This window comes from Polaribacter sp. BAL334 (assembly GCF_015767435.1).
In the GTDB taxonomy this organism is placed as follows: domain Bacteria; phylum Bacteroidota; class Bacteroidia; order Flavobacteriales; family Flavobacteriaceae; genus Polaribacter.
This window is the reverse complement of sequence record NZ_JADWOV010000293.1, coordinates 1-57,671: the sequence shown is the minus strand read 5'-3', so window position 1 is coordinate 57,671 and position 57,671 is coordinate 1. Positions and strand designations below refer to the sequence as shown.

Here is a 57,671-nt window from a genome sequence, read left to right as displayed (position 1 = left end):
TTGGCGCATTTGTGGCAGGATTGGCATTGAACAAACTCATTCCTCATTCTTCTGCATTGATGAATCGCATTGAGTTTATTGGGAACTCTTTGTTTATTCCTTTTTTCTTGATTAGTGTTGGAATGTTGGTCGATATGAGCGTAATCATCAGTGGTCCAACAGCATTGATTGTTGCAGCAACGCTTTCCTTAGTTGCATTGTTTGGAAAATGGTTTGCAGCATTTTTTACACAGTTGGTTTTCAAGTATTCTGGTGCGCAAAGACAACTCATTTTTGGATTGAGTAGTGCTCATGCAGCAGCTACCTTAGCCGTTATTTTAGTGGGATATAAAGCAAATATTTTGGATGAAAATATTTTAAATGGTACCATTATTTTGATTTTAGTGACTTGTATTGTAGCCACATTTGCCACAGAAAAAGCAGCCAAAAAAGTGATTATAGAATCCGAAGATGACAATTCAGGATTATTACCTGCCAATTATTACAACAATGAACATATTTTATTACCAATTGCCAATGTAGAAAGCATTGAAAAACTTTTGGAGTTTTCGATATTTATTAAAAACAAAAAATCACCAAATCCAGTCTCAATTCTATCAGTTGTGACCAATAATGATGAAGCAGAAGTCAATATTTTAAAAGCAAGAAGCAAGCTCGAAGAATTTGTGAAACAAGGTTCAGCTTCCGAAACGAAAGTATCCGTAATTACTACGATTGATTACAATCCTGCAAGTGGGATTGCGAGAATTTCAAGAGAAATTATGGCAAACATTATTGTTTTAGGATGGCCTAAAAGCGCTGGATTTATTGATAAAATAATAGGAGAAAAGGTGGATACTATTTTGAATAATACCGATAAAACTACCTTTATTTGTCACCTAGAGAAGCCATTGGTTTTGCACAAAAGAATCATCATTGCAGCTCCACCTTTAACTGAATTTGAAAATGGATTTGAACACTGGCTTACAAAAATCACAAAATTAGCCCAAGAATTGAGTATTCCAATCATCATGTATTGTGCTGATGATACTAAAAAATCAATTCAAAAAGTTTTTAAAAAGTCCAAATTATTTGCTGAAATTACCTTCATTTCGTTTGATGATTGGGATGATTTTTTGATACTTTCTCGAAATATCAAAGAGAATGATTTTTTTGTATTGGTTTCTGCTCGAAAAGGCGCAACTTCTTACATGCCTGTTTTGGATAACCTTCCCACAAAACTCGATAAGCATTTTTCAGAAAATAGTGTCTTGCTAATTTATCCGCAACAATATCATCATAATTTTGGAAGCGAGCAATATGAAGATATCAATACTTCTTCCATCAACTTTGGGATAGAAAAAATTCAAAGAATAAAGAAAAACATCGGTATTATCTTCAAGAGAGATGAAAAGGAAACAGTTGATTAAATAGCAAATTATAAAAATTGATATTTCGTTAATCGTAATTCTCCAAATTTATGAAGGAGATTTTGTTCAAATGCCCATTTCAAATCCCTACTTGCTGTTGGTGCAGATATATTTTTAAAATGCTGCATATACTCTTTTCTGCTAAACGTATTTTTACCTATTTTCTCTTTAAATAGTTCCACTCTATTCTCTGTAAAAAGTGTTACTGATTGGGATTGTAAAAGTCCATCTAATGAAGCTGAAATAATTTCCAACATATACTCAATAAATGGGGTTGAATTTCCTTTTTTATCGGATTCGGATAACTTGCTGTAATACTCGCTTTGCTTCTGTTTGATAAGTGATTCAACGGGTAAAAACTCAAAAACAGGATATTGTTGCATAAGAATTAAAGTTTGCCACAATCTGCCCATTCTTCCGTTTCCATCTAAAAATGGATGGATAAATTCAAATTCATAATGAAAAACACAACTTTTGATTAAGAGTAAATCGTTATCTTTTTTAAGATATTCAAAAAGGTCTTTCATCAATCCGTTTACCATTGTACCATTTGGTGCAATATGTTCTATTTTTGAACCTTTTACAATACCTACATTGGTAGTTCTTAATTTTCCAGCCCCGATATTTTCGGAATCAATCAAGCCATTCATTAGAATAGTGTGTGCTTTTTTTAAATCTTTTAGTTGGAAAGGATTAAAAGTATTGAGCTGTTCGTATACTTTTATAGCATTTTGAACTTCTAGAATATCTTTTTGAGGTGCTATGACTCTTTTATTTTCTAATAAAGCTGTGATTTGTTCTTCGGTCAACGTATTTCCCTCGATTTCTAAAGAGGATTGAATAGTTTTAATTCGGTTCTTTTTTCGTAATTCGGTAGCAGGTTTGTATAAATGGCTAGCATTAATTTCTCCTATCTTTTCTGAAATAGAGGCAACTAATTCTAAAATTTTATTGGTAATAGTATAAGGTGGTTTCACTTATGATAGTATCATTTGATAGTATCACAAAGATATGAAAATATAATTTTAAACAACTTACAAACGGTTACCTTACTTTCCAATACAAAAGTTTGAAAAAATATGTCCTAAAATGTCTTTATCCACATCATATTCTCCAGTAATTGTTCCTAAATGACGCAAACATTCGCGGATATCTATAGAAAATAAATCCGTTGAAATCTCTCTATCAATGCCAATTTGAACAGAAATAATGGCTTGCAACGCATTGTTCAAGGCTTCAAAATGGCGAGAATTCGTAACAATGGTTTCGTTATTGCTCAAGGCACCCAAATTCACTAAAGAGGTCAATTCTTTTTTCAAAGCATCAATTCCTGTTTTATTTTTGGCAGAGAGTAAAATTACATTTTCAATTTCTGAAACTAATGAATTGGCTTCTTCTTTAGAAATCAAATCTGATTTATTAGCAATAACCAATAAATGTTTATTTGGAAAACGAGTTTTAATAATTTCAATTTCTTCTTTTCTTTTTTCTTTCCGCTCTATTCTTGAGTCAATGATATAAATGATCAACTGCGCATTTTCGGCTTTTTCGTAGGCTTTTTTGATACCGATTGTTTCTACCAGATCTGTAGTTTCGCGAATTCCAGCAGTATCAATAAATCGAAAAGCAACGCCTTCAATGATGATTTCGTCTTCAATGGTATCTCTAGTAGTACCAGCAATTTCGGATACAATGGCTCTTTCCTCGTTTAAAAGTGTATTCAATAGCGTTGATTTCCCTACATTAGGTTCACCAATAATAGCCACTGGAATTCCATTTTTTAGGGCATTCCCAACAGAAAAAGAATCAATCAAACGCTTTAAAACAACTGTTATTTTAGAAACCAATTCTCTGAATTTAGTACGGTCAGCAAACTCCACATCTTCTCCAGAAAAATCGAGCTCTAATTCTATCAAAGCTGCAAAATCGAGCAATTTTGCACGTAAATCTTTCAATTCATTGGTAATGCCACCTCGCATTTGTTGCATTGCCATTTGATGACTTGCAGCAGAATTGGAAGCGATGACATCTGCTACAGCTTCAGCTTGCGATAAATCCATTTTTCCATTTAAAAATGCGCGTAAGGTAAATTCTCCAGCATCAGCCAATCTGCAACCATTTTTTAGAAATAATTGAATAATTTCTTGTTGAATAAAAGTAGATCCATGACAAGAAATTTCTACTACATTTTCACCTGTATATGAATTAGGATTTTTAAAAATTGACACTAAAACTTCATCAATAATATGTTCTTTATCAACAATAAAGCCCAAGTGAATGCTATGCGTTTTTTGATTTTTTAGTGATTTATTTTTTCGAACTGAAGTGAAAAACTGGTCTACAATGTCAATTGCTCTTTCTCCTGAAAGTCGAATTACAGCAATAGCACCAATTCCTGATGGTGTTGCCAACGCAATGATAGTGTCATTTTGAATCATATTGCAAAAATACACAAAGATTATTCAGAATTTCCATGAGTAATTTTTGTTTTTCTGATGATTCATAAGATTTTAAAAATATTTTTATTCATATTTGTAAAACATTTACATTAAAAAATAAATATGACAGAGGATAGACAACTTTTGATGCTTACTCATTTAAGCCAATTATTGGATTTTGTATCTGGAATTGGGGGATTTGTAGTCCCACTCATTTTATGGATTCTAAAAAAAGAGGAGGTTTTAGGAATGGATTTTCACGGAAAAGCGATTTTAAATTTCCGTATTTCAATGTTTTTGTATGTTTTAATTTGTATTCCTTTTGTTATTTTCTTTGGACTCGGATTTATCGGACTGATTGTTTTAGGGATTTTTTATTTGATTTTTCCTATAATCAATGCTGTAAAAGCGAGTAATGGCGAAATGATTCATTACCCTTTTTCTATTCAATTTATAAAATAGTTTTTTAAACACTATACATTTTTAATGACATCCTCATACTCATAAAAAAAAGCTTCTAGTTTTGACATCTTTTCGACAAAGAATTCATAACAAGCTCTCCAAGTATTTTTGTTGTGAATGTTGAATTTTTCCTCAAATGGGACATAAATCCGATGTATGATTTTTCTATTTTCCAATTCATAGGCATCATTATAAATTACTTCAGGAAGTTCAGCTTCTAACAAAGATTTTAAGGAAAGTAATTGATCATAATACAACAAATTCATCAATTCATCAGTATGTTCAATGTCCAAACAAATCATTGCTTCTTTTTTATCAGCTACAAATTTGAGTGCAACTCCTTTGATTTTTGTATTGTATAATAACCATTTTCTTGGAAAAGATTTCCCGAAACTTGTCCAAAATTCCTTTCGTAAAAGTGCTGCTTCTTCCTTTGAAAACATCGATTTTTTTAGGCTATAAAGATCAATATCGAAATTAAAAGGGCTAAAATGTAGTAGAAATATTTGGCAATTTTTAAGATTTCTTTTCTATTATCAGAGAAAAAACTAGTTGAAACGATGTCGCTTTCATCACTGATTTTAGGATCAGTCAACATATTTACAAATTTTGATAACACAAATCTATTCCAAACGAAAGTGATCGCAAAGATTATTGATATGTTTATAATTGTTATCAAAGCAAATATTTATATGCAAATATACAAAATTACCCGTGAATTTTAGCAATTGTTCCTCTAACTTTCATCATTTCAGCTTCATAATTCAATAAAGCATGCCATTTTTTATCTACAATTTCACGGTCTTGATATTCACGTGCAAATTGTAAAAAAGTAGTGTAATGATTTGCCTCAGAAATCATTAAGTTTTTATAAAACTTTTTCAATTCTTCATCTTCCATGTTTTCGGAAAATACTTTAAAGCGTTCGCAACTTCGAGCTTCAATCAATGCAGCAACTAATAAACGTTGAATCAAAGCATCTGTTCTATCTTTGGTTTTTGGAAAAAATTTTTGCAGTTGCACAGCATAATCATTTTTTTGTTCTCTGCCCAAAACCATGCCTCTTTTCACCATTAATAAATGCACCATTTTAAAATGTTGCATTTCTTCAATCGCAATATTGCTCATCTCCTTGACAAGTTCCGTTTCTTCGGAATAATTAATGATGATAGAAACCGCGTTTGATGCTGCTTTTTGTTCTAAAAAAGCATGATCAGTAAGTATTTGTTCTAAATTATCTTTGGCAATTTCTGCCCATGAAGTGGTAGTTTCGAATTGTAAACCTAACATGTTTTTGTATTTTTTGCACTATTCATTGCAAATTTAAGTTGATTCTTAAAATTCTAACTGATTTTACTTGAATTTTTTAAAAAATGTGATGTTTTAATTTTTATCAGTCACAAACATTCTTATTTTTACGATTAAATAGTATCTTAACTATATGTTAGAATTAGCTGGAATTATTATCTTAGGAATATTGGCGCAATGGGTTGCTTGGAAATTTAAAATCCCTGCAATTCTTCCATTAATTTTAATTGGATTATTTGTTGGACCTATTGCTGCAACTTATATTACTGAAGATGGTTCAAAATGGATTGAACCCATTTGGAATGGTGAAAAAGGACTTTTTCCAGGAGATTATTTATACAATTTTGTGTCATTGGCCATTAGTATTATTTTATTTGAAGGAGGCTTGACATTGAAAAGAGATGAGATTAAAAACGTAGGACCAGTCATTACCAAATTAATCACTTTAGGTGCAGCTATTACTTTTTTTGGAGCAGGTATTGTTGCTCATAAAATTTTTAATTTAAGTTGGGAACTTTCTTTTTTATTTTCGGGACTAATCATTGTTACTGGACCTACAGTAATCACACCCATTTTAAGAAACATTCCTTTAAAAAAAGACATCTCAACTGTTTTAAAATGGGAGGGAATTTTAATAGATCCTATTGGAGCTTTAGTAGCGGTTTTAGTTTTTGAATTCATCACAGTTGGTGGTGAAAGTGGATTTACTAAAACAGCATTTATTGAGTTTGGAAAAATTTTGTTATTTGGAACTACTTTTGGATTTACGTTTGCGCATGCATTGGCTTATGTAATCAATAAAAAAATGATTCCTCATTATTTATTAAATGTTGCCTCACTTTCAACAGTACTTTTAGTGTTTGTAGAATCAGAACTTTTTGCTCACGAATCTGGATTATTGGCAGTAGTTGTAATGGGAATGGTTTTAGGAAATGGCAAATTGAAAAACATCAAAGAATTGTTGTACTTTAAAGAATCTTTGAGTGTTTTATTAATCTCAATTTTATTCATTTTACTAGCAGCAAACATGAATATTGAAGAGTTAATGCTTTTATATTCATGGAAAACATTGGCTTTATTTGCGATTGTTGTTTTTGTAATTCGTCCTCTTGCTGTTTTTGCAAGTACCATCAATTCCAAGCTAAAATTCAATGAAAAAATCTTTATAAGTTGGGTAGGACCAAGAGGAATTGTGGCTGCAGGAATTGCTTCTTTATTCGGAAGTAAGTTATTGAAACAAGGTGTTGAAGGTGCAGAATACATCACTCCATTGGTTTTTATGATTGTTCTTGGAACCGTACTTTTAAATGCTACTACAGCTCGATTTTTTGCCAGAATTGTTGGCGTTTTTCTAAAAAAATCAAATGGAATTTTAATAGTTGGTGCTTCAAATCCAGCAAGATTGATAGCAAGTTATTTGCGCGATAAAGGCAAGCGAATTGTAATTATTGATTCCAACAAACATTTTATTGAGCAAGCTTTGCAAGACAATTTAGAGGCGTTGAATGTTAATATTTATGATGATGAATTGACTGACAATATCGAGTTGAATGATGTGGGTTATTTAATTGCATTAACCGCAAATGATACTGTAAACAAACAAGCTTTAGAAAATTTTTCTGAAGTTTTTGGTGAACATGGTTCTTTTAAAATTGCTTCATCTACTGAAATTAAAGAAGCTACAGTCGAAGAAAAATTACACTTTTTCACACCAAAAGATGATTATATTAATTTAAGTGAAGCTTACAGAGAAAACCCTGTAATTCATCAAGTAAAAATTAAAGATGAAAAACAGTATAAGGAGGTTTTAAATTTACTCTACCAAGAAGAAAAATCAATTCCACTTTTTATTGAAAAAGGGTCAGGATTGTATTTAATTACTGAATACGAGAGAGATAAATTACCTAAAAAAGAGTTAATTATATCTTATTTAGGTAAGAAAATTGTGTAAGAGTTTCAAATCTAACTTAATTATTTGACAATCTTTTTTAATGTAAGGGAATAATATTAAGGTTTTAAAAACTTTCGATTGCTTTTCATTAGTATTAAGTATTTTTGTCTTTTTAATCAGAAGTGTAACTTTTATCAAATAAAATAAATATTTGTAAAAAGTTCATGAATTATCAACTCAATTTATAATCAATGCGTAATTATTCACCTCTTAAAAAACAACTCATAAAATTTATACTTATTGGAATTTTAGCGGTTGTTGTAGATTTAATTTGCTATTATTTTTTACTGCGTTTATTGCATGAGAAAGCATTTTCAGAGATAAGTAATGAAGCTTTTGCAAAAACAATCTCTTTTTTATGTGGTTTAAATGTTACTTATATTTTCAACAAATCTTGGACATGGAAGCATAATAATAAATCATCTAAAAGATTTGGAAAATTCATAATTCTTTATAGTTTTTCTTTACTTATAAATGTATTTATGAATTCTTTTTTTCTTAGGATTTTACAAAAAAATATAGCATTTACAGCAATTCCTTACAAATATTTCGTAGCATTTGTAGGTGCAACTTTATTGAGTGCATCATTTAATTTTATTGGTCAAAAAGTGTGGGTTTTTAAATAAAAAATATTACAAATCCAATTCAAATGTTTGGCGTAATTTCTCAATCAATGGATTTTTTTCTTTCATTTTATTAAACTTTTCTTGAGGAGTATAGGCAAACTTTTTAGATACAGTTTCGTCTAAAATTACGGAGATGTCAATTCCATAATTATTCAGTTTTTCTCTCAAAAAATGCAGTAAGTTGGGTCTTGCTCTTAAAAACTGATCTTCCATTAACGAATTGGAAACAGTGCATGATATTTGAAAATTTTCGCCTAAAATTGGTTTTCCAATACTCAAAATAGCAGCCATGCTTTGTTCCCCTTTTTTTTCTAATAAAGAAGTATATTCGTTCCAATACAATTCCAATTGTTTAACGGTAAAAACGGTTTTAGGATAGTCATCATAATTTTCTTCTACCACCGATTTTTCTATCTCTTTGGGTTTGAAAACACTTTTCAAAGACAAGGAAGATTCTCTTTTTTGAAGCTTTTCTATGATGGATTTTTGGGGTTCAGCAACGATTTTTTTGCTTTGTTCTGGAACCGATTTTACAGTTTCAACAGCAATTTTCAGAGTTTCTTTGACAACTTCTTTTTTAGCAGGCATCAAAGCTTGAAAAAAGGTTGCCGGAATTATGAAGTTAGCTGGTTTTTTTTTTTTCTCCATCAAAAGTGATAGAGGCAATTTGCATTAAAGTCAATTCCACCAGCAATCGCTGAATTTTACTGATTTTATAATTCAAGTCGCAAGAATTTGCTTTTTCGATGGCATCCATCAAAAATGAAACGCTTGCTTTGGTTGCTTGTACTAAATATTTTTGTTTGGCAATGTCACCAACTTCTAGCAAATCAAGTGTTATTTTATCTTTTGCTACCAATAAATCTCGAAAATGACTTGCCAAACCATTGATAAAATGATGTCCTTCAAAACCTTTGGATAAAATGATATTGAAAGCATTCAACACCTCAGGAATGTTATTTGTTAACAGCAAATCCGTCATCGAAAAATACGTGTCATAATCCAAGACATTCAAGTTTTCAGCAACAGCTTCTCTTGTCAAATTTTTTCCAGAAAAACTGATAACTCTGTCAAAAATGGACAATGCATCACGCATGGCACCATCTGCTTTTTGAGCAATGATGTGCAAAGCATCATCATCTGCTGTGATTCCTTCGTTTTTGCAAATGGTTTTCAGATAGTTTTTTGCATCTAAGACACCAATTCTTTTGAAATCAAAAATCTGACAACGAGATAAAATCGTTGGAATAATTTTGTGTTTTTCGGTGGTTGCTAAAATGAAAATAGCATGTGCTGGGGGTTCTTCCAAGGTTTTTAGAAACGCATTGAAAGCAGCTTGAGATAACATGTGCACCTCATCAATGATATATACTTTATATTTTCCTGTTTGTGGTGGAATGCGCACTTGGTCAGTAAGACTTCTAATGTCATCTACTGAATTATTAGAAGCAGCATCCAATTCGAAAATATTGAAAGCAAAATCCTCGTCTTCAGCAATATTTGAGCCTTGAAGATTGATTTTTTTTGCTAAAATCCTTGCACAAGAAGTTTTTCCAACACCTCTCGGACCTGTAAAAAGCAAAGCTTGTGCTAAGTGATTATTTTTAATCGCATTTTCTAAAGTATTCGTAATTGCTTGTTGCCCAATAACATCCTCAAAATTTTGAGGGCGATATTTGCGCGCAGAAACGATAAAATGCTCCATATTTTTTTATTGGTCAACAAAAATACATATCTAGGGCGTGTTTTACAAGATGGATTCTTAATAAATTGTGAAAGTTGTAAACAAAATGTAAATTGTTGTATTTTTAGACGACGAATGACAATGAAGTAATGAGTCAATAAAATATTGAAATAATAAAAATTAAATAATTTATATATGAAATACACTAACATTCTTTTTTCAACAATCCTATTCACTTTTATTTCGTGTATTGGAGCTGAAAAAAATCAACCAACAACAGCAAAAAAAAGTTACACACCTTCTCAAGAAACCAAAGTGGCTTATTTTGCAAGTGGCTGTTTTTGGTGTGTGGAAGCTATTTTTGAAAGTGTAAAAGGAGTAGAGGAGGCAGTTTCTGGATATGCAGGAGGACATACAAAAAATCCAACCTATGAATCAACTGGAAAAGGAGATACAGGACATGCTGAAACTGTGGCTGTGTATTACAATCCGAAAATAGTGTCATTTGAAACATTGGTGAAAGTGTATTATGGTTCGCACAATCCAACTACCGTAAATGGCCAACATCCTGATTATGGAAGTCAATATCGTTCTATTATTTTTTACAGCAATGAACAAGAAAAAACCATCATAAATAAAATAATAGCAAAGCTCAATAAAGAAGAATACAATGGAAAAGTTGCGACTGAAGTGCAAAAATTCAAGAAATTTTACAAAGCTGAAGATTACCATCAGGATTTTGAAACAAACAATCCAAATCAGCCCTATGTAAAAGCAGTTTCTATCCCAAGATTGAATCGATTTAAAAAGATGTTTCCTGAATTGTTAAAGGAAAATGAGAAACAGTAATAAAAAAACCTCACAAATTGTGAGGTTTTTTTATGTTTTGAAAGAAGTAATTATTCTTTTACTTCTGGTTCTTTCAAACCTAATTTGTCCATTACTAATTTTGTAATATCAAATTTCTCATCAATATAAGCAAACTGATTTCCTTGAATGGTTAAGATTTGTGTGTATTTGTTTTCTTTGGCAACCAAATCAATAACATCATTCAGTTTTTTATACAAAGGACGCATCAACTCATTTTGTTTCAATTGCATCAATTTCGAACCATTTTCTTGATATTTTTGAATATCTTGTTCCATGACTTTGATTTCAGAAATCAATGTTTTTTTCATCAATTCCCCATATTCTTTTTCATTTTTATTATAATAATCCACTTTTGTTTGATATTCTTTCATTTTTATGGTAAATGAAGAATCCAATTTTTGACCATATTCTTGGGCCATTTTTACTACAATTTTTGTTTCTGGCATTAAATTGATGATGTAATCATTATCAATTGTACCTAATTTGGTTTGCCCAAAAGCAATAGTGCTAAATAACAGCGCACTTAAAAAAACTATTTTTGATTTCATGATTGAATTTATTTTGGCAAAGATATAAAAGTGAGTGAACTACAAAAGCGTTCTTCGTTAAAAAGTAGCCAATCTTTCTAAAATGGCATTGATAATTTCTTGGGAAGGCGTTTTATAATCAAACCAATGAATGGTTTCCTCTTTTCGAAACCAAGTCAATTGTCTTTTGGCAAATCTGCGCGTATTTTTTTTGATTTCAGAAATGGCAAACTCTAATGAACTATTTCCATCAAAAAAGTCAAACAATTCACGATAACCAACTGTTTGCAAAGCATTTAGATTTTTATGTGGATACAATTGTTTGGCTTCCTCAAGCAATCCTTTTTCCATCATGATGTCAACTCGTTGATTGATTCTGTCATAAATTTCAGCTCTTTCTGCGGTTAATCCAATTTGAATGATATTGAAATTTCTGGCATTTTTTTCTTTGTTTTTGAAAGATGAATAGGGTTTTTGTGTTCCAATGCAAATTTCTAAAGCTCTCATAATCCTGTGAGGATTGTCAATAGCAATGGTTTCAAAGCTCTCTAAATCTAACATTTTGAGTTGTGATTGCAGATATTCAATGCCTTTTTCTTGCAAATCTTTTTGAAGTTGTTCTCTGATAGAGGAATCAATTTCTGGAAAATCATCCAATCCATTCAGCACTGCATTTACATACAATCCACTTCCTCCAACCATAATTTGAATGGAATTTTGTGCAAATAATTCGTCTAATTGTTGTAGTGCTTCACGTTCAAAATGTCCCACATTGTATTCTTCAAAAATCGATTTATTTTGGATAAAATAATGCGTTGCAGCAGTTAATTCTTCAGTTTCAGGAACAGCTGTCCCAATACTCATTTCTTTGAAAAACTGACGAGAATCACAGGAAATAATACTCGCATTGAAATGACTTGCTAGCTGAATACTCAACGCCGTTTTTCCAATCGCTGTTGGACCTACAATAGTGATAAGCGTATTTGTTTTTTTAGAATTCATGAATGTAAGTTACTGCCACATTGATAACAATGTTTTGCTTTTTCTTTGTGATGTTCTGCTGCACAATTTGGGCAAACTTCCGTGTTTTCTTCTAAAATTTGATTCTTTTTTGTCATTTCCGAACTTACAATTCCAGTAGGAATTGCAATAATGGCATATCCTATAATCATGATGATGCTTGCAATAAATTGACCAAAAGGAGTTTGCGGAGTAATATCGCCAAAACCAACTGTGGTTAGTGTAACAATCGCCCAATAAATACTTTTAGGAATATTGGTAAAACCATTTTCAGCACCTTCAATAATGTACATAATGGTTCCTAAAATTATACAAAGTATGATCACAAAATATAAAAACACCGCAATTTTAGTTTTACTGGCTTTCATTGCTAAAATCAAATTGTTGGAAGCGCCAATATAACGTGTAAGTTTTAAAATTCTAAAAACGCGCAACAATCGCAAAGCTCTTAATGCAATTAAATTGTGCGAACCTACTATAATGAAAGATAAATATTTGGGAATAGTAGAAAGTAAATCTATGATTCCGTAAAAACTAAATATATAGGAAAGAGGTTTTTTTACAGATACAATTCTAAGAATATATTCAATTGAAAAAAGAATGGTAATGATCCATTCTGAGATATTTAAAAGGGCATAGTATTTTTCGTTTATAGATTGTACACTTTCCAGGATCACTAAAAAAACACTTAAAAGAATAAAAATCAATAAAATGACATCAAAAAGTTTTCCTTCTTTGGTGTCTGCTTCATAAATTATTTCATGAAGACGTGATCTCCAGTCTTTTTTTGGTTTCGTTTTTTTCAAAATGCTTTCAAATTGGTATTGCAATACTACAAATATTTTATGAAACTGAATTTTTTTCTATCGATTTTCTCCCTATTTACAAGGGTTTTAAAAAAAAGTTTAAAAAAAATCAACTTTTTTAAAACCGCAACTTGAATTCTCTCGTAAGTATGTGTGAGAGACAAATTAAAACAAACATTAAAAACTCACACAATGAAAAAAACAAAAATTTTAGCAGTAACCATTTTCTCAGCGATTATTGGTTTAGTAGCAATTGCAGCAGATCATATTGATGCTCCTGCAACACAAGGAACAAGTGCAGACATCACAGATTTCTATGCTTTTCAGGGAGAAGATACCAATAATTTGGTATTCGTAGCCAACGTACAAGGATTGTTAAGTCCGACAGCAACAGCAAGTGCTTCTTTTGATGAGAATGTATTAGTGGAATTCAACATTGATACAAATAATGACAACATCGAAGATTTGGTCATTCAGGCAATTCCAAGAGATGGTAAAATGTATTTCTTTGGCCCGTCTGCACCTGCATCACCAGGATTGAACAGTTTTGTAAATGTATCTGCAACAAAATCAGAAGTGGCAATCACTCCTTATGGGTCAAATGCGATTGTGGCAACTCAAAACAACATGAAGTTTTTTGCTGGGCCAAGAGACGATCCTTTCTTTATGGATTTTGCACAATATGGTGCTATTTTAGGAGGAAATGCTTCAGGTTTTAACAATCCAGGGGCAGATACTTTTGCAGGTTCAAACGTATTATCCATCGTAGTTGAAGTCCCAAAGAGTAGCATTGGAGGTTCAGGTACCATCAATACTTGGGTAGAAGCAAAAACAAAAAGATAATTAACATCAAACTTTAAAAAACAATATCATGAAATTACCAGTTTTAAAATATATAGCAATCGCAACTTTTTCACTTTTTGTAATTAGTTGCAATGATAATGACGATAATATGTCTGAAATGGACAACCAATTTGCAGGAGTATATGAGCAAAAAGATCAAATGGGAAGACCAGCAGTCAATACGGTTTTTGTGTCATCAGCAAGTAAAAATGCTTTCAACACAACTGTGCCTTCTCAACAAGGAGCTGCATTCCAATCCATGTTTCAAACAAATTTGATGGGATTAAGTCCAGCGTTCGCAAATGCAGGTGACAAAAATGCCTTGGGATTGGATGCAGCATCTTTCACAGGATTGCTAGCAACAGACGTATTGAATGTTTCCTTAGATGGAAAAACCACTTTTTTTGATGGCACAAATGTATTAACAGGAAGAGCTTTGGCTGATGATGTGATTACAGTTGAATTGTTATTGATTTTTGGTGGAGAAGATTTTTCTGAAAATCCAACTTTATCTAATGACAATGTAGATGCCAATGACAAACCATTTTTGACATCATTTCCTTACTTGGCAAGTCCTTGGTAGGATAACACAAACCCCCTAAAAAGTAAAAAACCCCTTATAAACTGGCGTATGAACCCCTAAAACATACGCCAGTTATTTTAAAAAACAAACAACCCAAAACCAACCCAACTCATGAAAACAACCTCATTCATCTTAGGACTCTTATTGATAGTCGTTAGCTGTTCAAAAAACACGCAACAGCAAATCACAGACCCAAAAGAATATGCAGCATATTTAAACGTTACTGAAAATATTTCGTTAGAAAATGCTCAAAAAGAATTGGAATTCTGGACAACAAAATTAGAAGCAACTCCCAATCAATATCCGTATTTGCAAAAAATAGCTTCAGCAAATACACACTTGTTTTCCATCACAGGAAATATCAACTATCTTAAAGAAGCAGAAACTAAATTGTTGCAAGCAAATGAAAAAACGAATTATGATAATGCAGGATATTTGCGCAGTTTGGCAAGAAATTACGTTTCACAACACCGATTTAAAGAAGCTTTAGAGTTACTGTTAAAAGCTGAAAAGAATGGCGAAAATCTTCAATTGACAGAATTTCAATTGATTGATGTGTACTTAGAATTGGGAAATACTTCAAAAGCAGAGGCATATTTATCCAAAGTAAAAGATTTTAACAGCTTTGAATATTTGATCCGAATTTCAAAATTTAGCGATGCCATTGGAAATTTAGACAGTGCCATCAACTATTTAGAAAAGGCGTTGCAAAGAATTGAAAATTCAAACAAACCTGAATTGTTAGAATGGGCACACACCAATTTGGGTGATTATTATGGTCATGCTGGGAGATTGCAAGAAGCCTATCAATCGTATTTAAAAGCCTTGAACATCAATCCAAATAATAGTTATGCTAAAAAAGGAATTGCTTGGATTGTATTTTCACACGAAAAAAATCCTGCTAAATCTTTAGCCATTTTAGCAGCTATCGAACAAGAAACCATGGCACCTGATTTGCATTTACTGAAAGCAGAAATAGCAGAATATTCAGGGAATTTTGCAGAAAAAGAACAACATATCAAACAGTATTTTACAGCAGTAAACAATGAAAAATACGGTGCCATGTATGCAAAATACAACGTTCTTTTATTGGCTGAAAATACATCTACTATAAAAGAAGCTATAGAAATTGCAAAAAGAGAAGTAAAAGAGCGTCCCACAGCACAATCGTTTGATTTGCTGGCTTGGTCTTACTTTAAAAATGGCGATGTTAAAAAAGCGTTAACTATTATAGAAAAACAGGTAATTCCCCATACTTTTGAACCCGAATTATTATTTCATGCAGTGCAGATTTTAAAAGCAAACAATCGAAATCAAGAAGCAAGTTTATTAATTGCCGATTTGAAAGAAAGTAGCTTTGAATTAGGACCTAATACTGCCAAAATAATCTCCAAACTATAAGAAATCAATATGAAAAAAAGTATTTTTTTAATTGCCTTATTTGTCAGTACATTTTCGGCAATTGCACAACAACTCAAAGGACGTGTTTTGGATGTCATGAATCAACCTATAGAAAACGCCTATGTTTTCAACACAAACACCAATTCACATACACATACAGACAGTAATGGAAATTTTATCTTAGAAAAAACAGTGGTTGGAAATCAACTGGAAATTGGGATATTAGGATTTAAAAAAGCCACTATCATCATCACTGAAAATCAATTGCAGGAAGGCATTCAAATTACCTTAGAAACCAATGTTTTTCAGTTAGATGAACTTATTATTGGCAAAGAAAAAGATGCTTTGAAAACCATTGCTCGTATTGATTTGGAATTAAATCCTGTTAACAATTCTCAAGAAATTCTGCGAAAAGTACCAGGATTATTCATAGGTCAACATGCAGGAGGAGGAAAAGCAGAACAGATTTTTTTGCGCGGTTTTGACATTGATCATGGAACAGATATTACGTTATCAGTAGATGGCATGCCTATCAACATGGTTTCGCATGCACATGGTCAAGGGTATAGCGATTTGCATTTTATCATCCCTGAAACGATTCAGAAAATAGATTTTGGCAAAGGACCTTATTATGCCAATCAAGGAGATTTTAACACTGCTGGTTATGTGAGTTTTGATACTAAAAATAGCCTTCCAACAAATACTGTTTCAGTAGGTTATGGAGATTTCAATTCATTCAGAACTCTAGGAATGTTCAATTTATTAGAACACAACAGCAAAGATGATGCGTATGTGGCAGTGGAATATATAGAAACGGATGGCCCTTTTGAATCCCCTCAAAACTTTAATAGATTGAATTTGTTTGCCAAATACAATACCTATTTAAATGGTTCAGACAAGTTGACTTTTACAACGTCGCATTTTACAAGCAGATGGGATGCATCAGGACAAATTCCGCAAAGAGCTGTTGATAATGGAATGATTACAAGATTTGGAGCGATTGATGACACAGAAGGAGGAAAGACTTCTCGTTCAAATATCAATGTGCAATTGCAAAAAACATTGGCAGACAATTCGTTCATGAAAGCAAATGCATTTTATAGCAATTACAATTTTGAATTGTTTTCCAATTTTACTTTTTTCCTAGAAAATCCGGTAGATGGTGATCAAATAAAACAGTTTGAAGAGCGTGATATTTTTGGGATGAATGTGCAGTTTACGGATATAATTGACAATGGAAAAACAGAAACGACCATCAATAAAGGCATTGGTTTTCGATTTGATAACAGCTTAGGAAATCAATTAGCAAGTACTAAAAATAGAACAGAAATTCTTCAAAACATTCAATTAGGTGATATCCAGCAAACCAATGCGTATGCTTTTTACAATGCCACTTTCGAGTTGGGAAAATGGAAAATTGCACCAGCAGTTCGTTTTGACTATTTCAAATTTTTATACAATGATGCGTTGAGTACCAATTATGAAACCTTGTCAAATACGAAGTCAATCGTAAATCCAAAATTGAACTTTTTTTACACACCTAATGACAATATGCAATGGTTTTTAAAATCAGGAATTGGGTTTCATTCCAATGATGCAAGAGTAGTTTTACAACAAAATGCAGACAAAATTTTGCCAAGAGCCTATGGTTTGGATTTCGGAAACATCTGGAAACCTTCTAAAAATCTAGTCATAAACACTGCAGCTTGGTATTTATTTTCCGAAGAAGAATTTGTGTATGTGGGCGATGCAGGAATTGTAGAACCATCTGGAAAATCAGAAAGATTTGGATTGGATGTAGGTTTGCGTTATCAATTGACTGATCATTTATTTTTCACTTCAGATGCTACTGTAACCAAAGCTAGAAGTTTGGAAGCAATTTCGGGAGAAGATTTTATTCCCTTAGCACCCAATTTTACCTTGGCAGGAGGATTGTCAATGACACAAAAAGGCAATTTTTCTGGAAGTTTCAATTATCGATATTTGGGTGATAGACCAGCCAATGAAGACAATAGCATTGTTGCAAAAGGATATTTTGTGAGTGACATCAACTTGAATTATCATTTAAAAAATACGACTATTGGGGTTTCAGTAGAAAATCTTTTCAATGTAGCTTGGAACGAAACACAGTTTGCTACGGAATCAAGATTGCAAAATGAGGTAAATTCCGTAGAAGAAATTCATTTTACACCAGGAACACCATTTTTTGCAAAACTTTCCATTGTTTGTCAATTTTAACATATAAAAAGTAATCATTGTTTGATTAGTTTTGGTTGGGTGAAACGTCTGTTACAATCTTGTAACAGGCGTTTCTGTTTTAAAATTTTTGAATTTTGAACCCTAAATCTTGAACTCCCACCACCACGAATTCACGGATGTTGAGTTTTTTTTGATGGATTTTCACGGATGAGAATCAATTTTCAATTGATATGAATGAAGAATAACATTGAATTTCTGAACCTTAAATTCACTTTACAATCCCGAAAACTTTGAATTTTGAATCCTAAATCTTGAACTCCCACCACCACGAATTCACGGATGTTGAGTTTTTTTGATGGAATTTTAGGATGAGAATCAATTTTAAATTGATTTGAATGAAGAATAGCATTGAATTTCTGAACCTTAAATTCACTTTACAATCCCGAAAACTTGAACCTTGAATCCAAAATCTTGAACTCCCACACAAAAGTTGCTAGCACCTCAGTGCCCAACTGCTATTCCCTCAGTGCCCAATTGCAATCGGGCACTGAGGCAACTACCTATAAATACTACAATTTCTCCAGAGAAGTTGTAGTATTAGTTCAAAGTAATTGTACTATATTTATAGACTAATTTTAGAACTATTGGGTACTTGCCACGGTATGCGCTAGCAGTTGCCTCAGTACGCAATGGCAGTTGCCTTGGAAGGGAGTAGCAAGAACTTCAGTATCGTATATTAAAAACAAACTTATGGCATTACAATACCAAATTATCAAGCTATTTCCTAAATTAAAACAAGATGGCAATAAGGAATTCCTGTATTGAAAATGGTGTAGGAAAGAATTGCTTTTTTACAATATTTTTCATGTATTTGCAGTACTGATGTACATGATATTTGATTTATTTGTATTTTGGGGGCTGAATTAGCGACTGTTGTTTTTATAAAAAGTTACATAAATTTGCGTATATAAACTAGTTGGCAACTATTAAAGAAAAACTATGTACACACAAAAAAACATTAACGAATTAATTGAACTTTCGAAAAATCAAAAAAGTCTGACTTTTGAATCTCAACTTAAATTACAAGTTGAATTTAAGAAAAGAAATCTTCAAACAAATATTTCAGAATTGGAGAATTCAATAAATAAAAAACTATTAGAAATTAAAAATCTAGAATATTTGAAAAATCTAGGATTAGAATTTGTAAATATTGGAAATTATATAAGAATACAAAGAACTACAAAAGCCATACTTATTGACTTCATTGCAATTATTTTAGGAATACTGTTTTGCATAATTGGATTTTATGGAATAGTTGGAATAATTAGTTATTTCTTAAGCGATAATGAATTTGATATTTTATCTCTTATAATTCAAGTTGGATTAATATCAATTGGAATATTAGGAATTAAATTCTTAAACGGAATAAAAAGATTAATTGATTACGCTGGTTTTGAATTGTTGAATGAAAATGGAATCATAACTTTGAAAAAAAGGTTTGACACAAAACTTATAAAAATCCAAAAGAATGAATCTTTACTCGAATTAAAAGAACAATCTGAATTAATTACTTTGAAATTAGAAAATATAGAAATTATAAGTGCAAATGTTAACAATATAGTTCAACGAATGACAATAGAGGAATTAACTAAAAGATTAAAAACAGTTGCCAACACCGTACAAAATTAATTGCTTGCTTTTTGCTTACTTACGAAAATCCTCGCGGATTTTCTTTGTCAGTTTTTATTTATTAAATTTAGTGCTTAAACAACGCAACTAACTTTGTACAAACACGTAATATACAAAATCCTAAAATTATGAAATTAAAACATTTGACTTTTAGCTTACTAGTTTTTTTAGTAATCAATTCCTGCAGTGAAGATAAAGACTCACAGCCTGACCCAATTACAAAAGCAAACATTACTGGATCTGTCAATTTGTACGACGAAGGAATAACACAAGTTGACAATTCTAATATGAAAGTAAAGGTAGAAGGAGTAACACCTTCTATTTCAGCAATAACAGATGTTAATGGGAAATTCACTTTAATAGATGTACCTTTTGGAACCTATACTATTGTCTATGAGAAATTAGGGTTTGGAACATTTAAAAAAGTTAACATTGAACATCTAAACAGTGCAACAGCAATTCTAAACACACCGTCATTAGGAAAAATTTCTACTACGCAAATAACAAACCTTGAAGCAAACGTCAGTGGAAATAATATTATAATTTCAGTTACAACTAATCCTGCAGGAAATAATGGCAACCGCCGGTATATTCGGTATTTTCTTGACATGGATTCAAATGTTAGTAATGAATCCTACACCTATTATTCTTTGGGACTTATTTCACAAATAAATCCTTATCAAATAATTTTATCACAAAATGATTTAACCAAAGCTGGTTTTTCATCGGGACAGACTGTAAATGTGAAAGTTTATGGTGATTCATTTTGGAGCAACGAATATTATGATCCAAATTTAGGAAGGAATGTTTTCCCTAATTTGAATATGGCTTCAGTTAGTTCGGTGGCATTTGTTATACCCTAATAAAATGTCAGCATATAAAAACTTATATAAAAAACATTTGGCAGTCAGTGGGTTATCGAAGGTTTCATATACGTAAACCTTTAGCGTCTTTTAAGAAAACTATGAAAAAAGCATATTTCAATCTGATTTTTCTGATTTTAATTATAATTCTATTTTTATTATTTATATATAGCGGAATTGAAATTACTGAAAGTAAAACAGAAACTATGGAGTGGAAAGGTGGACGATTTATACTGACTGATTTGACTAAAGTAATCGGAATTTTATTAATTCTAACTCTGCCAATTTACGTTTTTTTAAAAAGAGGTATTATTCAACTGTTGCACAACCACTTCAAAAAACTATCCAAACGCTTAAAAATTAGAATTTCCTCCACCTAAAATAAGTTTCCACAAAAATTAAAATACATATCAAACAAAATTAATAATGATTGACTTTCAAAAAGAATACATTCTTGAAAATAATGCAGTGAGATTGACACCTTTGAAAATAGAAGACTATGAAAAGTTAGTTGATTTTGCCATCAACGAACCTGATTTATGGACGTACTCATTGATTCAGGCAAATTCTCCTGATAAGATGAAAGTATATATTGAAAAGGCAATAGAAAGTAGAAAAAACAGCAATTCATATCCTTTCTTAGTATTTGACAAGCGCAAAAATCAATATGCAGGCAGCACAAGATTTTATGATGTTCAAATAGAGAATGCAACCCTACAACTTGGATTTACTTGGTATGGAAAAGATTTTCAAGGCACAGGAATCAACAAAAATTGTAAATATTTGCTTTTAGAATTTGCTTTTGAAGTACTGAAAATGGAAAGGGTAGAGTTTAGAGCAGACAATGAAAATACAAGAAGTATCAATGCCATGAAAAGTATTGGCTGTATTGTTGAGGGCGTTTTGAGAAGCAATACCTATAAACCCAATGGAAAAAGACGCGACAGTATTGTTTTGAGTATTCTTTCAGATGAATGGCACAAAACTGTGAAACAAACGCTCAAAGAAAAAATCAGCAATAAGCAGTAAATGAATTGCTATTTTCAACACAAATAATCCTCTTTGTAAATAAATAAAATATGATGACATCAATTATTCCAAAACTTCCTATGCGCAATAAGGCTGTAACCAGAGATTTTTATATAAATCAATTGGGTTTTGTTGATATCGGAAGTACTGATTATGAAGGCTACTTGTTAGTCAAAAAAAATACTATTGAAATACATTTTTTTGAGTTCAAAACACTAGACCCTAAAGAAAATTATGGACAAGTTTATATTCGGACTAAGGGAATTGAGGCGCTTTATCAATCAATGATGCACAATCAAATCCAGATACATCCAGCAGGGCATTTACAAACAAAACCTTGGGGTCAAAAAGAATTTTCATTGCTTGATCCTGACCATAATTTACTCACCTTTGGAGAGCAAATTTCCTAACATAAACATCCGTTTTAATTGGGTACTATTTCAAATACTCATCAAAAGTACCATCCGAATAAAAGACCACAATTCGTTGTATTTTTTTCCCTTCATCAATCTTTGATGATCCAAAAGTTGGAGTAGAAGAGGGGAGTGTGCTCAGGGAATTTTTAGGGAAAGTTCCTTTTCCGTCAATCAACCAATAGAGTTCAACTTCCTTAAAAACGGAAGTAATTTTCATGATGAAATCCAAACTAGGTTTGTTTCTTCCAGACAACAAATGAGAGATACTAGAACGCTGAACACCTATTTTATCAGCAAAAACAGCAGCAGATAAATCATAATAATCCATTATTTTTTTGAGTCGAAGTGTAAACTCATCACTGTTTAGCATTGTAACTTTTTTGTTTATTACAAATGTAATTCAATTAAAGGAAACAGCAATGAGGTATCTAAAAGAAAGTTTTAAATTATGTTTTAAACATTAATTAAAGCTTTATGTAAGTTATATAATATACTGAATAAGTGTAATATATAGTTTTTTAAAATCTTTTTATAGTAAAATCTTATTCGGTATTTTTTGTTGTTACAATCTTAATTTTTGAATGCAATTAAAAATTACAATTGTATTCAAACTCAATGTTTACAAATGTAACATTTGTTCAATTTACATTTGTAATATTTTAATTGTTTACTGATGTGAATTCAATTATTTTTGCTAAAAATAATTACACACTATAGTGACGATATTATCTTCAACTTTTGTACAATCGCTTTTTGAACAGCACAAAGAATTGGCTCTTTTTGGAAAGTGGATTCAATTCAAAGACATCCAATCCCTTTTTGAAAAGCATCAAAACGTTTTCCAAATTTCGCAACTTGGTTTTTCTGAACTGCAAAAACCCATCATGAAATTAAAAATTGGGACTGGCGAAAAACGAATTTTGTTATGGTCGCAAATGCATGGAAATGAAAGTACAGGGACCAAAGCACTTTTTGATTTGTTCAATTGTTTTTCAAACAGCAATGAACCCATATTGAAAGAAATTTTGACCAATTGTACCTTATTATTTATCCCGATGTTAAATCCTGATGGTTCTGAAGTTTACACCCGAATAAATGCAAATTCTATTGATTTGAATAGAGACGCATTAGATAAACTTGCCATTGAAAGTCAATTATTACGACAAACTTTGGACGATTTCAAGCCTCACTTTTGTTTTAATTTGCATGATCAACGGACTATTTTCGGAGTTGAAGGCACAAAAAATCCTGCAACGATTTCATTTTTAGCACCTTCTGAAGAAGTTTCAAGAGCTATTACTCAAGGCAGAATTCAGACCATGAATGTAATTGTAGCCATGAATGCATTGCTGCAACAAATCATTCCAAATTTCGTAGGAAGATATACAGACGAATTTTATCCCACAGCAACAGGAGATAATTTTCAGAAATTGGGCTACAATACCATTTTGATTGAATCCGGTCATTTTCCTGATGATTACAACCGAGAATTTTCTAGAGAATATACGTTTTATGCTATTTTACAAGGACTATTTCACATTGCCAAAAATGATGTTTTTGAATCGTATGAATCGTATTTTGACATCCCAAATAATGAAAAAATGTTCTTTGATGTGATTCATAGAAATCCAAACAAAAAGGATGTTGCGTATCAGTATATTGATAAAATTATTGACAATCAATTGGTTTCAATTTTAGAAAAAGTAGTAGGAGAAGACCTCAAAAATAAGATTGGACTTAACGAAATCGTTTTCTATTCCAAATTAAATTAAACTTTTCACATTTTTCATTGTTATATATTAAATTAAATTTATAAATTTGCGACATAATTTGAATAATGTACAAAAATGAAAAAATTTCTTTTAGATGAAATAGATCATCAAATCTTGGATATCCTAATAGAAAATGCAAGAACTCCTTTTACGGACATTGCAAAACAGTTATTGGTATCAGCAGGAACCATTCACGTTAGAGTAAAAAAAATGGAAGATGAAGGGATTATTCAAGGTTCAACATTGACATTGAATTACGAAAAAATGGGATATTCTTTTATAGCTCATGTGGGTGTTTTTTTAGAAAAAACTTCGATGACACAAAGCGTAATTGAAAATTTAAAGAAAATTCCAAACGTAACAGTAGCGTATGTAACTGCAGGAAAATACAATATTTTCTGTAAAGTCAGAGCAAAAGGAACCAATGATGCAAAAGATGTCATTTACAAAATTGATGATATACCTGGTGTGAATAGAACTGAAACCATGATTGCATTGGAAGAAAGTTTGAACGATAAAAAACGTATGATGCACGCTATTTTTGCAGAATTATAATCAATAGCGAATACCATAAAAAATAAAACCTTATCACTAAAAATGATAAGGTTTTTTTATGCAATAAAATTCTTTATCAGTAGCTTTGTTTTCTGATGAATTAATATTTTATGAATCCAAAAATTGAATATACTGTAAATTCTTCCTTAGACAATGCAACCTTATTGCATTTATACAAATTGCTTTTAAAACCGCGTTTGATTGAAGAAAAAATGTTGATTTTGCTAAGACAAGGCAAAATTTCGAAATGGTTTTCAGGCATTGGTCAAGAAGCCATTGCAGTAGGAGTAACTGCTGCACTTGAAAAAGACGAATATATTTTGCCCATGCATAGAAACTTGGGCGTTTTCACCACAAGAGAAATTCCACTTTTTAGATTGTTTTCTCAATGGCAAGGAAAAATGAACGGATTCACAAAAGGACGTGACAGAAGTTTTCATTTTGGAACGCAAGAATTCAAAATTGTTGGTATGATTTCTCATTTAGGTCCGCAAATGGGCATAGCTGACGGAATTGCACTTTCTAATAAATTACAAAAAAACAACAAAGTTTGCGCAGTTTTCACTGGTGAAGGTGGCACAAGTGAAGGAGATTTTCATGAAGCTTTGAATGTGGCAGCAGTTTGGAAATTGCCTGTTTTATTTTGTGTTGAAAACAATGGATATGGCTTGTCAACGCCAATTTCTGAGCAATTTAGTTGCGAAAACATCGCTGATAAAGGCATTGGATATGGCATGGAAAGTCACATTATTGATGGCAATAATATCATTGAAGTATACACAAAAGTGAAAGAATTGGTCAATAGTTTGCGAACGAATCCAAGACCAATTTTGTTAGAATTCATAACCTTCAGAATGCGAGGTCATGAAGAAGCAAGTGGCACAAAATATGTTCCGCAAGCATTGCTAGATTTTTGGGCTGCAAAAGACCCCGTTGAGAATTACCAAACGTTTTTAAAAGAGCAACAAATTCTTTCAGATGTACTGGAAAATGAATACAAAGAGGCTATTTCGAAAGAAATCAATGAGCATTTACAGATTGCATTTGATGAAGAAAAAATCACTCCAAATTATGAAAACGAGCTGAATGACGTTTATAAATCAGTTGATTATAAAGCAATTACACCATCAGAAACCAAGAAAAATATCCGTTTTATAGATGCCATTTCAGATGGATTGCGTTTATCAATGCAACATCATGAAGATTTAATTTTGATGGGACAAGACATTGCTGAATATGGAGGCGCTTTCAAAATTACTGAAGGGTTTGTCAACGAATTTGGAAATGAACGAGTGAAAAATACGCCCATTTGTGAATCTGCGATTGTTTCTGCGGCTTATGGATTGTCTGTGAATGGTGTGAAATCGGTTGTTGAAATGCAATTTGCTGATTTTGTAAGTTCAGGATTCAATCCGATTGTAAATTTATTAGCAAAATCTCATTATAGATGGCAACAAATTGCAGACGTTGTTGTGAGAATGCCTTGTGGCGCAGGCGTAAGTGCAGGCCCATTTCACAGTCAAACCAATGAAGCTTGGTTTACCAAAACACCAGGTTTGAAAGTGGTGTATCCAGCTTTTCCACAAGATGCTAAAGGATTGCTAATCAGTGCAATTAATGACCCAAATCCTGTCTTGTTTTTTGAACACAAAGCGTTGTATAGAGCTGTATATCAAGAAGTTTCAGAAGGATATTTCACCATTGAAATTGGAAAAGGTAATTTGTTGAAAGAAGGAAAAAACTTGAGTATTATCAGTTATGGAGCATCAGTTCATTGGGTGTTAGACGCTTTAAAGAATCTGCCAGAAATTGAAGCAGATGTGATTGATTTGCGCACTTTGCAACCTTTGGATACTGATATGATTTTTGCTTCTGTCAAGAAAACTGGAAAAGTATTGATTGTGCAAGAAGATTCATTGTTTGGTGGAATTGCCAGTGATATTTCAGCATTCATTACTGAAAATTGTTTTGAATTTTTGGATGCGCCTATAAAACGAGTTGGAAGTATGGAAACACCCATTCCTTTTCAATCAGATTTAGAACAACAATATTTGGGAAAATCAAAAGTGGAAGCAGCAATCAAAGCTTTGAATTCGTATTAATTTTGCAAAATATATAAATAATGGAACATTTTTTTCAATGCCCACATTGTTGGGAAGAAATTTCAATGATTTTGGATGAAAGCGTCCCAAATCAAACATATATTGAAGATTGTGAAGTTTGTTGCAATCCCATCGAAGTTTCTGTGTATTTTGAAGATGGAGAATTGAGTGGCTTTGAAGCTGAATCTATAGAACAATAAATCAACTTATTGTAGAGGATTTTTCCAAGAAAATTGTTTAAATAAAGAATTCCAATCATCAGTAAATGAAGCATTTAATTCAATTTCATTTTCTGTAAAAGGATGAATAAAAGACAATTTTCCGGCATGTAAAAATAGGTAATTCCAACCAAAATTTTCAATAAACATATCATCATGATTTTTGTCACCATATTTTCCATCACCAATTAAAGGATGGCTAATTTTGGTCATGTGAACACGTAATTGATGCATTCTTCCAGTTCTAGGAAACAATGCAACCAAACTGTAACGTGATGTATCATAGGGTTTTACAGGAATATCTAGTGTAATTGTTGCTAAAGTTTTCAATGTGGTATACGCTTCTTTGTAAACTGTAGAATCACGCCCTTTTACTGGAGAATCAATGATTTTTTCGTCAGGAGCAAAGCCACGAACTACACCAAAATAGGTTTTTTGAATTCGATTTTCAGTAAAAAGTTCTTGAAATTTAGAGACGAATTTGGTTTCTTTTGCCAATAAAACAATCCCAGAAGTTCTACGATCCAATCTGTGAACTGGATACACTTTCAGCGAGGTTTTTTCTGTAATAAGCTGTAAAAGAGACAATTCTTGTTTTACACTTCTTGACATTTTTGCATGATGCACCAACATATCATTGGGTTTGTTGACACAAATACAATATTCGTCTTCAAAAATAATGTCTAATTCCATGATTTCAAAAATACTCTTTAAAAGCTAAAAATATTAGGATTTTTTTATCAAATTACTTTCATGATTTTTTGTAATTTTAAATCGCTATAAATCAATAAAATATGCAGATAGTTTTCAGGTTTTTACTCATCACAGTATTTATTACAAGTACTTACAGTTGTAAAAGTACTGCAACGATTGGTGAAATTGATACAATGAAAAGAATCGTATTAGCTAAAAAAATTAAAATTACTGCAAATTCTGCTACACCAATTGCATTTGCAAATACGAGAGGATTGGAAAATTTATTGCCACCAGGAAGTAATGTGGCAAATATCAATTTGGTAAATATTCAAAATCACATACTTGTCAAAGGCGATAGTTTACTGATTGATTTGCCATATTATGGAGAATTACAAATTGTTACAGGATATAATTCAGATGCAGGAATTAATTTTGAGGGAATTCCAACAACATCAAAATTTGTATTTAATGAAAGAAAGAAATCGTATCAATTAGATTTTGAAACAAAACTACAGAATGAATCTCTAAGAATGTCAATCACATTATTTCCGAATAAAAGAAGCAGTTTTGTCATCAATAGTAGTAGAAGAACTACAATCACATATGACGGAACATGGAATGAATTAGAAGACTAAATTCATTTGGCTATATTTTTTATTTAACATAATATAAATTATAGTTTATTTATATGGATTACTAATCCAATAAAAATACATTTATATTACAATAAATTATGTACAGTTTGTTGATGAATAAAATTTAAGCAACACAATGATATTTCACATTTTGCTCAATATAACTTTTTACAATTCCTTTATTTTTCAAATCATCAATAACGGTATACAAAACAAGAATCATTGAAATAGATTCAACTTTCTTTAAGATTTGAAAACTTGTTAAAGGTTGTTCTTTGATAAGATTTACTACTGCTAATTCTACTGGGGTTAAATTTTCTGTTGACATGGGATTTATATTTATACCGTAAAATTAAAATGAAATTAATTTTTGGACATAAATATTCGATTAAACGAAGTTCTAAATCTTTGAATGGAAAAAAAATGAAGTTGAATGGTAAAATAAAAAGCATTGTTTCTATTAAAAAACAATGCTTTTTTACAGATTGACAAAAAAGATCTATTAGCTTGCGCAGTGATATTTTCTATCTTGTTTTACAAAACTTTTTAAAACTCCTTTACTTTTTAATTCGTCTAAAATGTTATACAATGATAAAATCATTGGAACATTGTCAACTTTTTTTAAGATTTCGGAGCTAGTTAGGGGTTCGTTACGAACGGCATTAAGCACAGACTGCTCAGCAGCTGTTAAATTCAAATGTTTCATAGGGGTGAAATTTAGTGAAACAAATATACAATTTTTTTTTAAAATTCAAAAATTTGTTAATTTTTTATTGAAAATACTGAAAATCAACAATTAAATTTTCTTTACTGTGGTTATAAAGTACACTCCTGTCAATAAAATTATTGAAGCTATAATTGATTGAGTCGTCAAAATTTCATCCAGAAAAAACCAACCTAACAGTAATGCAATTACAGGATTTACATACGCTGAAGTGGAAACTTTCTCAGTATCAACTGCTTTTAAAAGATAATTAAAGGATGTAAACGCAACAATTCCACCAAAAATGATTAAAAAAATCAACGATCCTAACACTTTTGGACTCCAATCAAATGGTGAAATCCATTCTTCTTGAAAACTAAGACTTGCGAAACATAAAACAGCTCCTGCAAAAAGCATTTGATAGCCTGTACTTACCATAAAACTTTTTGGTAATTGTGCTTTTGATACAAAAACACTTCCATAACTCCAACTTAAAACACAGGTTAAAATCATGAAAATTCCCAATAAACTGTTTTCTGAAGTGGTTAATTCTTGTTGACTCACCAATAAATACATGCCAAACATTCCTAAAGAAATTCCAATTATTGATTTTCTTTTCATTGGTTTTCTATCAATCAAACGCAGCAAAAGCAACACAAATATAGGTTGTGATGCAGAAATTAACGCTCCAAAACCACTGTCAACATATTTTAAAGCCCATACAAAAACGCCATTTCCATAAATCAGAAAGAAAAAGGATGCAATCATTGAATTTGTCAATTGCTTTTTAGAAATGCGTAAATCTTGTTTAAAAATCTTCGCCAAAAGAATCATCAGACTTCCAGCAACAAAAAAACGAATGGACGCTAAAAAAAATGGAGGCAATTCAGTAACTGCAATTTTATTGAATAAATACGTAGAACCCCAAATAACGTATATCGCAATAAAAGCAAGAATGATGAGTAGTTTTGAATTTTTCAATGGTTGTTTTTTAACGCAGCAAAAATACTATTAAAAAATAACTGAATTTGAATTTTATTCAATTCAAATTCGGGAAATGTTTATATTTGAATCTTAACAATTCTAAAAAATGGAAAAAGAAATTTTTGATAAATCAAGATTCATTAGTTTTAGTGATGCAGTATTTTCTATTGCAATGACTTTACTTGTATTGGAAGTTGTAATTCCTAGTTATTCAGAGTTGCAAACTGGAAATACTCTTTTAATTTTACAAAATAGAATTCCAAGTTTTATTGGATTGATAGTCAGTTTTTTAGTGACTGCAATTTATTGGATTGGACATATGAGAATCATGAAATATGCTTCGACAATTGATACAAAAATACTTTGGTACAATATTTTTCTATTATTTTTTATTGTACTACTCCCCTTTTCTACTGCTTTTTATGTGAAAGGATTCAGTTACAAAGGCCCTTTTGCTTTTTATTGTTTTAATTTGGCTGCTATCGGTTTTTTTAATTTTTTACTAAATATTTACATCCCCAAAAAAGAAAAAGGACTTACAGGAATCACACCTATTTTAGCTACATACTTCAAATACAGAGCATTAAATGCTTTTTTAATTTGGTTAATTGCGGGTTTTTTAGCATTTTATATTCCAACAATTGCAAGAATTCTATTTATTCTTTTGTTCTTTTTTGAATTTTTATTGACCAGACATTTTAAGAAAAAACAGTTAAAAGAAACAATAATTGAATAAAAAATATCCATTTGATTCCTCTATAAAACATCATTTTATAATAGCTTTTTCGTTAGCTATTTGGATTTTTGTATTTCTTTTTTTTACAGAACCTTTAGATGTAAATGAGTTTGGTGATTCAGAAAAACTCATTTATTTGCCTTTGTATGGATTATTGGGCGCTTTTTGTTATCTAATTTTTTTACCAGTTCAACAATATTTATATCTAAAAAATGATAAAAATTGGTTTGTAAAAACTGAAATTTTCTTCTTTTTGATATTTGTTTTTGTAAGCGCTTTAATGGCTAGATTGTTTTATTTGTTCGTAATTGTTCCTGACGAACCCAATCCTTATCCATTGAATTATCATTTAAAAAAAGTAATTATTCCTGCATTTTTAACCATTTTACCAATTATTATTTTTGGCAGATATGCTTTTGGAAAATACAAAAACAAAAAAATAGAGGCTCAGAAAATTGAAATCAAAGGTGAAGGAAGTTATGAGGGTTTGCGATTGTTTTTAAACGATTTGATTTGTATTCAATCATCAGACAATTATATAGAAGTTTTTTATTTGTCAGGAAATCAACTTAAAAAGAGTTTGATTCGAAATAAGTTATCTGTTATTGATGATGAATTTCCTGAATTGTTAAGAACTCATCGTTCTTTTATCATCAATCCTTTTCATTTTTTACAATGGAAAACAGAAAAAGGAAAGCTATTTGTGTTGTTATTTCACCACATAGAAGTGCCTGTTTCTAAAACCTATCAAAATGAAGTAAAAACTGTTTTGAATTCTACCACAGAATAACTGAATTTCACCCCAAAAGCTTATTATTATTATTAAGTTTACTGATTTTTCATTTCTACATTTGTATCAGAAAATATAACATCAAAAATAATAGTATCATGAAAAAAAGCATCTCAATTTTAGCATTTATTTTATTTGTTTTTAATACCTCTTATAGTCAAAATGAGGTTTGCGATTGCAAAAAAGAGTTGGATTTTATGGTTGAAAAAATACAAAAAATGCCTTCCTATAAAAAACAAATTAAAGGAGAAAAATTGAAAGCATTTGAAACAACTTTCACTGAATTATCATCTAAAATGAATGAACCAATTTCTATAGAAACGTGCTTTAAATATCTACAAAAACAGCTGTTATTGATAAATGATGTGCATTCAAATATTGCTGTTTCAAAAAAATACAATGGTTTACAAAACTATACTTCAAACCTTTTACCTCAAATCAATCCTGAAAATTTAAAAGATAGTTTATCTAAAAAATCCTTGACTGATATTGAAGGTTTGTATTCTTATAAAGATGAGTTAATCATTGGAGTAATGTATCATAATTCGAAATCAAAATTGACAGGAATCGTCTTAGAAAGCAAACTTCCACAATGGAAAATGGGTGATATTAAGTTTGAAGCAACTCCTATTCAGGATTCAAAATATCATTTATATGATTATCATATTGAGCAAAAAACGCCAAGTTTATTGAAATCTTTGACACTTGAAAACGGAAGAATTTGGGGCTATAAAAAAATTGGAAATACTGCCAATGAAGAGTTGCCAATTAAAGGGCAAACAAATTGGGAATTTAAACAACTCAATGATACTACTCAATATTTGTATTTTGGTCATTTTAGCAACAGAAACAAAAAAGAACATCAAGCTTTTTATGAATCTGTAAAAGACAAATTAACCGCACAAAATATTATTGTTGACCTTAGAAATAATGCTGGTGGTAATAAAAAATTTTCTGATGTGTATTTAAAACTTCTAAAAAACAAAATTGTGTATATTTTAACCAACTGTTTTACAGGAAGTAATGGAGAGCAATTCACGCATAAATTGAGAAAATTAAAAAATGCAACACATCTAGGACAAACTACAAGAGGAGTAATTTCATATGGCATGAATTATGGATATTCATACAATTCGCCTTCTGGATATTTTGAAATAACCCCAACAGATATGGATTTTCATGAATATTTTGAATTTGAAAGTAAAGGAATTTCACCAGAAATCCAATTAGATTTCGATAAAGATTGGATTCAGCAAACGCTGGAGATTATCCAAAAGCGTTCATAATCTTATTATAAAATAATGAAATTTATTTTTAATTAGAAGAGAATAAATCTGTAATCCCCTACTTTTCTCTCCCTTTTAAAACTTCTACAACATCATGTATTTTGAAGCCTTTTGCTTGCAATAACATCAAATAATGAAACAATAAATCAGCACTTTCATTCAAAAAAAGGTCATTATTATTGTCTTTTGCTTCAATCACCACTTCTATTGCCTCCTCTCCTACTTTCTGTGCAATTTTATTAATTCCTTTTGCAAACAATGAAGCTACATAGCTTTTTTCGGTATCTGAATTTTGAATTCTGTCAGCAATAGTATTTTCTAAATGGGTTAAAAATCCGAAGTTTTGTGCATTATTTTCAGCCCAGCAAGTATCTGTTCCATTATGACAAGTGGGTCCTGTTGGATGTACAGAAATCAATAAAGTATCGTTATCACAATCCAATTTCATATCCACCAAAGTAAGCACATTACCACTTTCTTCTCCTTTTGTCCAAAGGCGGTTTTTAGTTCGTGAAAAAAACGTAACCAACTTTGTATCAATCGTTTTTTGGTACGCTTCTTCGTTCATATAGCCCAACATCAAAACGTTTTTCGTAGTAACATCTTGAATAATTGCAGGGACTAAACCATCGTAATTTTTATTAAAATCTATTTTCATATTAAAGTCTTACAGGAATATGATTCCTTTTTAATTCTTGTTTTAAATCCAAAATCGGAATTTCTCCAAAGTGAAAAACGCTTGCTGCCAAAGCTGCATCTGCTTTTCCTTCTTTGAATGTATCCACAAAATGTTGCATATTTCCTGCGCCACCAGAAGCAATAATAGGAATATTTACCAAATTGGACAAGGTTGCCAAGGCTTCATTTGCAAATCCGTTTTTAGTGCCATCATGATTCATGGAGGTAAATAAAATTTCGCCTGCACCCCGTTTCTCAACCTCTTTTGCCCAATCAAAAAGCTTGATTTCTGTTGGGATGGTACCTCCTGCCAAATGCACAAACCATTCACCCTCAATTTGTTTGGCATCAATGGCAACAACCACACATTGACTCCCAAATTTCTCAGCCAATTCATTGATTAAATCAGGTCTTTTTACGGCAGAAGAATTGATAGAAACCTTATCTGCACCCCATTTCAAGAGTTCATTGACGTTTTCTACGGATGAAATTCCACCTCCTACAGTAAACGGAATATTTACTTGTTCTGCTACTTGATGCACCATTTCAATCATGGTTTTTCTGCCTTCTAAAGTTGCGGAAATGTCTAGAAAAACCAATTCATCAGCACCTAAATCTGCATATTGTTTTGCCAAAACCACAGGATCTCCAGCATCAATCAAATTCACAAAATTAACGCCTTTTACAGTACGTCCGTTTTTAATATCCAAACAAGGAATGATTCTTTTTGTTAACATTAGCCCATCTAACCTTCCAAAAGGGAAGGAATTTATTTCGTTAATATAAAATTCTCTAATTGTTTCAAACTGATTTTATTTTCATAAATCGCTTTTCCAATAATCACTCCTTCACAACCTATTTCAGCTAGTTTTGGGATTTCGTCAAAAGTTGAAATTCCTCCTGAAGCAATGAGTTTTAGGTTTGTTGTTTCAGATAAAATCTCACTATAGATCTCAAAACTAGGTCCTTGCAACATGCCGTCTTTGGAAATATCTGTACAAATTACATAGTGAATTCCTTTGGTTTGATACGATTGTATAAACGGAATCAATGCCAATTCACTTTCTTCTTGCCAACCATTGGTAGCTATTTTTCCACCTTTTGCATCTGGATAAAAATCTGCGCCTAAAATGATTTTCTCTGCTCCAAATTTGGCAATCCAACCTTCAAAAATTGTTGGATTTTTCACTGCAATACTGCCTCCAGTAATTTGATTTGCACCTGAATTAAATGCAATTTCCAAATCTTTATCAGCCTTTAATCCGCCACCAAAATCAATTTTCAAATTGGTTTTTGAAGCAATTTCTTCTAATACTTTATAGTTGATAATTTGACTTGCTTTGGCTCCATCCAAATCAACTACATGCAAATATTGAATACCTGCAGCTTCAAATTCTTTCGCAACTTCCAACGGATTTTCGTTGTAAATCTTCTTTGTATTGTAATCGCCTTTTGTCAAACGAACACACTTTCCGTCAATAATGTCTATGGCTGGGATGATTCTCAAAATAGTTGTTAGTTTTTAGTTGTTAGTTTTTAGTTCCAAAAAATTCTTTAGAATTTTTTCTCCTTCTATTCCACTCTTCTCTGGATGAAACTGAACTCCATAAAAATTATCTTTTTGCAAAGCTGAGGAATATTCCAATTCGTAATCTGTGGTTGCAATGGCTTCCTCACAACTTTCTGCATAAAAACTATGCACCAAATACATAAATTCGTTTTCTTTAATTCCTTTAAACAAATCAGACCGTAAATTTGTAATCACATTCCAACCCATTTGTGGGACTTTAACAGTATTTGAAAACTTTTTTACAGCAACATCAAAAATCCCCAAACCTTTGGTGTTTCCTTCTTCCGTAGAATTACACATCAATTGCATTCCCAAACATATTCCCAAAACGGGTTGTTTTAAAGTGGGAATTACTGCATGCAATCCACTTTCAATCAGCATTTTCATAGCTGAACTTGCCTCTCCAACTCCAGGAAAAATAACTTTGTCAGCCGATTTTATGGTGTCAATATCATTGGTTAAAATCGCTTCAACTCCCAATCTTTTAAACGCAAATTGAATGCTTTTGATATTTCCTGCTCCGTAATCAATAATTATGAGTTTCATAATTAGTTTTTAGTTTTTAGTGTTTAGTTTTAAATTGATTTACTTAAAACTAAAAATTTATAATTCAACACTTTTAAAGCATTCCTTTCGTACTCGGCAAAATCATCTTCTCCACATCTCTTTTTACTGCCATTTTGATGGATTTTGCAAAAGCTTTGAAAATTGCCTCGATTTTGTGGTGTTCGTTTGTACCTTCTGCTTTGATGTTTAAATTGCATTTTGCACCATCAGTAAAGGATTTAAAGAAATGAAAAAACATTTCTGTGGGCATTTGTCCAATCATTTCTCGTTTGAAATCTGCTTCCCAAACCAACCAATTTCGTCCGCCAAAATCAATTGCTGCTTGCGCAAAACAATCGTCCATGGGCAACGAAAATCCATAACGTTCTATGCCTAATTTATTTCCCAAAGTCACAGCAAACAATTCGCCCAAAGCAATGGCAGTGTCTTCAATCGTGTGATGTTCGTCTACTTCCAAATCGCCATCCACTTTGATGTTCAAATCCAATTGTCCATGACGTGCAATTTGATCCAACATATGATCAAAAAAAGCAATTCCTGTATGAATATTGCTTTTTCCTGTGCCATCTAAATTGATGTCAATCGCAATTTTTGTTTCATTGGTATTTCTGATGATGCTTCCTGTGCGTTGTTTGGCTTTTAAAAACTCGAAAATGGTTTTCCAATGGGTCGTTTTTAAGATTTGAGTATCGTTTTTGTAGTTTAGATTGTCATCATTGCTGATGAAGATTCCTTTAGCATTCAAGTTTTCTGCCAATTCAATATCGGTTAAACGATCACCAATGACATACGAATTTTTCAAATCATAGTCATCAGAAAAATACTTGGTCAGCAATCCAGTTCTCGGTTTTCTAGTAGGCGCATTTTCATGAGGAAATGATTTGTCAATCAACACATCTGTAAAAACAATTCCCTCATTTTCAAAAGCTTTCATCATTTTAGTGTGCGCAGGCCAAAAAGTTTCTTCAGGAAAAGAAGTGGTTCCCAATCCATCTTGATTGGTTAACATCACCAATTCGTATTCCAATTCTTCTGCAATTTTGCCCAACCAACGAAAAACACCTGGATAAAACTCCAGTTTTTCCAAACTATCTAATTGATAATCAATAGGTGGCTCTATTACTAATGTGCCATCTCTGTCTATAAATAATACTTTTTTCATGATTAACTTGTTAATCAATCCTGAACTTGTTTCAGGATCATATTTAATAACTATTTAACTCTTTTAATGTTGGATTGGATTCTTTTACAAGATTCCATTTCCATTCTTTATGCCAATTTTTTAATTGCTTTTCTCTGCTTTTAGCTTTTTCTTTAGATAAAAACTCTTCGAAATAAATCAATTCAAAAACACTATATTTTTTTGTAAATAAAGCTCCTCTTCCAGCTTTATGTTGCTCAACTCTTCTTTTCAAATTCTCTGAATAACCAATGTACAAAAGTGTTCTTTTTTTATTTGACAATAAATAACAATAGAATTTTTGTTGATCATCCATACTATCTTTACATTATAAATTTCCTGAAACAAGTTCAGGATTTCGAAATTAATGAAAGTTCTTTCATTAATTTCTCATTCTCTTCCTTAGTTCCAACAGTCAAACGCAGCGTGTTTTCACACAAAGGTTGGGTAGTTCTGTTTCGAATTACGATCCCTTTTTCAATCAATTCGTTGTATCTTTTAGTGGCATCATCTACTTTTATCAGAATAAAATTGGCATCAGATGCATAGATTTTTTCGATAAATGAAATCTCTTCCAAGGCAATTGACAAGTGATTTCTTTCGGATAAAATCGTTTCAATTTCTTGGGCAACTCCTTCTCGATCTTGCAAACGCTCCAATGCTTTTTGCTGCGTCAATTCGTTGATATTGTAAGGTGGTTTGATGTTGTTTAAAATGCGGATAATTTCTTCGGAAGCATAACAAATTCCCAAACGAATTCCCGCCATTCCATAAGCTTTTGAAAGGGTTTGAGTGATGACCAAATTGGGATATTCATTCAGTTTTCTCAACCAACTTTCTTGTGCTGAAAAATCAATATAGGCTTCGTCAATGACTACCAAACCTGAGAAATTTTTCAATAAAGTTTCAACAGCTTCCTCCGTAAAACTATTCCCTGAAGGATTGTTTGGCGAACATAAAAATAACACTTTCGAATTGTCATCAACAGCCGCTAAAATTGGAGGAATTTGTGGTTGAAAATCCCTTGACAACAATACTTTTCGGTCTTCAATTGCGTTGAGTGCTGCCAAAACGGAATACATTCCATACGTTGGTGGCAATGTGATGATATTGTCTTTATTGGGTTCGCAAAAAGCACGAAATATCAAATCCAATACTTCATCACTTCCATTGCCCAACAAAATGTTTTTTTCAGAAACATTTTTGAGGTTTGCCAAGACCTTTTTTACGGTAAGTTGTTGCGGATCAGGATAGCGATTCACACCATTTTCAAAGGGATTTTCATTGGCATCCAAAAAAATCATATCATTGATTGCCACATCCTTATATTCATCTCTTGCAGAGGAATAGGGTTTTAAAGACTTTATATTTTCTCTTATGAGAGTATGTAAGTTGAAATTATTTTTCATATAGATAAACTTCTCGATACCATTTTTCGTTCCTCAAAATCACTCGAAGTGACATTAGTTAGTATCTAATTCTTTTAAACGTAATGTAACTGCGTTTTTGTGAGCGTGCAATCCTTCTGCTTCAGCCATGATTTCAATGGATTTCCCCAATTTTTTGATGCCTTCTTTCGAAATTTCTTGAAAGGTAATACTTTTCAAAAAGCTATCTAAATTGACACCTGAATAGGCTTTGCTAAATCCATTTGTGGGCAATGTATGATTGGTTCCTGAAGCATAATCTCCTGCACTTTCTGGGGTATAATTTCCGATAAAAACAGAACCTGCATTTTCGATATTATCCACATAAAAATCATTGTTTTTGGTGGCAACAATAAAATGCTCAGGGCCATATTCATTGATCAAATCCAAACAAAGTTGGTCATTTTCTAAGTAAATAGATTTCGAGTTTTCGATGGCTTTTGTGGCGATTGCTACTCTTGGTAATACAGCCAATTGCTTTGAAATTTCAGTAGAAACTTCTTCAATCAATACTTTAGATGTAGAGACCAAAACTACTTGACTATCAGTTCCATGCTCTGCCTGACTCAATAAATCTGCGGCCACATAACTTGCATATGCTGAGTCATCTGCAACTACTAATAATTCGCTAGGACCTGCAGGCATGTCAATAGCCACTCCGTATTTGGTGGCTAATTGTTTCGCAACCGTTACAAACTGATTTCCTGGGCCAAATATTTTATACACTTGTGGAATGCTTTCAGTACCAAAAGTGAATGCTGCAATGGCTTGAATACCTCCTACTTTGATGATTTTTGAAACACCACATAAGTGCGCTGCATACAAAATGGCAGGATGGATTTTCCCTTCTTTGTTGGGTGGTGAACACAAAACAATTTCTTTACAACCTGCTATTTGTGCAGGAATTGCCAACATCAATACTGTTGAAAATAAAGGGGCTGTGCCACCAGGAATGTAAAATCCTACTTTTTGAATTGGTCTTTTTTCTTGCCAACAACGAACGCCTCTATATGTTTCTACGCTTACTTTTTCGGTTTTTTGGGCTTTGTGAAAGATGGTGATATTTTGATGAGCCACTCGAATTGCTTCTTTCAAATCACTATCAATCAATGAAATGGCTGTTGCAATTTCATCCGAAGAAACGAATTTATTGCCAATGGAAACTCCGTCAAACAATTGTGTGTATTTATCAACGGCAAAATCTCCGTTTTTTTGAACGTCATCAAAAATCTGTAACACCGTTTTTTCAATGTCATCCACCGTTTTTGTGGGTCTTTCTAAGATTTTTTTCCAATCTTTTTGATTGGGATTCAGTATTGTTTTCATGATTAACTTGTTAATCAACCCTGAACTTGTTTCAGGGTCTATTATTCTTTTTTTTTTAAAATTAACAGAACTTATTATGTTTTATGACGAGTTCAACTACTTTGAAGCTGAAATGAGTTCAGCATGGTTTTGTAGATTTTTAAAAAAATCTACAAAACCATTTTTTCAATAGGACACACCAAAATTCCTTCTGCACCTTTGCTTTTTAGTTCGTCAATAATTTCCCAGAATTGATTTTTTGAAATCACTGTGTGCACAGAAGTCCAGCCTTTTTCTGCTAAGGGCAATACTGTAGGACTTCTCATTCCTGGTAATATTTTGATGATTTCGGGCAATTTGTCATTAGGTGCATTTAATAAAATGTATTTGGAATTTCGTCCTTTTAATACAGACTGAATTCTGAATTGAATTTTCGCTAAAATGGCTTTGCGTTCATCATCCATTTTAGGGGAAACTGCCAACACAGCTTCCGATTTTAGCAACACTTCAATCTCTTTCAAGCCGTTTTTGAAAAGCGTGCTTCCGCTAGAAACGATGTCGCAAATACCATCTGCCAACCCAATATTGGGCGCAATTTCTACTGAACCATTGATAATGTGCAATTTTGCTGTAATGCCTTGTGCCTCTAAAAAACGTTTTACCGTTTCAGGATACGAAGTGGCGATTTCTTTTCCAGCCAAATCTTTCAAACAAGTAGCGTCAGATTCTTTGGGGACTGCAATAGAAACCTTGCACTTTGAAAACCCCAAACGTTCCACAAAAGGTAAATCGCTTCCTTTTTCTATCAAAATATTTTCGCCAATGATGGCTGCATCTACCACTCCATCTCGCAAATATTGAGGAATATCGCCATTTCGTAAATAAAAAACTTCTACAGGAAAATCCCTTGCAGCGGCTTTGAGTTGGTCTTTTCCATTATCAATAGAAATACCAATGTCTTTCAAGATTTCCATGGATTCGTCATGTAATCTTCCTGCTTTCTGAATTGCAATTCGTAAGTTACTCATTTTTTATTGATTAGGTGTTTGAGCAAAATGGATTCAACTAAAAACCCGTTTGATTTGCTCAAACGGGTTTATAAATATCTTGAATTTATTCAATACATTTTTAAATCGCTTGAGAGCAATTGTAAAAATGATGATGATGTTTTTGAATAAATGTCATGTCTTTTTTAAATGATGTGCAAATATCGAAATTTTATTTTTAAATCACCAAAGGAAAAATAGAAAAAGTGAACTTATTTATGATTGTTTTGGGAAAATGAGTATTTTGAAATAAAAGATTGAGCAAAGATTAGTATTTTAGTTTATAAATAAAAGTTTTGCTGTATTTGTGAAATAATTTATTAAAACATTTTATTGTCTCATATTGTTTTTTTAGAACTGTATTCTGAATCTTAGTTATTTTACAGAAAATATCAATTTTCCTTTGTAAATCTTAAAATATTTTTATAAAATTGTTTTTGTTAGTTGGAGTATGCTTAATAAACTGTGTCAAAAGAAATATTATCCTTCAAAATAAATTTATAAAAAATCAAGACAATGAAAATACTTAAAATTTTATTTTTTATACTTGGACTTGCCACTTTTAGTAGCATGCAAGCAACTACACCCACGAAAGCAAACCAAGCACCGCACATTATTTTACTACAAAACCTACAAACAGCGCTTGCTTCTGTTGAAAACAACCCTGAAGACTGTGGCTGTAAACTAAAAGAATATATAGAAGAGTTCATAGCACTTTATCCTACGCAAGCCTTATACCAAAACCAAGTGCAGGAATACACACCTGAGCAAATTGAAGGAGCGGCTATTGCTGCTTGTCTAAATTTAGAGCAGTCTTTGACTCAAGGTTTTAGTGCGGCTAAATTTAAAGAAAAAATTGCAAATCAAATAGGACTAGATATAAACGATAAAGATTTCAATAAAAAGTTTTATGGATTTTTAAATCAATATAAAAATAAAATGATTTGTGCCAAAGATCCTAAAAGCAATACAAGTCGAAGTATGCATTTTTATAAGTATGCACTTTTTAGGGGAATTATTGATCTATACGATGATGTTTTATTTTATGATGAAGAGTTTGAGATAGATTTTAACGCTGTAGAAATCGTTAATGGAAAACCTGAAACACTTGTCGATTTTATTGACAAAGAAATTGCAACTGGCACCATGCGAGCAAATACTTTGAAGGGAATTCGCATTGATGTCGTTGATCTTGGTGGTAAAACCGGGCAGCAATTGATTGATAGCGGTGCATTTAAGATGAAATAGCCATGAGATTAACACCATAGCAACTGAGAATGATTAAATGGCTATTACATGTGAGCAATAAAGAAATCAATTTAAACACATGAAATAAAATGCTTTAAAATAAATTTTGTGATAGAAACGTTTCTTAAAAATAATTCCGAATCTGATGTAATTGAATTGCTGAAAAAGTTGTATGCAAGTAATACAAAAATTTCAGAATACGATAAAATAAAATTACAGGAATACGAAACAGCTGATTATGCTCTTTTAGGTATAATTGGTTTAATCCTTGATAATAAAGCCAGAATTTTACTCGGCAAAAAACAAGTATATGATAAGGAAATTCAAGAAAAATGCAAGCAGTATCCAATTTCGCAAAACGATTTAGATGAAATAGCTAATAAATTTCTAGAAGATGATTTTAGCGAAGAAAGTGAATTTATTTTACGAAAAGTAATGCTCGAATATCCAAAGAAAAGAGAATTAAATAACTAAAAAATTATAAATATGAGAAAAATATTTTTACTACTAATTTGCTTTGTAGCTGCAATTGATTTAAATGCCCAATCTGCTGAAATATTATCTATTTTAAAAGAAGACAAATTATATTCTGCTGAAGAAATGGATAATCATATTGCTTCACTAAAACCTTACGTTGGTAGAAGAGAAACAAATGAAAACGAATATGCTTCAATGATAATGAGAGATGCCAACAGACTCGAAACACAAGCTAGAAAAGGCATCTACAATGCGAGAAAGCTGAAAGTGAAGTTAAATGAGGCAGGCAAAAGTTATTGGGTAAGTGAAATAGATGATTTGATTGATAATTTTACCACAATAAAAACCAAATCAGCCTTAGTAAAAGACAATGCCCATAGTTTATATTATCTAAATCATAAAAGAGAAACTGTCATTCAATATTATAACGAGATGGTTTCCGCTATACATAGCATTTTATCCAATGCAAATTACGCCAGACAGTCTTATAAAACGGTGGAAGAAATATTTCGTTGGGAGTTAACTTATGAATCCAAAGAAGATAAAAATAAAAGAATACAGCAGGAAATTGAAGAAACCAGAAGAATAGTAAATTTATACAAGCAAAGCAATAATGACAAGCCCAAAATGGGTTGCCTTGAAGGTGATTGTGAAAATGGTTATGGAGTATATGTAAGTGAATCTGGGATGAAAAGACAGGGAATGTTTAAAAAGAAACAACTAACAGGTGTAGGACGCATAGATTCTGAAAGAGGTTATTATATTGGTGAATTCTTAGATGGTTATTTTAATGGTTTTGGAATACGAATTTATAAAAATGGCGATAAGTATATGGGTTCATGGCAAAAAGGAAATAAACATGGTATTGGAGTTTTCATAAAAAATGATGGTAGCGTTCTTAAAGGTTTTTTTAAAAATAATGCCCTTACTTCTGAATATGTAATAACTTATAAAGTTTATAATTTTATTGATAAAACTAAAAAAGGATGTATATCAGGGGATTGTGTAAATGGGTATGGTAACTATATTTTTCCAACAGGAGGTTTGTATATAGGAACATGGAAAAACGGAATTATGCATGGTAATGGTTATTATCATTCGAAGTCTGGCAAGGTATATTGTGGAGAATTTAAAGAAGGAAAATATGATGGATTTGGAAGTTTGATGACTAGTATTGATGTAAATTTAGAATGCTATATTGGTTATTGGAAAAATGATTTAAAAGAAGGAAATGGCACTTATATTTTTAGAGAAGGAACATTTTCAAAAGGAGTATGGATTAAAGGAAAATATCAATAAATGAAAATATTAAAAAGAAGTAGTAATCTCAATATTTAAATTTTATAAAAATGAAAAAAACACAATTAATAACAATTTTGTTAATATTTTTATTTTCAATAAATTATGGACAGGAAACTTTTTGGAAAAAAACAGATAGCGAAGGTACAGCATATCTTTGTTTAATAGAAGACGACAATACTTTTGGAGATCATTTTAGATTTTATTACACTGGTAATGATCAACATTATTTAATGCGCTTAAAATATGATTATAATTTAAATGTGTACAGAATGAGAAAAAATGATGGATGGTCAGGAAATTATTATATCTACCTTAAAAATGGTTTCCTTTATATGAATGTTCCAAATGATGAATTTGCTATAAAATTCAAAAGAATTAAACCCTATGAAATACCTGATTATATTTTGTACGATACTAATTATAAAGAAAGAGAGGTAAGGTAAATTAACAAGAAAAATAATTAAAAACTAACGTCTTATGAAAAGCAAACAAATACTACTTTTAGCCGTCATTATATTTTTAAGTTACACTAATGCTTACTCGCAATCTACAAAATTATTTGAACAAGTACACCAGGGGCTTCGTACTGATTATATAGCATCAAATCTTGAAGAACTTCGCCCTTATGCCGAAAATAATGGAAGTGCAAAAAAAAACAGAGTTGTTCAATTGTCTTCCGCAACTGAAGCTTTCATGAACGAATGTAATATTGCTTACAATAATGCATTGTCTGTTGAAGAACAATTACAAAACAAAAACATATCGGAGTATAATGATGATATTGAACAAGTAAAAGAATATTTAAGAGCGATGCATTATGCCGCAAATTCATTAGTTGAAAAATGTAATTGGATGTACAATAGACCTAAAGTTCATAGCGGAAAAACGTATAACTCAATGATTAATGCCTATAATATTATTGTAAAAAATCGTAATTATCTTGGGAAAAAAACTTCAGCTTTATCTCGAATTGCAATTATGCTCAGTTATTAATTTAGATTCGTAAAAGCTTGTTTTATAAAAATTAAAAAAATATTTAAACAAAATAAAAATGAGAAAAATAACTTTAATCCTAGCAATTTTATCATTCTATTTTACAAATGCTCAAGATAGAAGTTCGAAAATAATTGAATGGAAATCAACATCCAATGAGATTTTAAAAGACATAAAAATACAAGACAAAACTGGCGCTAAACATAATCTAACCGATTATATAAATGCTAACAATCAAGGAAAAATTGTAGTATTAACTACTTTTTATGACTTTTGTGCAGGTTGTATAGACGGAATTATTAAACCTCTTCTTAATTACAATAAAGAAAATTCAAATTTTATTTTGATTCCTCTAAATGTTAACTATTACAAAGCTGGTGCCAAATCTCCCTCACCGTCTAAAACGCATAAAGATAGTATAATAAAAAACATACGATTTGGAAATCATACTTTATTTAATCCCGATAATTCTTTCAATAATTTAATGAGTGGAAAAGATGCTACTCCTTATACACTTTTAATAAAGGATGGTATTATTATTTATTCAAATTTTGGAAGTCTCTATTTTCCTTATTCGACTGAAGGCGAAATTATAATTGCCTTGCTTAAATCTAAAGAAAAATTATATTCAAATAAATTAAGATATAAAGATGGAACGCGTATCGAATTTGGATTTGATCACTTTAAAAGAGAAGGAACATGGATTTGGCATGATAAATACAACCCATCGACACCTTCTGAAGGAATATATAAAAAATTAACTTTTAAAAACGGAAAAAAAAATGGGGAAGAAAAAAACTACTATGAAAATGGGAAATTAAAATCTACTTATACAAATAAAGATGGCGAAATAGAAGGAAAAGCAATATTGTATTATGAAAGCGGTCAAATAAAATATATAGGTGAAATCCATAATGGAGTTCCTATAGGAGAATTAAAACTTTACTATGAAAATGGCAAATTACAACAAATTGCTAATTATACAGATGGAAAACTAACAGGCGAAGCGAAAATCTATCACGAAAATGGGAAATTACGCGAAATTGGAAATTTTACAGATGGAAAACAAACAGGCGAATGGAAACAATATGATGCTAATGGAACATTAATAAAAAAAGAAATATACAATAATGGTGAATTATTAAAATCGAATTAACAATAATTTTATTAAAATTTCTTATAACTTCTATTGTAAACATAAAGCTAAAATGAACGATATGAGTTATTTAAAAGAAATTAACAACTAGTTTTTCAAATGAAAATAAATTAATTTTAATATTTAAAAAAATGAAGAAAGCTACAATAACATATTTACTAATTTTTATTTCAGCTTTTTATAACTAAGCACAAGAAATAAAAAATGATACAATTGTTGAAAAAGGAACATTTTCTATCGGAAAAAAAATCAATAATGAAAAAGAAGGATTGTGGAAAATTTACTTTGGTTATTCAAAGAATAATCTAATACTTTATCAAGAAGGCTCTTATAAAAGTAACGAAAAAACTGGAAAGTGGACAACATACAAAGAAAATAAAGTTTTAAAAATTGAAAACTTTAAAAATGATGAATTGAATGGTGAAGAAATTTATTACTATGAAAATGGTAAAATACAATCCAAAGGCAGTTATCTTAACGACGAACCAGATGGAGAGCATATCTCGTATTACAAAAGTGGCAAAGTAAAATCTATTGAAAATTATTCAGAAGGTACAGAAAACGGTCAATTCTTAGATTTCTTTGAAAATGGTAAAATAGAGATTTCAGGTAATTTTATTAATGGTGTTGAAGAAGGCGAATTTGAACACTTCAATAAAGATGGAAAAATACTAAACAAAGGTTCTTTTAAAAAAGGAGAAAAAATTGGAATTTGGACTGAAACGGAAGAAAAAAAAGGGGGTTTAGGCATTCCTGAGACAATACGTGTTAATACAAAAAACTATTCCACAAACGAAGAAAACATAAAAATATATGATAAATTAACTGGCAAACTAGTTAGAACTGAATATTATAAAGATAGTAAATTGTTAAAATCTAACTAATATTAATTAAATGTCAAAGAAGATTTTGAACAAATTTTAAAATAATACACCATACTAGAAAAGAATGAAAAAATTAATTATTATTACAAGTTCCCTTTTATTAGCAATCCTTTTTTATGGCTTTAATAAAAAAACAGAAAACGTTGGTCCATCAGGTCCTGCCTATGTTGTCACTTGGCAAAATAAATATCAAAAATGGAATGCTGCTGGTCCCACGCAACATTTGCAATTTGCAGAAGACACAGAAGAATTGGCGATAGGTAGAGTTGCTAGCAAAAACAGAAAAGGATATAAATTAACCTTTATTAAAGAATGTGGAAAATTTAGAGTTTACACCGTAGGTTTTAAATATGCAGGTTATGATTTTGATGCTATGGCCTATGTAAGAAATAAAGAAGGTTACTCATGTGACACTCCAAAATAGTGAAAATAAAAATAAATAATAAAGTTATTCCTTTATATGACGTATCATATAACGACGGCCTAAATTTTGGAAGAATTAATCAAATTGAAAATCAATTTACTGACTTTGTTTTAGAGCTTTCGTTTGAAGAGTTTACAAAATTAATACAGGAAGAATATAATTCACTCAAAAATGAAATAAAAGAAGATGACGATTTGTATAACGACTCATCTTCTTTTAAAGAAATTAATTATAAAGAATTGAAAGAAGTTTTGTATTCAAATTCTGGTTTAGAACTAATCATAAAAGATTACCTAGATCGTATTATTTATAATACGCTATTTCAATATTCCGGCAAAAAAAACTATACTATTAATAGTACAGAAAATATTGAAATAAGAAATGAAACCATTTATATTTTAGGTAAATGTTTTAAAAATAGATGAACTTAAAAAGTTTATACCTCACGAAAGTCAAAAAAGAAAGCGAATTCAAAATACAACCATTCTTATGTCAAACAAAATAAATTCAATTCAAAACATAAAAACAGTTCTAGCAAATCAATTTGGAAGAAATTTTATAGATAAAAAACTATATTTGTTATCATAAAAGTTTAGTAAAATGAATATAGAAACCACAAAATTAGAATTAATGCATTTGCTACTTCAAACGCAAAAAGAAAGTATTCTTAAAAAACTTAAAGCCGTTTTTGAGGAAGAACAAGCTGATTGGTGGAATGAAATGTCTCAAGACGAACAAGATGAAATTAAAACTGGTTTGGCTCAAGCTGACAAAGGAGAATATAAAGCAAATGAAACAGTGATGAAGCGTTTTGATAAATGGCATTAAAAATCGTTAGGTAAATGACCTTTTAAATCGGTTAAGTCAGTATCCTAGAATTTGTCCTCAAACTGGAAAGTTTTCGAATGTTCATAAAGGATTGGTTGATAAAAACAATTACATTATCTAAAGAATTCGACCAAAAGAGAATGTTATTGAAATCATTAACTTTCGAGGAACTAAACAAAAACCGATAGAATAAATACATGAATTGAGGTTTGAAAATTCCCTATACAATGGTCACCTGAACTCGCAATTTATTTTAAAAAAATAGATAACAAATTCGGAATACAACTATCCTTACACCAAACAAAATTTACACAAAGTATAATTGGCGGGAGGAATTTAAGGTTTGAGATTCAAGGTTCAAGGTTTTTACGACTGTAAAGTAAATTTAGGCTTAAGTAAACTCTATTTTATAGTTCATCAAATCAATTGAAAATTGATTCCCATTCGTGAAAATCCATCAAAACAAATCAACATCCGTGAATTCGTGGCGGGAGGAGTTCAAGATTTGAGATTCAAGGTTTAAGGTTTTTGTGACTTGAAATTAATTCGAGAGTATAGCTACTTTCAAATTCTCCAATACAATTTCCGAAACTTTTGACAAATCGTTGTTTTCAAATGCCTTGTCTAAATCAACCAAAGAGTTGTTGTCATTGTTGGGTTGATAGTTATCGTAATCTACAAAACGAATTCCATTGATAGTTTGCTGATTGGTAACCGCTCTAAAGCGTTTTCCTCCTCCATTCGTATGAAATGAATACGCTAAGTAATTGATCGTAAAGTCTTCTTTTCCAATCCAATAGATAAATACATCTTCATAGTCTTCTCCTCCTCCATTTTCTGAAAAAGTGATCTCAACTTTATAGTATTCTTTGCCTTTTACGATTGCTGATGGCAATTGTTTTTTATGCACAGCCTTGTCATTCAATCCATAAGGCAACACCGAAAAATAATGCACCGCGTTTACAGAATTTGAATAAACAGTTGCCAAAGAATCTGAAATCGAAATGGGTTTTTCATTTACAAAACGCTGAAATCCTTGGTTGCTCAGCACATCTGTAATGGAATCAAAAGAGCGTTTCAATTGAAAAAGTCCATTTTTTCGAGTAGCTTCATAATGAATGTCTCTGAAATCAAATGAAATTTTAGCATTTTCAACCTTCTCTGAACCAGCCACTAGCATGGCTTTGTCAATAATTTCTTGGGCTGTCAATTCCTTTTGAGGGGTTTTGCAGGATACTAGCAAAGCAATGGCAATGAAAAAAAGATACTTCATGAATTGTTTTTGGATTGGTCTTATAATTCAAGGCAAAATTACATTTCTTTCACAAAACTAAAAAGACCTATTATTTTTAATCTGTTGAGTGTAATTGAATTTTAAAATGAAATTGCCACGAATTCACGGATTTTATATGCCCAATGGATCCTATAAATTTGAATTTTCATCAAAGATGAAAACAATTATGGTGATGAAATCCTTACAATTTGTGAATTCGTGGCAAAAAAAAATTTATTATCCAATAAAATAATCACACCCAACAGGTTATTTTTAATTTTTACAGAAGAATTCTTTGTGAACCTTTGTGACTACTTTGAGAAACTCTGTGAGATAGTTATTAAACAAAATCCACAAAGAAGTCACAAAATGCACAAAGTTTTCATTAAAATTGATCAGACACTAATTTCACTGATTTCACTGATGTAATTGAACGTAAATTTGATATGACTTTTATACTGTATCAAAACTTAAAATGATTACACTTTCTTTGTGAACCTTTGTGTCTTCTTTGTGAAACTCTGTGGAATAGCTTTTACACAAAATCCACAAAGTAGTCACAAAATGCACAAAGTTTTCATTAAAATTGATGACACCAATTTCACGGATATAAGTAAACCATTTTTAAAAAACTTTAAAACTATGATTCTCCTATGTGGTTCAAATTATTGAAAATTGAATTATGTCCAACAAGTTAAAAATGTATCTTTGCCATCATTTATCAAATCAAACAAAATTCCTTGAATGACTGTTCAGAAAAAAATAAACATACAAAACAAAAAAGCCCGTTTCGAGTTTGAAATTTTGGACATTTATGTTGCTGGAATTCAGTTGACAGGTACCGAAATCAAATCGATTAGAGAAAGCAAAGCCAGAATTACAGAGAGTTTTTGTGAGTTTAATGAAGAAGGCGAATTGTTCATCATCAATATGTATATTGAAGAATATGCGTTTGGGCATCATTTTAACCACAATCCTAAAAGTGAACGCAGATTGCTTTTAAACAAACGCGAATTGCGCAGTCTTAAAAAAGATGTGGAAGCCAAAGGAAATGCCATTGTGCCACTCAAACTATTTCTCAATGAACGTGGTTTTGCAAAGTTGGAAATTGCCTTGGCAAAAGGTAAAAAAACGCATGACAAACGCGAAGTTATCAAAGAAAGAGACAATAAAGTAGACCTAGCAAGAATCAAAAAAAGTTTCAATGCTTAGCCAAAAACTATCCAAATACAGCATCATTTTAGGGTCAGCTTCCCCAAGAAGACAGCAGTTTTTTAAAGATTTGCAACTCAATTTCACCATTCAAGTAAAAGAAGTGGATGAGGTATATCCAGCTGAACTCCAAGGTAGTGAAATCACAGATTATTTGGCGGATTTGAAATCCAAAGCCTTTACCAATTTAGGAGATAATGAGTTGATCATCACTTCAGATACCATTGTTTGGCTCGAAAACAAAGCCTTGGAAAAACCAAAAAACGAAGCAGAAGCCTTTGCAATGCTTCGAAAAATGTCGGGCAAAAAACACGAAGTCATCACTTCTATCAGTTTGAAAACAGCACATTCTCAAAAAATAGTGAACGATACCACAGCCGTTTTTTTCAAAGAACTTACGGATGAAGAAATCGAATATTATATCAAAAATTACCAACCTTTTGACAAAGCTGGTGGCTATGGAATTCAGGAATGGATTGGTTTTATAGGTATAGAAAAGATTGAAGGCAGTTATTTCAATGTGATGGGCTTACCTGTTCATAAACTGTATAAAGAATTGCAAAATTTATAGAAAAAAACAGCAAAGAAAAGTTTATTTTTACACCCTATTATATACAACACGCACAATGAAAAAATACACATACACAGAAATGAAAGACACCCGTTCTGGTTTTGGAGACGGATTAACAGAATTAGGAAGAACAAACCCTAACGTGGTTGCTTTATGTGCCGATTTGATTGGTTCTTTGAAAATGGACGATTTTATCAAAGAAAATCCAGAACGATTTTTCCAAGTAGGGATTGCAGAAGCCAACATGATAGGCATTGCAGCTGGTTTGACAATTGGAGGAAAAATTCCGTTTACAGGAACTTTCGCCAACTTTTCTACAGGAAGAGTGTATGACCAAATCAGACAATCTGTAGCGTATTCTGGTAAAAATGTAAAAATTTGTGCATCGCATGCAGGAGTTACCTTGGGTGAAGATGGCGCTACACACCAAATCTTAGAAGATATAGGCTTGATGAAAATGTTGCCAGGAATGACAGTCATCAATCCATGTGATTATAATCAAACGAAAGCTGCAACCATTGCTATTGCTGACTATGAAGGCCCAGTGTATTTGCGTTTTGGCCGTCCAAAAGTGCCTGTGTACATGCCAACAGACGAACCTTTTGTGATAGGAAAAGGAATTTTGTTGACAGAAGGAACGGATGTAACGATTGTTGCAACAGGACATTTGGTGTGGGAAGCATTGCAAGCAGCTGAGCAATTGGAAGCGGAAGGCATCAGTGCTGAAGTGATCAATATTCACACCATCAAACCTTTGGACGAAGAAATTATTTTGAAATCAGTGGCGAAAACAGGTTGTGTTGTTTCTGCGGAAGAGCACAATATTTTAGGTGGTTTGGGCGAAAGCATTGCTAGAACATTAGCTTTGAATGCTCCTACTCCACAAGAATTTGTGGGTACTAACGATACTTTTGGAGAATCAGGAACACCAGAACAATTGATGGCAAAATACGGATTGGACGCTGCTGCTGTTGTAAAAGCAGTGAAAAAAGTATTGGCAAGAAAATAATCTTTGTATAGGAAACGTTTTACGATCATAACTTAAAATTTATCCGATGAAAAAAGTATTCTTTATTGCTTGTTTTTTTTTTGGAATTCAGCAAACCATGCATTCTCAAGTGAATTTCGGAATCAAAGGGGGAATCAATTACAATTCCAACTCAATTCAAGAAGTAAGTGAAGATGTATTTGACGGTGCAAAAAGTAAAACAGGCTATCATGCAGGTATTTGGCTGCGCTTTAAAATTCCTGTGATTGGCTTGTATTTACGACCAGAATTGGTGTATACCAACCTAGAAAATACAGTGCAATATGACAATGGTTTGGTTCAAAAAAATACCAACTTCAGTTTTCAAAAAATAGACATTCCTGTGCTTTTAGGCAAAAAGATTTTAGGAATAGGCAATGTATATATTGGCCCTTCTTTTCAATATATTTTAGATCAAAACTTTAGCATTAGTGATATTCCTAATGTGCAAGGAGATGGATTTACCCTTGGATTGCAATTTGGCGGTGGCATTGAATTGGGCAGATTGGGATTGGATGTTCGTTGGGAAAGAGGATTTAACAATGTAGAATCAAGTTTTTTAGATGGCGCAACTAGGGTGCAATTTGATACGCGTGTGAATCAAATTATTATTGGATTGAGTTATCGATTGTAACGATTTAATAATTATTCTTAAAGAAGAGGAAACCGAAATGGTTTCCTTTTTTTATATCTAAAACTTAGTACAATACTTTTTGGTTTCTAACGGTTTGTATAAGTTTAAAGAGGGATTTCCCAGCAATTCACCTTCTTACTACACTCAACTTTAATAGTAGCCAAAATACTCAATTTTAGCAACTCAACCCGCATTACGCTTATACAAGGTTATGTTTTTTTTATAACCCATCTTGGTAAATCATTCTCGGTTATTCAATTTTAAGGTAGCACTATTCATTTTTCTATCGACACTTAAAAATGGCTTATCATTGTCTATTCGTTTCCCTTGCATCACTGTATTAACTTGTGAATCTGATGCCATGTAGATTTTTGATTTAACGGGTAATTCAAATTTTACCTTTTGAAAAGGCAAAAACCACTTTACGAGCGTGTTATTCCCTTCCTGTTGCGGTTGGTAGATGATGAAAGTGACTTTTTTAGGCAATATGCTATTGTTTTTTAAATAGAACTGAACTTTTGAAATGTCTATTGTTATAGCTTCCTTTTGATAAGGCATTGCAAAGCCATTGGATTGACCTGTTGCATAGTTGAACGACAAGAGCAGTAATACAATAGTTGATATCTTTGCCATTCTTTTAATAAGCTTTCGATTGAGAAGGTAATCCAGACTGAATTTTCCAGAGCCAAATAGCAAAATACAAAGGCACATAATCATGAAGAAGAACGAGGTTAATCCTGAGTTTCCAATATCTCCATTATGATATATGAAAGTAGCAGTAAAAGTAACAAAGACATTTAATAGAGCTGTAGGTCTGGTCAATAAACCAAGCATCAATAAAATACCACCAAAGAATTCAGATAATACCGCAAACCAGGCAAAAAAGGTTGGAAACGGAAACCCCATATTGGCGGTATCTTGAATGAACCATTCTTGTGGTCCCCAAATTCCATTTTTTGGAAAGAACTTTTCAAAGACTGTGCAAAGTGCAAGTCCTACAAAGAAACGAAGGAGTAAGAAACCAATGTTTTGACTACTAGAGTTTTGTTGACTGCCACCAAAAAGGAAGGCTTTGATTTTGTTGTTCATAATTACTACAGTTTAATTTGTGAGTAGCAAATATGAGGGAGTTAATTTACCTAAACGCTTCAAATCTAGATTTGGGACATGCTTTTGGAGTTATTTTTAGTCAGATGCTGTTATTTTAATTCATTTTGACGAATTCAGAAGGTGTTACTCCACATGTGGACTTGAATACTCTGTTAAAGGTAGATTTGGAATTAAAGCCACAATCATACGCAATGCTTGTCAAGGTAAAAGTCTTGTTTTGTCCTTCTTTGATTCTTTCTTTGAAAGCTGCAATTCGGAAGTTATTCACGTATTGGTTGAAATTCATTTCCATTCCCGTTCTCAGGATGTAAGAGCAGTGCTTTTCAGAAATCTCAAGGTATTTGGATAGCAGTTCAAGGTTCAAGTCTGGATTCAGAAAGACCTTATCTTTAGTCATTAGCAATTCTAGTTTTTCCAGTATTTCAGACAATTCATTTTCGTCAATAACTGTATTTTCTTGGCTGGGTTTTGAAGTAAAAATCTGTAGAGGATAATACTGTTTGAATCCATTTATTGATATCCAAAACACAAAAGCGGAAAGCGTGAATGTATGCACTAAGTAAAATGGGAAACTCGATAAAAAGGTAGGAGATGTGTTGTATTCTATCAATGAAAAACAAAATTCCATAACAGCAACCAATACCATTCCAGCTGAAAAATTCGTGAGCCATCTTTTAATGTCAGCTGTCCAAAAGTAAGCTTTGATGTCTTTTCTTTTCAAGTAGGATAAGGCAAGAATAGTATATCCAACCAAAAAAATCGGGAAAAGAAATGACTCTATTTGAAGGTATATCCGAAAGGTACTTTTATCATAGAGCATCGATTTGAATTCGACTGAACGGAATCCAATGGAAAAATAAATCACTGCCTGTATGACTGGAATAACCAAATGAATCAAGTCATATTTATTCAAGCGGTAGCTGAATTTAGACTTCACAAAAAGATAAAAAAGAGGAGCTATACTTAATGAATAGTAAATTGGGATAAAGTATAATTGCTTCATTCTATAGCTGATTCCTGAAGTAACTAAGATGTCATTGAGCAATGTCAATCCCGAAAAGATTAGCAGCCAACCCAATATGTTTATGGATATATGGTTCTTGTCTTTTTGAGACAGCAATAAAATGCCCATAAATATCGAAACTGATATACCAACACTGCCTATAGCAATAGCAATTAAACTCGATATTGGAAGCGTAATTTCCATTGATTTATGGTATTATTGTTGTTTTTAAATAAGGCTTAACGTTTTGCAGCTACAAGAAGTTGGCGATCTCGGAGACGAAAACTGTCTACCAGCACTGAACTTGATACGAAGCACAAAGCTTCATTTAACCACTGAACCGCCAATTTCTTGTAGGTGCTGTTACCAGTAGGTGTTCTTCGTTCGTGTCCGCTTTCAACCATTTTTTATTATGTCTTTGAGTTCGTCAATTGTCAATGGTGGATTTTGTTTATGCAACATTGAATGGCAGTTTGGGCAAACAGGTCGTAAGTCCTGAATTGGATTTACTTTATATTCTTGTTTGATTGTCGCCACCTGTGTCAAATGATGAACGTGAATAAATTTGTAACCTAAACTGCCATAAAATTTTTCAAAGTTGAAGTCGCAAACAGAACAAGAGTAACCATAATGTTTTAAGCATTCCTTTCTTGCATAAATATTTCGTTCGTATCGGGTCTGCGTAACTTGTGTTGCTGCACCTTCAACATATGTTATTGTCGTGTCTGTTGTTTCTGAAAACGGGCTGTAACGAATGTTCTGTGTTCTTAAAAACTCAAACCATTCTTCTTCGAGTTCGTCAACTGCTTCAGGTCTTATTGAAATTCCTGAAGATTGTGGTGTCCAAGTTTGCTTTGATAAATTTCCTTTGTCAAGATTGTCAACTGTTAGAATTGGTTCTTTTTCGGGATTTAATAAAGTGTCGAACTCAATTAATACTCTCGGAACGTCTTTGTCTTCACCGCTCCAATGTTGTGAAAGAAAAGGTTCTGAAACAACTTTCCCTGATGCGAAAATTCCTCTTGGTGTCGAACCAACTCTTGCTAAAAATGCTCTGTCGCCTGGTCGAATACTTTTATGGCTTCGGCAACTCCACATTAAAGTCACCTTACCAGTGTTTTTAAGTTCTTCAATGTTTTTTTCAATGTATGGTTCATTGTTTGGGTCTGTCCATTGGCTCCATTTATTAGGGTTCCAAACAAAGAGATAAGAATTTTGAATTGAAATTGGTTTTATGTTTTCTGTCAACCCGCATTCTTCTAATGCTTCTTTTAATTCTGGCTTGAGTTGATAAATGAAAAATGTCCCTTTGTAGTAACCCGTAAAAAAGAAGTCCCAAAGTTTTCTTGTTCCGTCTTCACGCTCTGTTTGTTTAATGTCGTGTTTTTTAAGGATGCGTTTTCCAAGTCCAACAACTTTCCCTACAACACCATTTTTGTCTGACCAACCGATAATTCTTGCAAGGTCTGTCGCTGATGCTTCTTGTTTGTCGAGTGAATATAAAGTTTGAAAAATGAGAAGGTCGTCAGGTTGCACAAGGTCTTTGTCTTGCAGAATTTCTACAAAAAGTTCCTTACTGATATTTGGTGTCGTTGTCGTCATTTACACTTACTGGTAACTAGTTTATATGCGAAACTTTATGTAACTTTTATAAAAAAACAAAGTCGCCCATTGAGCAACTAAAATACAAATAAAACCAATACAATTAGAAGTAAACATACAAATACCGGAAAAATCTTGTATCAAAAATCTGTAATACCCTACACCTCTTTCAAAACAGGTACCCCATTTTTTAGCAAGCGTTTTATTTTTTTACTCGGTTGGTAGTTGATGTGAAACTTTTTATGCTATTGGGCGATTTCAGTTTGCTCTGTCTTGGTGTCTAAAATTAGAAGTCCCTCATTATTGGTATCGAGTTGTGCAACTAACTCACCATTTTTGTTCCAAATAGCACTCTGTCCAACGCTCATAAAGTTGTCACATTGTCCAATGCAATTTGACATCAATATTGGCGTGTTGAACTCTTCTGCAATTTGAGCAAAGTGTTTGTATGCTTTTTCAATTCCGTCTTTTGGTTTTGCAACACTTGCAATGTATAAGTCAGCACCCATTTTATTCGCATTCAGAAAATGTTCACGCTGCATAGTTTCGTAGCAAATTCCAATTGAAATTTTCATTCCTTTACTATTTAGAATAGTTTGGTCATTTCCACAAACAAAATAGGGCAATTCGTCTGCATGTAGCAATTGTTTCGAATAAACAACTCTCTTTTGTGTAGGCTGAAAAATCAGCATACTAATGTTTATTCCGTTAATTGAATTTGTTGGCATTCCTATTCCAATTGATATTTCTTTGTTGTCAGAAAGTTCTTGAAATGGATTAAAAATGCTGTTTTCTATGTCTGTAGCAAATTCTTTGGCTAAATCAGGTTCATAATTGGTTATAGATAATTCAGGAAAGATGATTAAATCAGAATTTAATTTGATTGCACGTTCAATTATTCGTAAGTGATTCTGAATATTCTCTTGAACTTTTCCTTTTTCAGATTTTGTTTGTGCAATGCAAATTTTCATTTCTTTGATGCGGTTTGTTTTAATTGCCTAAAGTTTTGCAGCTACATGAAAGTGGCGATTTCGAGGCACTTTACTTTTATAGAAACACAAAGCTTGATTTAAGCACTGAACCGCCACTTTGGGGTAGGTGCTGTTAGTGGGGCTGGGTTTATTTTTTTTCGTTCGTCCATTTAATTTTTACTGCTGAAATTTTGTCAAGTTCAAGCCTATTATCAGTCTGAATCTCAAATCCACATTTCTCATAAAACTTCAATGGTGAAACATATGTTAGTCCGTTTTTCTTCTTGTCATTGTTATGGTCAATTACCCAACCATTCAAAATCGGCTCTACTTGTTTCAGTTCATCAAGCATTTTTCGTCCTAAACCTTTTCCCTTTACTTTTTCAGATAAAATAATTGCAAACCATTTTTCATTATTTCTGTCAAAAGTCAAAGCCCAACTGTAAGCTTCCCCAAAATTCGGCCATTTAAAAATAGAATTCGACAAGCGACGCAGGAGCGCGTTCAGTAAAAATTATTAAATTTAAAGCCGAAAACTTATGAAGACAACCCAATTTACCGAAAACCAGATTGTTGCCATTT

The 57,671-nt window shown here is 31.7% G+C and carries 63 protein-coding genes and 1 pseudogene (1 of these 64 running past the window's edge); 36 read left to right on the top strand and 28 right to left on the bottom strand.

Features of this window, described 5'->3' with window-relative positions; translation table 11 throughout:
* On the top strand, positions 1-1,409 hold the 3' portion of the coding sequence (locus IU405_RS08975; protein ID WP_197438274.1) for a cation:proton antiporter. 757 nt of this gene lie to the left of the window's left edge; only the last 1,409 of its 2,166 coding nucleotides appear in the window; its start codon lies beyond the left edge, outside the window; the stop codon is at positions 1,407-1,409.
* 8 nt (positions 1,410-1,417) lie between these two features.
* Here the strand turns inward: IU405_RS08975 and IU405_RS08970 are convergent, their stop codons facing one another.
* A complete protein-coding gene (locus IU405_RS08970; RefSeq protein ID WP_197438273.1) occupies positions 1,418-2,386 on the bottom strand; it encodes a Fic family protein in 969 nt (322 codons plus the stop codon).
* 72 nt (positions 2,387-2,458) lie between these two features.
* Positions 2,459-3,847 carry a tRNA uridine-5-carboxymethylaminomethyl(34) synthesis GTPase MnmE gene (mnmE, locus tag IU405_RS08965; protein WP_197438272.1) on the bottom strand — a complete coding sequence of 463 codons (1,389 nt, stop codon included), beginning with the start codon at positions 3,845-3,847 and terminating at the stop codon, positions 2,459-2,461.
* Between the two features lie 123 nt (positions 3,848-3,970).
* Between mnmE and IU405_RS08960 the strand changes: the two genes are divergently transcribed.
* Positions 3,971-4,309 carry a DUF4870 domain-containing protein gene (locus IU405_RS08960; protein WP_197438271.1) on the top strand — a complete coding sequence of 113 codons (339 nt, stop codon included), beginning with the start codon at positions 3,971-3,973 and terminating at the stop codon, positions 4,307-4,309.
* Between the two features lie 11 nt (positions 4,310-4,320).
* On the opposite strand, the gene IU405_RS08955 is transcribed toward IU405_RS08960, so the two are convergent.
* The gene (locus IU405_RS08955; RefSeq protein ID WP_197438270.1) at positions 4,321-4,752 is read right to left on the bottom strand and encodes a DUF4268 domain-containing protein; all 432 of its coding nucleotides are present in this window, start codon (positions 4,750-4,752) and stop codon (positions 4,321-4,323) included.
* A 265-nt stretch (positions 4,753-5,017) separates the two neighbouring features.
* On the bottom strand, positions 5,018-5,599 hold the full coding sequence (locus IU405_RS08950) for a tRNA-(ms[2]io[6]A)-hydroxylase (RefSeq protein ID WP_197438269.1): 582 nt from the start codon (positions 5,597-5,599) through the stop codon (positions 5,018-5,020).
* A gap of 151 nt (positions 5,600-5,750) precedes the next feature.
* On the opposite strand from IU405_RS08950, the gene IU405_RS08945 reads away from it, so the two are divergent.
* Together IU405_RS08945 and IU405_RS08940 are read left to right on the top strand one after the other, a co-directional pair.
* The gene (locus tag IU405_RS08945) at positions 5,751-7,568 is read left to right on the top strand and encodes a cation:proton antiporter (protein WP_197438268.1); all 1,818 of its coding nucleotides are present in this window, start codon (positions 5,751-5,753) and stop codon (positions 7,566-7,568) included.
* Between the two features lie 191 nt (positions 7,569-7,759).
* Positions 7,760-8,194: a GtrA family protein gene (locus IU405_RS08940; RefSeq protein ID WP_197438267.1), complete on the top strand. Its 435-nt coding sequence runs from the start codon at positions 7,760-7,762 to the stop codon at positions 8,192-8,194.
* Positions 8,195-8,200: 6 nt separating this feature from the next.
* Here the strand turns inward: IU405_RS08940 and dnaX are convergent.
* A pseudogene (gene dnaX, locus IU405_RS08935) lies at positions 8,201-9,899 on the bottom strand (DNA polymerase III subunit gamma/tau).
* A 174-nt stretch (positions 9,900-10,073) separates the two neighbouring features.
* Here dnaX and msrA point away from each other — a divergent pair.
* Complete coding sequence (gene msrA / locus IU405_RS08930) at positions 10,074-10,727, top strand: peptide-methionine (S)-S-oxide reductase MsrA (RefSeq protein ID WP_197438266.1); 654 nt, start codon at positions 10,074-10,076, stop codon at positions 10,725-10,727.
* A gap of 50 nt (positions 10,728-10,777) precedes the next feature.
* Here the strand turns inward: msrA and IU405_RS08925 are convergent, their stop codons facing one another.
* From IU405_RS08925 to IU405_RS08915, 3 genes are read right to left on the bottom strand one after another with little or no spacing between them, the layout of a single operon-like run.
* Positions 10,778-11,296 carry an OmpH family outer membrane protein gene (locus IU405_RS08925; protein WP_197438265.1) on the bottom strand — a complete coding sequence of 173 codons (519 nt, stop codon included), beginning with the start codon at positions 11,294-11,296 and terminating at the stop codon, positions 10,778-10,780.
* A gap of 57 nt (positions 11,297-11,353) precedes the next feature.
* On the bottom strand, positions 11,354-12,277 hold the full coding sequence (gene miaA, locus IU405_RS08920; protein WP_197438264.1) for a tRNA (adenosine(37)-N6)-dimethylallyltransferase MiaA: 924 nt from the start codon (positions 12,275-12,277) through the stop codon (positions 11,354-11,356).
* Positions 12,274-13,101: an ion transporter gene (locus tag IU405_RS08915; RefSeq protein ID WP_197438263.1), complete on the bottom strand. Its 828-nt coding sequence runs from the start codon at positions 13,099-13,101 to the stop codon at positions 12,274-12,276. Before IU405_RS08915 ends, miaA begins: the two co-directional genes overlap by 4 nt.
* Positions 13,102-13,293: 192 nt before the next feature.
* On the opposite strand from IU405_RS08915, the gene IU405_RS15770 reads away from it, so the two are divergent.
* The 9 genes from IU405_RS15770 to IU405_RS08870 all read left to right on the top strand — a co-directional run bounded on the left by IU405_RS15770 (position 13,294) and on the right by IU405_RS08870 (position 22,118).
* The gene (locus IU405_RS15770) at positions 13,294-13,944 is read left to right on the top strand and encodes a DUF4331 family protein (protein WP_197438262.1); all 651 of its coding nucleotides are present in this window, start codon (positions 13,294-13,296) and stop codon (positions 13,942-13,944) included.
* Between the two features lie 28 nt (positions 13,945-13,972).
* The gene (locus IU405_RS08905) at positions 13,973-14,527 is read left to right on the top strand and encodes a DUF4331 family protein (RefSeq protein WP_197438261.1); all 555 of its coding nucleotides are present in this window, start codon (positions 13,973-13,975) and stop codon (positions 14,525-14,527) included.
* 111 nt (positions 14,528-14,638) lie between these two features.
* Positions 14,639-15,928, top strand: a complete 1,290-nt coding sequence (locus tag IU405_RS08900) for a tetratricopeptide repeat protein (protein ID WP_197438260.1) — start codon at positions 14,639-14,641, stop codon at positions 15,926-15,928.
* Between the two features lie 9 nt (positions 15,929-15,937).
* Positions 15,938-18,166 carry a TonB-dependent receptor gene (locus IU405_RS08895; protein WP_197438259.1) on the top strand — a complete coding sequence of 743 codons (2,229 nt, stop codon included), beginning with the start codon at positions 15,938-15,940 and terminating at the stop codon, positions 18,164-18,166.
* Positions 18,167-19,126: 960 nt separating this feature from the next.
* Positions 19,127-19,816 carry a hypothetical protein gene (locus IU405_RS08890; RefSeq protein ID WP_197438258.1) on the top strand — a complete coding sequence of 230 codons (690 nt, stop codon included), beginning with the start codon at positions 19,127-19,129 and terminating at the stop codon, positions 19,814-19,816.
* 128 nt (positions 19,817-19,944) lie between these two features.
* Positions 19,945-20,679, top strand: coding sequence for a carboxypeptidase-like regulatory domain-containing protein (locus IU405_RS08885; RefSeq protein WP_197438257.1), 735 nt, complete (start codon positions 19,945-19,947; stop codon positions 20,677-20,679).
* Between the two features lie 101 nt (positions 20,680-20,780).
* Positions 20,781-21,059, top strand: a complete 279-nt coding sequence (locus IU405_RS08880; protein WP_197438256.1) for a hypothetical protein — start codon at positions 20,781-20,783, stop codon at positions 21,057-21,059.
* 46 nt (positions 21,060-21,105) lie between these two features.
* Positions 21,106-21,708 carry a GNAT family N-acetyltransferase gene (locus IU405_RS08875; protein WP_197438255.1) on the top strand — a complete coding sequence of 201 codons (603 nt, stop codon included), beginning with the start codon at positions 21,106-21,108 and terminating at the stop codon, positions 21,706-21,708.
* Positions 21,709-21,758: 50 nt separating this feature from the next.
* Positions 21,759-22,118 (top strand): bleomycin resistance protein, encoded by a 360-nt coding sequence (locus IU405_RS08870; protein WP_197438254.1) that lies wholly within the window; start codon positions 21,759-21,761, stop codon positions 22,116-22,118.
* A 25-nt stretch (positions 22,119-22,143) separates the two neighbouring features.
* On the opposite strand, the gene IU405_RS08865 is transcribed toward IU405_RS08870, so the two are convergent.
* Positions 22,144-22,452: a helix-turn-helix transcriptional regulator gene (locus tag IU405_RS08865; protein WP_410896747.1), complete on the bottom strand. Its 309-nt coding sequence runs from the start codon at positions 22,450-22,452 to the stop codon at positions 22,144-22,146.
* A 388-nt stretch (positions 22,453-22,840) separates the two neighbouring features.
* Here IU405_RS08865 and IU405_RS08860 point away from each other — a divergent pair, with 388 nt between their 5' ends.
* From IU405_RS08860 to IU405_RS08845, 4 genes are all read left to right on the top strand, one after another.
* Positions 22,841-23,896, top strand: a complete 1,056-nt coding sequence (locus IU405_RS08860; RefSeq protein WP_197438252.1) for a M14 family zinc carboxypeptidase — start codon at positions 22,841-22,843, stop codon at positions 23,894-23,896.
* A 75-nt stretch (positions 23,897-23,971) separates the two neighbouring features.
* Positions 23,972-24,451 (top strand): Lrp/AsnC family transcriptional regulator, encoded by a 480-nt coding sequence (locus IU405_RS08855; protein ID WP_105045561.1) that lies wholly within the window; start codon positions 23,972-23,974, stop codon positions 24,449-24,451.
* Between the two features lie 110 nt (positions 24,452-24,561).
* Entirely contained in the window at positions 24,562-26,553 is a 1,992-nt protein-coding gene (locus tag IU405_RS08850; RefSeq protein ID WP_197438251.1) for a thiamine pyrophosphate-dependent enzyme, read from the top strand.
* Between the two features lie 17 nt (positions 26,554-26,570).
* Positions 26,571-26,753, top strand: coding sequence for a CPXCG motif-containing cysteine-rich protein (locus IU405_RS08845; protein ID WP_197438340.1), 183 nt, complete (start codon positions 26,571-26,573; stop codon positions 26,751-26,753).
* A 6-nt stretch (positions 26,754-26,759) separates the two neighbouring features.
* Here the strand turns inward: IU405_RS08845 and IU405_RS08840 are convergent, their stop codons facing one another.
* Complete coding sequence (locus IU405_RS08840; protein ID WP_197438250.1) at positions 26,760-27,464, bottom strand: pseudouridine synthase; 705 nt, start codon at positions 27,462-27,464, stop codon at positions 26,760-26,762.
* A gap of 101 nt (positions 27,465-27,565) precedes the next feature.
* On the opposite strand from IU405_RS08840, the gene IU405_RS08835 reads away from it, so the two are divergent.
* Positions 27,566-28,102: a DUF4251 domain-containing protein gene (locus tag IU405_RS08835; RefSeq protein ID WP_197438249.1), complete on the top strand. Its 537-nt coding sequence runs from the start codon at positions 27,566-27,568 to the stop codon at positions 28,100-28,102.
* Positions 28,103-28,226: 124 nt separating this feature from the next.
* Here IU405_RS08835 and IU405_RS08830 read toward each other — a convergent pair whose 3' ends face one another.
* From IU405_RS08830 to IU405_RS08820, 3 genes are all read right to left on the bottom strand, one after another.
* On the bottom strand, positions 28,227-28,430 hold the full coding sequence (locus IU405_RS08830) for a hypothetical protein (RefSeq protein WP_197438248.1): 204 nt from the start codon (positions 28,428-28,430) through the stop codon (positions 28,227-28,229).
* A gap of 174 nt (positions 28,431-28,604) precedes the next feature.
* Positions 28,605-28,808: a hypothetical protein gene (locus tag IU405_RS08825; RefSeq protein ID WP_197438247.1), complete on the bottom strand. Its 204-nt coding sequence runs from the start codon at positions 28,806-28,808 to the stop codon at positions 28,605-28,607.
* 90 nt (positions 28,809-28,898) lie between these two features.
* A complete protein-coding gene (locus tag IU405_RS08820) occupies positions 28,899-29,786 on the bottom strand; it encodes an EamA family transporter (RefSeq protein WP_197438246.1) in 888 nt (295 codons plus the stop codon).
* Between the two features lie 109 nt (positions 29,787-29,895).
* Here IU405_RS08820 and IU405_RS08815 point away from each other — a divergent pair, with 109 nt between their 5' ends.
* From IU405_RS08815 to IU405_RS08805, 3 genes are all read left to right on the top strand, one after another.
* The gene (locus IU405_RS08815; RefSeq protein ID WP_197438245.1) at positions 29,896-30,525 is read left to right on the top strand and encodes a TMEM175 family protein; all 630 of its coding nucleotides are present in this window, start codon (positions 29,896-29,898) and stop codon (positions 30,523-30,525) included.
* Positions 30,518-31,315 (top strand): LytTR family DNA-binding domain-containing protein, encoded by a 798-nt coding sequence (locus IU405_RS08810; RefSeq protein ID WP_197438244.1) that lies wholly within the window; start codon positions 30,518-30,520, stop codon positions 31,313-31,315. Before IU405_RS08815 ends, IU405_RS08810 begins: the two co-directional genes overlap by 8 nt.
* 98 nt (positions 31,316-31,413) lie before the next feature.
* Positions 31,414-32,601, top strand: a complete 1,188-nt coding sequence (locus tag IU405_RS08805; RefSeq protein ID WP_197438243.1) for a S41 family peptidase — start codon at positions 31,414-31,416, stop codon at positions 32,599-32,601.
* 58 nt (positions 32,602-32,659) lie between these two features.
* Here the strand turns inward: IU405_RS08805 and hisIE are convergent, their stop codons facing one another.
* The 9 genes from hisIE to hisG form a co-directional block, all read right to left on the bottom strand.
* Positions 32,660-33,259, bottom strand: a complete 600-nt coding sequence (hisIE, locus tag IU405_RS08800) for a bifunctional phosphoribosyl-AMP cyclohydrolase/phosphoribosyl-ATP diphosphatase HisIE (protein WP_197438242.1) — start codon at positions 33,257-33,259, stop codon at positions 32,660-32,662.
* 1 nt (position 33,260) lies between these two features.
* Complete coding sequence (gene hisF / locus IU405_RS08795; protein WP_197438241.1) at positions 33,261-34,016, bottom strand: imidazole glycerol phosphate synthase subunit HisF; 756 nt, start codon at positions 34,014-34,016, stop codon at positions 33,261-33,263.
* A 32-nt stretch (positions 34,017-34,048) separates the two neighbouring features.
* Positions 34,049-34,786 carry a 1-(5-phosphoribosyl)-5-[(5-phosphoribosylamino)methylideneamino]imidazole-4-carboxamide isomerase gene (gene hisA, locus IU405_RS08790; RefSeq protein ID WP_197438240.1) on the bottom strand — a complete coding sequence of 246 codons (738 nt, stop codon included), beginning with the start codon at positions 34,784-34,786 and terminating at the stop codon, positions 34,049-34,051.
* Positions 34,787-34,801: 15 nt separating this feature from the next.
* Positions 34,802-35,395 (bottom strand): imidazole glycerol phosphate synthase subunit HisH, encoded by a 594-nt coding sequence (gene hisH / locus IU405_RS08785; protein WP_197438239.1) that lies wholly within the window; start codon positions 35,393-35,395, stop codon positions 34,802-34,804.
* A 73-nt stretch (positions 35,396-35,468) separates the two neighbouring features.
* Positions 35,469-36,578, bottom strand: a complete 1,110-nt coding sequence (gene hisB, locus IU405_RS08780) for a bifunctional histidinol-phosphatase/imidazoleglycerol-phosphate dehydratase HisB (protein WP_197438238.1) — start codon at positions 36,576-36,578, stop codon at positions 35,469-35,471.
* A gap of 43 nt (positions 36,579-36,621) precedes the next feature.
* Positions 36,622-36,912 carry a GIY-YIG nuclease family protein gene (locus IU405_RS08775; RefSeq protein ID WP_197438237.1) on the bottom strand — a complete coding sequence of 97 codons (291 nt, stop codon included), beginning with the start codon at positions 36,910-36,912 and terminating at the stop codon, positions 36,622-36,624.
* A 34-nt stretch (positions 36,913-36,946) separates the two neighbouring features.
* On the bottom strand, positions 36,947-38,005 hold the full coding sequence (gene hisC / locus IU405_RS08770) for a histidinol-phosphate transaminase (protein WP_197438236.1): 1,059 nt from the start codon (positions 38,003-38,005) through the stop codon (positions 36,947-36,949).
* A gap of 54 nt (positions 38,006-38,059) precedes the next feature.
* Positions 38,060-39,349 (bottom strand): histidinol dehydrogenase, encoded by a 1,290-nt coding sequence (gene hisD, locus IU405_RS08765; RefSeq protein ID WP_197438235.1) that lies wholly within the window; start codon positions 39,347-39,349, stop codon positions 38,060-38,062.
* 149 nt (positions 39,350-39,498) lie between these two features.
* Positions 39,499-40,356, bottom strand: coding sequence for an ATP phosphoribosyltransferase (gene hisG, locus IU405_RS08760; RefSeq protein WP_197438234.1), 858 nt, complete (start codon positions 40,354-40,356; stop codon positions 39,499-39,501).
* Positions 40,357-40,890: 534 nt separating this feature from the next.
* Here hisG and IU405_RS08755 point away from each other — a divergent pair.
* The 10 genes from IU405_RS08755 to IU405_RS08710 all read left to right on the top strand — a co-directional run bounded on the left by IU405_RS08755 (position 40,891) and on the right by IU405_RS08710 (position 47,686).
* Complete coding sequence (locus IU405_RS08755; protein WP_197438233.1) at positions 40,891-41,622, top strand: hypothetical protein; 732 nt, start codon at positions 40,891-40,893, stop codon at positions 41,620-41,622.
* A gap of 108 nt (positions 41,623-41,730) precedes the next feature.
* Positions 41,731-42,096, top strand: a complete 366-nt coding sequence (locus IU405_RS08750; RefSeq protein ID WP_197438232.1) for a hypothetical protein — start codon at positions 41,731-41,733, stop codon at positions 42,094-42,096.
* Between the two features lie 12 nt (positions 42,097-42,108).
* On the top strand, positions 42,109-43,398 hold the full coding sequence (locus tag IU405_RS08745; RefSeq protein ID WP_197438231.1) for an MORN repeat-containing protein: 1,290 nt from the start codon (positions 42,109-42,111) through the stop codon (positions 43,396-43,398).
* 50 nt (positions 43,399-43,448) lie between these two features.
* On the top strand, positions 43,449-43,844 hold the full coding sequence (locus IU405_RS08740) for a hypothetical protein (RefSeq protein ID WP_197438230.1): 396 nt from the start codon (positions 43,449-43,451) through the stop codon (positions 43,842-43,844).
* A gap of 34 nt (positions 43,845-43,878) precedes the next feature.
* Complete coding sequence (locus tag IU405_RS08735; RefSeq protein ID WP_197438229.1) at positions 43,879-44,394, top strand: hypothetical protein; 516 nt, start codon at positions 43,879-43,881, stop codon at positions 44,392-44,394.
* A gap of 58 nt (positions 44,395-44,452) precedes the next feature.
* Positions 44,453-45,550 carry a toxin-antitoxin system YwqK family antitoxin gene (locus IU405_RS08730; RefSeq protein ID WP_197438228.1) on the top strand — a complete coding sequence of 366 codons (1,098 nt, stop codon included), beginning with the start codon at positions 44,453-44,455 and terminating at the stop codon, positions 45,548-45,550.
* 269 nt (positions 45,551-45,819) lie between these two features.
* Positions 45,820-46,434 carry a toxin-antitoxin system YwqK family antitoxin gene (locus IU405_RS08725; RefSeq protein WP_197438227.1) on the top strand — a complete coding sequence of 205 codons (615 nt, stop codon included), beginning with the start codon at positions 45,820-45,822 and terminating at the stop codon, positions 46,432-46,434.
* A gap of 64 nt (positions 46,435-46,498) precedes the next feature.
* Positions 46,499-46,858, top strand: coding sequence for a hypothetical protein (locus tag IU405_RS08720; protein ID WP_197438226.1), 360 nt, complete (start codon positions 46,499-46,501; stop codon positions 46,856-46,858).
* Positions 46,858-47,283 (top strand): hypothetical protein, encoded by a 426-nt coding sequence (locus IU405_RS08715; RefSeq protein WP_197438225.1) that lies wholly within the window; start codon positions 46,858-46,860, stop codon positions 47,281-47,283. The genes IU405_RS08720 and IU405_RS08715 overlap by 1 nt, the downstream gene beginning before the upstream one ends.
* Positions 47,284-47,458: 175 nt before the next feature.
* Positions 47,459-47,686, top strand: coding sequence for a hypothetical protein (locus tag IU405_RS08710; protein ID WP_197438224.1), 228 nt, complete (start codon positions 47,459-47,461; stop codon positions 47,684-47,686).
* A 541-nt stretch (positions 47,687-48,227) separates the two neighbouring features.
* On the opposite strand, the gene IU405_RS08705 is transcribed toward IU405_RS08710, so the two are convergent.
* Positions 48,228-48,959 carry a DUF6503 family protein gene (locus IU405_RS08705; RefSeq protein WP_197438223.1) on the bottom strand — a complete coding sequence of 244 codons (732 nt, stop codon included), beginning with the start codon at positions 48,957-48,959 and terminating at the stop codon, positions 48,228-48,230.
* Positions 48,960-49,703: 744 nt separating this feature from the next.
* Between IU405_RS08705 and smpB the strand changes: the two genes are divergently transcribed.
* Genes smpB through IU405_RS08685 form a run of 4 tightly spaced genes read left to right on the top strand, consistent with a single transcriptional unit; the run spans position 49,704 to position 52,403 of the window.
* Complete coding sequence (smpB, locus tag IU405_RS08700; RefSeq protein ID WP_197438222.1) at positions 49,704-50,171, top strand: SsrA-binding protein SmpB; 468 nt, start codon at positions 49,704-49,706, stop codon at positions 50,169-50,171.
* Positions 50,164-50,742: a Maf-like protein gene (locus IU405_RS08695; protein WP_197438221.1), complete on the top strand. Its 579-nt coding sequence runs from the start codon at positions 50,164-50,166 to the stop codon at positions 50,740-50,742. The genes smpB and IU405_RS08695 overlap by 8 nt, the downstream gene beginning before the upstream one ends.
* A gap of 55 nt (positions 50,743-50,797) precedes the next feature.
* Positions 50,798-51,751 (top strand): transketolase family protein, encoded by a 954-nt coding sequence (locus IU405_RS08690; protein WP_197438220.1) that lies wholly within the window; start codon positions 50,798-50,800, stop codon positions 51,749-51,751.
* Between the two features lie 46 nt (positions 51,752-51,797).
* Positions 51,798-52,403, top strand: a complete 606-nt coding sequence (locus IU405_RS08685) for a porin family protein (RefSeq protein ID WP_197438219.1) — start codon at positions 51,798-51,800, stop codon at positions 52,401-52,403.
* Between the two features lie 240 nt (positions 52,404-52,643).
* Here IU405_RS08685 and IU405_RS08680 read toward each other — a convergent pair whose 3' ends face one another.
* From IU405_RS08680 to IU405_RS08660, 5 genes are all read right to left on the bottom strand, one after another.
* Positions 52,644-53,492, bottom strand: coding sequence for a DoxX family protein (locus tag IU405_RS08680; protein WP_197438218.1), 849 nt, complete (start codon positions 53,490-53,492; stop codon positions 52,644-52,646).
* A gap of 115 nt (positions 53,493-53,607) precedes the next feature.
* Positions 53,608-54,720 carry a helix-turn-helix domain-containing protein gene (locus tag IU405_RS08675; RefSeq protein ID WP_197438217.1) on the bottom strand — a complete coding sequence of 371 codons (1,113 nt, stop codon included), beginning with the start codon at positions 54,718-54,720 and terminating at the stop codon, positions 53,608-53,610.
* Between the two features lie 192 nt (positions 54,721-54,912).
* Positions 54,913-56,118, bottom strand: a complete 1,206-nt coding sequence (locus IU405_RS08670; protein WP_197438216.1) for an HNH endonuclease — start codon at positions 56,116-56,118, stop codon at positions 54,913-54,915.
* Positions 56,119-56,363: 245 nt separating this feature from the next.
* Positions 56,364-57,089: a carbon-nitrogen hydrolase family protein gene (locus IU405_RS08665; RefSeq protein ID WP_197438215.1), complete on the bottom strand. Its 726-nt coding sequence runs from the start codon at positions 57,087-57,089 to the stop codon at positions 56,364-56,366.
* A gap of 148 nt (positions 57,090-57,237) precedes the next feature.
* Positions 57,238-57,576, bottom strand: coding sequence for a GNAT family N-acetyltransferase (locus tag IU405_RS08660; RefSeq protein WP_231749639.1), 339 nt, complete (start codon positions 57,574-57,576; stop codon positions 57,238-57,240).
* Between the last annotated feature and the right edge of the window lie 95 nt (positions 57,577-57,671).

Bases quoted from the DNA above. Each gene is read 5' to 3' on its own strand.
- mnmE (WP_197438272.1), bottom strand. From the start codon at position 3,847: ATGATTCAAAATGACACTATCATTGCGTTGGCAACACCATCAGGAATT.
- IU405_RS08960 (WP_197438271.1), top strand. From the start codon at position 3,971: ATGACAGAGGATAGACAACTTTTGATGCTTACTCATTTAAGCCAATTA.
- IU405_RS08955 (WP_197438270.1), bottom strand. From the start codon at position 4,752: ATGTTTTCAAAGGAAGAAGCAGCACTTTTACGAAAGGAATTTTGGACA.
- IU405_RS08950 (WP_197438269.1), bottom strand. From the start codon at position 5,599: ATGTTAGGTTTACAATTCGAAACTACCACTTCATGGGCAGAAATTGCC.
- IU405_RS08945 (WP_197438268.1), top strand. From the start codon at position 5,751: ATGTTAGAATTAGCTGGAATTATTATCTTAGGAATATTGGCGCAATGG.
- IU405_RS08940 (WP_197438267.1), top strand. From the start codon at position 7,760: ATGCGTAATTATTCACCTCTTAAAAAACAACTCATAAAATTTATACTT.
- msrA (WP_197438266.1), top strand. From the start codon at position 10,074: ATGAAATACACTAACATTCTTTTTTCAACAATCCTATTCACTTTTATT.
- IU405_RS08925 (WP_197438265.1), bottom strand. From the start codon at position 11,296: ATGAAATCAAAAATAGTTTTTTTAAGTGCGCTGTTATTTAGCACTATT.
- miaA (WP_197438264.1), bottom strand. From the start codon at position 12,277: ATGAATTCTAAAAAAACAAATACGCTTATCACTATTGTAGGTCCAACA.
- IU405_RS15770 (WP_197438262.1), top strand. From the start codon at position 13,294: ATGAAAAAAACAAAAATTTTAGCAGTAACCATTTTCTCAGCGATTATT.
- IU405_RS08905 (WP_197438261.1), top strand. From the start codon at position 13,973: ATGAAATTACCAGTTTTAAAATATATAGCAATCGCAACTTTTTCACTT.
- IU405_RS08900 (WP_197438260.1), top strand. From the start codon at position 14,639: ATGAAAACAACCTCATTCATCTTAGGACTCTTATTGATAGTCGTTAGC.
- IU405_RS08895 (WP_197438259.1), top strand. From the start codon at position 15,938: ATGAAAAAAAGTATTTTTTTAATTGCCTTATTTGTCAGTACATTTTCG.
- IU405_RS08890 (WP_197438258.1), top strand. From the start codon at position 19,127: ATGTACACACAAAAAAACATTAACGAATTAATTGAACTTTCGAAAAAT.
- IU405_RS08885 (WP_197438257.1), top strand. From the start codon at position 19,945: ATGAAATTAAAACATTTGACTTTTAGCTTACTAGTTTTTTTAGTAATC.
- IU405_RS08880 (WP_197438256.1), top strand. From the start codon at position 20,781: ATGAAAAAAGCATATTTCAATCTGATTTTTCTGATTTTAATTATAATT.
- IU405_RS08875 (WP_197438255.1), top strand. From the start codon at position 21,106: ATGATTGACTTTCAAAAAGAATACATTCTTGAAAATAATGCAGTGAGA.
- IU405_RS08870 (WP_197438254.1), top strand. From the start codon at position 21,759: ATGATGACATCAATTATTCCAAAACTTCCTATGCGCAATAAGGCTGTA.
- IU405_RS08865 (WP_410896747.1), bottom strand. From the start codon at position 22,452: ATGGATTATTATGATTTATCTGCTGCTGTTTTTGCTGATAAAATAGGT.
- IU405_RS08855 (WP_105045561.1), top strand. From the start codon at position 23,972: ATGAAAAAATTTCTTTTAGATGAAATAGATCATCAAATCTTGGATATC.
- IU405_RS08850 (WP_197438251.1), top strand. From the start codon at position 24,562: ATGAATCCAAAAATTGAATATACTGTAAATTCTTCCTTAGACAATGCA.
- IU405_RS08840 (WP_197438250.1), bottom strand. From the start codon at position 27,464: ATGGAATTAGACATTATTTTTGAAGACGAATATTGTATTTGTGTCAAC.
- IU405_RS08835 (WP_197438249.1), top strand. From the start codon at position 27,566: ATGCAGATAGTTTTCAGGTTTTTACTCATCACAGTATTTATTACAAGT.
- IU405_RS08830 (WP_197438248.1), bottom strand. From the start codon at position 28,430: ATGTCAACAGAAAATTTAACCCCAGTAGAATTAGCAGTAGTAAATCTT.
- IU405_RS08825 (WP_197438247.1), bottom strand. From the start codon at position 28,808: ATGAAACATTTGAATTTAACAGCTGCTGAGCAGTCTGTGCTTAATGCC.
- IU405_RS08815 (WP_197438245.1), top strand. From the start codon at position 29,896: ATGGAAAAAGAAATTTTTGATAAATCAAGATTCATTAGTTTTAGTGAT.
- IU405_RS08805 (WP_197438243.1), top strand. From the start codon at position 31,414: ATGAAAAAAAGCATCTCAATTTTAGCATTTATTTTATTTGTTTTTAAT.
- hisIE (WP_197438242.1), bottom strand. From the start codon at position 33,259: ATGAAAATAGATTTTAATAAAAATTACGATGGTTTAGTCCCTGCAATT.
- hisF (WP_197438241.1), bottom strand. From the start codon at position 34,016: ATGTTAACAAAAAGAATCATTCCTTGTTTGGATATTAAAAACGGACGT.
- hisH (WP_197438239.1), bottom strand. From the start codon at position 35,395: ATGAAACTCATAATTATTGATTACGGAGCAGGAAATATCAAAAGCATT.
- hisB (WP_197438238.1), bottom strand. From the start codon at position 36,578: ATGAAAAAAGTATTATTTATAGACAGAGATGGCACATTAGTAATAGAG.
- IU405_RS08775 (WP_197438237.1), bottom strand. From the start codon at position 36,912: ATGGATGATCAACAAAAATTCTATTGTTATTTATTGTCAAATAAAAAA.
- hisC (WP_197438236.1), bottom strand. From the start codon at position 38,005: ATGAAAAATAATTTCAACTTACATACTCTCATAAGAGAAAATATAAAG.
- hisD (WP_197438235.1), bottom strand. From the start codon at position 39,349: ATGAAAACAATACTGAATCCCAATCAAAAAGATTGGAAAAAAATCTTA.
- hisG (WP_197438234.1), bottom strand. From the start codon at position 40,356: ATGAGTAACTTACGAATTGCAATTCAGAAAGCAGGAAGATTACATGAC.
- IU405_RS08755 (WP_197438233.1), top strand. From the start codon at position 40,891: ATGAAAATACTTAAAATTTTATTTTTTATACTTGGACTTGCCACTTTT.
- IU405_RS08745 (WP_197438231.1), top strand. From the start codon at position 42,109: ATGAGAAAAATATTTTTACTACTAATTTGCTTTGTAGCTGCAATTGAT.
- IU405_RS08740 (WP_197438230.1), top strand. From the start codon at position 43,449: ATGAAAAAAACACAATTAATAACAATTTTGTTAATATTTTTATTTTCA.
- IU405_RS08735 (WP_197438229.1), top strand. From the start codon at position 43,879: ATGAAAAGCAAACAAATACTACTTTTAGCCGTCATTATATTTTTAAGT.
- IU405_RS08730 (WP_197438228.1), top strand. From the start codon at position 44,453: ATGAGAAAAATAACTTTAATCCTAGCAATTTTATCATTCTATTTTACA.
- IU405_RS08720 (WP_197438226.1), top strand. From the start codon at position 46,499: ATGAAAAAATTAATTATTATTACAAGTTCCCTTTTATTAGCAATCCTT.
- IU405_RS08710 (WP_197438224.1), top strand. From the start codon at position 47,459: ATGAATATAGAAACCACAAAATTAGAATTAATGCATTTGCTACTTCAA.
- IU405_RS08705 (WP_197438223.1), bottom strand. From the start codon at position 48,959: ATGAAGTATCTTTTTTTCATTGCCATTGCTTTGCTAGTATCCTGCAAA.
- smpB (WP_197438222.1), top strand. From the start codon at position 49,704: ATGACTGTTCAGAAAAAAATAAACATACAAAACAAAAAAGCCCGTTTC.
- IU405_RS08695 (WP_197438221.1), top strand. From the start codon at position 50,164: ATGCTTAGCCAAAAACTATCCAAATACAGCATCATTTTAGGGTCAGCT.
- IU405_RS08690 (WP_197438220.1), top strand. From the start codon at position 50,798: ATGAAAAAATACACATACACAGAAATGAAAGACACCCGTTCTGGTTTT.
- IU405_RS08685 (WP_197438219.1), top strand. From the start codon at position 51,798: ATGAAAAAAGTATTCTTTATTGCTTGTTTTTTTTTTGGAATTCAGCAA.
- IU405_RS08680 (WP_197438218.1), bottom strand. From the start codon at position 53,492: ATGAACAACAAAATCAAAGCCTTCCTTTTTGGTGGCAGTCAACAAAAC.
- IU405_RS08675 (WP_197438217.1), bottom strand. From the start codon at position 54,720: ATGGAAATTACGCTTCCAATATCGAGTTTAATTGCTATTGCTATAGGC.
- IU405_RS08670 (WP_197438216.1), bottom strand. From the start codon at position 56,118: ATGACGACAACGACACCAAATATCAGTAAGGAACTTTTTGTAGAAATT.
- IU405_RS08665 (WP_197438215.1), bottom strand. From the start codon at position 57,089: ATGAAAATTTGCATTGCACAAACAAAATCTGAAAAAGGAAAAGTTCAA.